The organism is Exiguobacterium sp. ZWU0009, assembly GCF_000798935.2.
GTDB lineage: Bacteria > Bacillota > Bacilli > Exiguobacteriales > Exiguobacteriaceae > Exiguobacterium_A > Exiguobacterium_A acetylicum.
This window is the reverse complement of record NZ_CP018057.1, coordinates 443,356-501,026: the sequence shown is the minus strand read 5'-3', so window position 1 is coordinate 501,026 and position 57,671 is coordinate 443,356. Positions and strand designations below refer to the sequence as shown.

The 57,671-nt window shown below is 48.4% G+C and carries 55 protein-coding genes, 3 rRNA genes and 6 riboswitches (2 of these 64 only partly in view); of the genes, 20 read left to right on the top strand and 38 right to left on the bottom strand.

What is annotated here, in order from left to right; translation table 11 throughout:
- The 25 genes from purL to mtnK form a co-directional block, all read right to left on the bottom strand.
- Positions 1-555: the beginning of a phosphoribosylformylglycinamidine synthase subunit PurL gene (purL, locus tag L985_RS02640; RefSeq protein WP_069940284.1), read on the bottom strand. The gene continues 1,665 nt to the left of window position 1, outside the view; the window shows 555 of its 2,220 coding nt (coding positions 1-555); the start codon lies at positions 553-555; its stop codon lies off the left edge, out of view.
- Positions 536-1,219 carry a phosphoribosylformylglycinamidine synthase subunit PurQ gene (gene purQ / locus L985_RS02635; RefSeq protein WP_047394962.1) on the bottom strand — a complete coding sequence of 228 codons (684 nt, stop codon included), beginning with the start codon at positions 1,217-1,219 and terminating at the stop codon, positions 536-538. Before purQ ends, purL begins: the two co-directional genes overlap by 20 nt.
- Positions 1,216-1,464, bottom strand: a complete 249-nt coding sequence (purS, locus tag L985_RS02630; protein ID WP_023467069.1) for a phosphoribosylformylglycinamidine synthase subunit PurS — start codon at positions 1,462-1,464, stop codon at positions 1,216-1,218. The genes purQ and purS overlap by 4 nt, the downstream gene beginning before the upstream one ends.
- Positions 1,461-2,168: a phosphoribosylaminoimidazolesuccinocarboxamide synthase gene (gene purC, locus L985_RS02625; RefSeq protein ID WP_029340742.1), complete on the bottom strand. Its 708-nt coding sequence runs from the start codon at positions 2,166-2,168 to the stop codon at positions 1,461-1,463. The genes purS and purC overlap by 4 nt, the downstream gene beginning before the upstream one ends.
- A 59-nt stretch (positions 2,169-2,227) precedes the next feature.
- Positions 2,228-3,523 carry an adenylosuccinate lyase gene (gene purB / locus L985_RS02620; protein ID WP_029340741.1) on the bottom strand — a complete coding sequence of 432 codons (1,296 nt, stop codon included), beginning with the start codon at positions 3,521-3,523 and terminating at the stop codon, positions 2,228-2,230.
- Positions 3,520-4,623 (bottom strand): 5-(carboxyamino)imidazole ribonucleotide synthase, encoded by a 1,104-nt coding sequence (gene purK / locus L985_RS02615; protein ID WP_047394958.1) that lies wholly within the window; start codon positions 4,621-4,623, stop codon positions 3,520-3,522. Before purK ends, purB begins: the two co-directional genes overlap by 4 nt.
- Complete coding sequence (gene purE, locus L985_RS02610; RefSeq protein WP_029340739.1) at positions 4,620-5,111, bottom strand: 5-(carboxyamino)imidazole ribonucleotide mutase; 492 nt, start codon at positions 5,109-5,111, stop codon at positions 4,620-4,622. The genes purK and purE overlap by 4 nt, the downstream gene beginning before the upstream one ends.
- Before the next feature lie 89 nt (positions 5,112-5,200).
- Positions 5,201-5,302: riboswitch (purine riboswitch) on the bottom strand.
- A gap of 208 nt (positions 5,303-5,510) precedes the next feature.
- Positions 5,511-5,708, bottom strand: coding sequence for an NETI motif-containing protein (locus L985_RS02605; RefSeq protein WP_029340738.1), 198 nt, complete (start codon positions 5,706-5,708; stop codon positions 5,511-5,513).
- Positions 5,709-5,807: 99 nt separating this feature from the next.
- A 5S ribosomal RNA gene (gene rrf, locus L985_RS02600) occupies positions 5,808-5,923 on the bottom strand.
- Between the two features lie 46 nt (positions 5,924-5,969).
- A 23S ribosomal RNA gene (locus tag L985_RS02595) occupies positions 5,970-8,883 on the bottom strand.
- Positions 8,884-9,050: 167 nt separating this feature from the next.
- A 16S ribosomal RNA gene (locus L985_RS02590) occupies positions 9,051-10,612 on the bottom strand.
- Together the 16S, 23S and 5S rRNA genes form the textbook arrangement of a ribosomal RNA operon.
- 318 nt (positions 10,613-10,930) lie before the next feature.
- Positions 10,931-11,842, bottom strand: a complete 912-nt coding sequence (locus tag L985_RS02585; RefSeq protein WP_029340737.1) for a proline dehydrogenase family protein — start codon at positions 11,840-11,842, stop codon at positions 10,931-10,933.
- Between the two features lie 83 nt (positions 11,843-11,925).
- The gene (locus L985_RS02580) at positions 11,926-13,230 is read right to left on the bottom strand and encodes an NCS2 family permease (RefSeq protein WP_029340736.1); all 1,305 of its coding nucleotides are present in this window, start codon (positions 13,228-13,230) and stop codon (positions 11,926-11,928) included.
- Between the two features lie 135 nt (positions 13,231-13,365).
- Positions 13,366-13,467: riboswitch (purine riboswitch) on the bottom strand.
- Positions 13,468-13,698: 231 nt separating this feature from the next.
- Complete coding sequence (locus L985_RS02575; protein WP_047391454.1) at positions 13,699-14,703, bottom strand: DUF2382 domain-containing protein; 1,005 nt, start codon at positions 14,701-14,703, stop codon at positions 13,699-13,701.
- 502 nt (positions 14,704-15,205) lie between these two features.
- Complete coding sequence (locus L985_RS02570; protein ID WP_047391457.1) at positions 15,206-15,757, bottom strand: hypothetical protein; 552 nt, start codon at positions 15,755-15,757, stop codon at positions 15,206-15,208.
- 278 nt (positions 15,758-16,035) lie between these two features.
- Positions 16,036-17,136: a DUF4236 domain-containing protein gene (locus L985_RS02565; protein ID WP_029340733.1), complete on the bottom strand. Its 1,101-nt coding sequence runs from the start codon at positions 17,134-17,136 to the stop codon at positions 16,036-16,038.
- Between the two features lie 392 nt (positions 17,137-17,528).
- Complete coding sequence (gene guaA / locus L985_RS02560) at positions 17,529-19,049, bottom strand: glutamine-hydrolyzing GMP synthase (protein ID WP_052169415.1); 1,521 nt, start codon at positions 19,047-19,049, stop codon at positions 17,529-17,531.
- Between the two features lie 129 nt (positions 19,050-19,178).
- Positions 19,179-19,280: riboswitch (purine riboswitch) on the bottom strand.
- A 40-nt stretch (positions 19,281-19,320) separates the two neighbouring features.
- Positions 19,321-21,393 carry a transglutaminase TgpA family protein gene (locus L985_RS02555; protein ID WP_047391467.1) on the bottom strand — a complete coding sequence of 691 codons (2,073 nt, stop codon included), beginning with the start codon at positions 21,391-21,393 and terminating at the stop codon, positions 19,321-19,323.
- On the bottom strand, positions 21,390-22,472 hold the full coding sequence (locus tag L985_RS02550) for a DUF58 domain-containing protein (protein WP_047391470.1): 1,083 nt from the start codon (positions 22,470-22,472) through the stop codon (positions 21,390-21,392). The genes L985_RS02555 and L985_RS02550 overlap by 4 nt, the downstream gene beginning before the upstream one ends.
- On the bottom strand, positions 22,469-23,425 hold the full coding sequence (locus L985_RS02545) for an AAA family ATPase (RefSeq protein WP_023467045.1): 957 nt from the start codon (positions 23,423-23,425) through the stop codon (positions 22,469-22,471). The genes L985_RS02550 and L985_RS02545 overlap by 4 nt, the downstream gene beginning before the upstream one ends.
- 365 nt (positions 23,426-23,790) lie before the next feature.
- Positions 23,791-24,795 (bottom strand): ABC transporter permease, encoded by a 1,005-nt coding sequence (locus L985_RS02540; protein WP_047391476.1) that lies wholly within the window; start codon positions 24,793-24,795, stop codon positions 23,791-23,793.
- Positions 24,792-26,273, bottom strand: a complete 1,482-nt coding sequence (locus L985_RS02535) for a sugar ABC transporter ATP-binding protein (protein WP_235609855.1) — start codon at positions 26,271-26,273, stop codon at positions 24,792-24,794. Before L985_RS02535 ends, L985_RS02540 begins: the two co-directional genes overlap by 4 nt.
- A 23-nt stretch (positions 26,274-26,296) precedes the next feature.
- Entirely contained in the window at positions 26,297-27,379 is a 1,083-nt protein-coding gene (locus L985_RS02530; protein WP_029340727.1) for a sugar ABC transporter substrate-binding protein, read from the bottom strand.
- An 11-nt stretch (positions 27,380-27,390) separates the two neighbouring features.
- Positions 27,391-28,440 (bottom strand): S-methyl-5-thioribose-1-phosphate isomerase, encoded by a 1,050-nt coding sequence (gene mtnA, locus L985_RS02525; RefSeq protein ID WP_029340726.1) that lies wholly within the window; start codon positions 28,438-28,440, stop codon positions 27,391-27,393.
- Complete coding sequence (mtnK, locus tag L985_RS02520; RefSeq protein WP_029340725.1) at positions 28,437-29,603, bottom strand: S-methyl-5-thioribose kinase; 1,167 nt, start codon at positions 29,601-29,603, stop codon at positions 28,437-28,439. Before mtnK ends, mtnA begins: the two co-directional genes overlap by 4 nt.
- A gap of 79 nt (positions 29,604-29,682) precedes the next feature.
- A riboswitch (SAM riboswitch) is annotated at positions 29,683-29,786 on the bottom strand.
- Between the two features lie 205 nt (positions 29,787-29,991).
- A riboswitch (SAM riboswitch) is annotated at positions 29,992-30,093 on the top strand.
- 70 nt (positions 30,094-30,163) lie between these two features.
- Between mtnK and L985_RS02515 the strand changes: the two genes are divergently transcribed.
- The 6 genes from L985_RS02515 (at position 30,164) to L985_RS02490 (ending at position 34,609) form a co-directional block, all read left to right on the top strand.
- Positions 30,164-31,354: a 2,3-diketo-5-methylthiopentyl-1-phosphate enolase gene (locus L985_RS02515; protein ID WP_047391482.1), complete on the top strand. Its 1,191-nt coding sequence runs from the start codon at positions 30,164-30,166 to the stop codon at positions 31,352-31,354.
- Positions 31,351-32,010 (top strand): 2-hydroxy-3-keto-5-methylthiopentenyl-1-phosphate phosphatase, encoded by a 660-nt coding sequence (locus L985_RS02510; protein WP_029340723.1) that lies wholly within the window; start codon positions 31,351-31,353, stop codon positions 32,008-32,010. Before L985_RS02515 ends, L985_RS02510 begins: the two co-directional genes overlap by 4 nt.
- The gene (locus L985_RS02505) at positions 32,007-32,627 is read left to right on the top strand and encodes a methylthioribulose 1-phosphate dehydratase (RefSeq protein ID WP_047391486.1); all 621 of its coding nucleotides are present in this window, start codon (positions 32,007-32,009) and stop codon (positions 32,625-32,627) included. Before L985_RS02510 ends, L985_RS02505 begins: the two co-directional genes overlap by 4 nt.
- Positions 32,628-32,643: 16 nt before the next feature.
- Complete coding sequence (locus L985_RS02500; RefSeq protein WP_023467032.1) at positions 32,644-33,180, top strand: 1,2-dihydroxy-3-keto-5-methylthiopentene dioxygenase; 537 nt, start codon at positions 32,644-32,646, stop codon at positions 33,178-33,180.
- A gap of 124 nt (positions 33,181-33,304) precedes the next feature.
- On the top strand, positions 33,305-33,793 hold the full coding sequence (locus L985_RS02495; protein ID WP_029340721.1) for an arsinothricin resistance N-acetyltransferase ArsN1 family A: 489 nt from the start codon (positions 33,305-33,307) through the stop codon (positions 33,791-33,793).
- Between the two features lie 60 nt (positions 33,794-33,853).
- Complete coding sequence (locus L985_RS02490) at positions 33,854-34,609, top strand: MBL fold metallo-hydrolase (RefSeq protein WP_047391489.1); 756 nt, start codon at positions 33,854-33,856, stop codon at positions 34,607-34,609.
- A gap of 49 nt (positions 34,610-34,658) precedes the next feature.
- On the opposite strand, the gene L985_RS02485 is transcribed toward L985_RS02490, so the two are convergent.
- A complete protein-coding gene (locus L985_RS02485) occupies positions 34,659-35,297 on the bottom strand; it encodes a pentapeptide repeat-containing protein (RefSeq protein WP_029340719.1) in 639 nt (212 codons plus the stop codon).
- Between the two features lie 175 nt (positions 35,298-35,472).
- Between L985_RS02485 and L985_RS02480 the strand changes: the two genes are divergently transcribed.
- The 8 genes from L985_RS02480 to L985_RS02445 all read left to right on the top strand — a co-directional run bounded on the left by L985_RS02480 (position 35,473) and on the right by L985_RS02445 (position 42,024).
- Positions 35,473-36,795, top strand: coding sequence for a Y-family DNA polymerase (locus L985_RS02480; protein ID WP_047391492.1), 1,323 nt, complete (start codon positions 35,473-35,475; stop codon positions 36,793-36,795).
- Positions 36,779-37,108, top strand: a complete 330-nt coding sequence (locus tag L985_RS02475; protein ID WP_023467027.1) for a YolD-like family protein — start codon at positions 36,779-36,781, stop codon at positions 37,106-37,108. Before L985_RS02480 ends, L985_RS02475 begins: the two co-directional genes overlap by 17 nt.
- A 51-nt stretch (positions 37,109-37,159) precedes the next feature.
- Positions 37,160-37,972, top strand: a complete 813-nt coding sequence (locus L985_RS02470) for a ZIP family metal transporter (protein WP_023467025.1) — start codon at positions 37,160-37,162, stop codon at positions 37,970-37,972.
- Between the two features lie 357 nt (positions 37,973-38,329).
- Positions 38,330-39,166, top strand: a complete 837-nt coding sequence (locus L985_RS02465; protein WP_047391506.1) for an undecaprenyl-diphosphate phosphatase — start codon at positions 38,330-38,332, stop codon at positions 39,164-39,166.
- A gap of 107 nt (positions 39,167-39,273) precedes the next feature.
- On the top strand, positions 39,274-39,867 hold the full coding sequence (locus L985_RS02460) for a LemA family protein (protein ID WP_029340715.1): 594 nt from the start codon (positions 39,274-39,276) through the stop codon (positions 39,865-39,867).
- Positions 39,864-40,601 carry a TPM domain-containing protein gene (locus L985_RS02455; RefSeq protein ID WP_047391511.1) on the top strand — a complete coding sequence of 246 codons (738 nt, stop codon included), beginning with the start codon at positions 39,864-39,866 and terminating at the stop codon, positions 40,599-40,601. The genes L985_RS02460 and L985_RS02455 overlap by 4 nt, the downstream gene beginning before the upstream one ends.
- A gap of 17 nt (positions 40,602-40,618) precedes the next feature.
- Complete coding sequence (locus L985_RS02450; RefSeq protein ID WP_051656210.1) at positions 40,619-40,882, top strand: DUF1294 domain-containing protein; 264 nt, start codon at positions 40,619-40,621, stop codon at positions 40,880-40,882.
- Positions 40,883-41,061: 179 nt separating this feature from the next.
- A complete protein-coding gene (locus L985_RS02445) occupies positions 41,062-42,024 on the top strand; it encodes an EAL domain-containing protein (protein ID WP_047391515.1) in 963 nt (320 codons plus the stop codon).
- A 50-nt stretch (positions 42,025-42,074) separates the two neighbouring features.
- Here the strand turns inward: L985_RS02445 and L985_RS02440 are convergent, their stop codons facing one another.
- Positions 42,075-43,100 carry an iron-containing alcohol dehydrogenase family protein gene (locus tag L985_RS02440; RefSeq protein WP_047391518.1) on the bottom strand — a complete coding sequence of 342 codons (1,026 nt, stop codon included), beginning with the start codon at positions 43,098-43,100 and terminating at the stop codon, positions 42,075-42,077.
- A gap of 132 nt (positions 43,101-43,232) precedes the next feature.
- Here L985_RS02440 and L985_RS02435 point away from each other — a divergent pair, with 132 nt between their 5' ends.
- Complete coding sequence (locus L985_RS02435; RefSeq protein WP_047391522.1) at positions 43,233-44,048, top strand: aldo/keto reductase; 816 nt, start codon at positions 43,233-43,235, stop codon at positions 44,046-44,048.
- A 111-nt stretch (positions 44,049-44,159) separates the two neighbouring features.
- Here L985_RS02435 and L985_RS02430 read toward each other — a convergent pair whose 3' ends face one another.
- The 3 genes from L985_RS02430 to L985_RS02420 all read right to left on the bottom strand — a co-directional run bounded on the left by L985_RS02430 (position 44,160) and on the right by L985_RS02420 (position 45,674).
- Complete coding sequence (locus L985_RS02430; protein WP_029340709.1) at positions 44,160-44,903, bottom strand: general stress protein; 744 nt, start codon at positions 44,901-44,903, stop codon at positions 44,160-44,162.
- Between the two features lie 127 nt (positions 44,904-45,030).
- Entirely contained in the window at positions 45,031-45,348 is a 318-nt protein-coding gene (locus L985_RS02425) for a DMT family transporter (protein WP_023467016.1), read from the bottom strand.
- Positions 45,345-45,674 (bottom strand): DMT family transporter, encoded by a 330-nt coding sequence (locus tag L985_RS02420; protein WP_029340708.1) that lies wholly within the window; start codon positions 45,672-45,674, stop codon positions 45,345-45,347. Before L985_RS02420 ends, L985_RS02425 begins: the two co-directional genes overlap by 4 nt.
- A 269-nt stretch (positions 45,675-45,943) precedes the next feature.
- Here L985_RS02420 and L985_RS02415 point away from each other — a divergent pair, with 269 nt between their 5' ends.
- A complete protein-coding gene (locus L985_RS02415) occupies positions 45,944-46,498 on the top strand; it encodes a GNAT family N-acetyltransferase (RefSeq protein ID WP_029340707.1) in 555 nt (184 codons plus the stop codon).
- Positions 46,499-46,639: 141 nt separating this feature from the next.
- Positions 46,640-49,195, top strand: coding sequence for a C40 family peptidase (locus L985_RS02410; protein WP_235609854.1), 2,556 nt, complete (start codon positions 46,640-46,642; stop codon positions 49,193-49,195).
- A 57-nt stretch (positions 49,196-49,252) separates the two neighbouring features.
- Here the strand turns inward: L985_RS02410 and L985_RS02405 are convergent, their stop codons facing one another.
- The gene (locus tag L985_RS02405; RefSeq protein ID WP_029340705.1) at positions 49,253-49,546 is read right to left on the bottom strand and encodes a putative quinol monooxygenase; all 294 of its coding nucleotides are present in this window, start codon (positions 49,544-49,546) and stop codon (positions 49,253-49,255) included.
- A 77-nt stretch (positions 49,547-49,623) separates the two neighbouring features.
- Here L985_RS02405 and L985_RS02400 point away from each other — a divergent pair, with 77 nt between their 5' ends.
- Both L985_RS02400 and msrA read left to right on the top strand, forming a co-directional pair.
- Positions 49,624-50,802: a M20 metallopeptidase family protein gene (locus L985_RS02400; RefSeq protein ID WP_047391527.1), complete on the top strand. Its 1,179-nt coding sequence runs from the start codon at positions 49,624-49,626 to the stop codon at positions 50,800-50,802.
- A gap of 62 nt (positions 50,803-50,864) precedes the next feature.
- A riboswitch (SAM riboswitch) is annotated at positions 50,865-50,968 on the top strand.
- 95 nt (positions 50,969-51,063) lie between these two features.
- Entirely contained in the window at positions 51,064-51,594 is a 531-nt protein-coding gene (msrA, locus tag L985_RS02395; protein WP_029340703.1) for a peptide-methionine (S)-S-oxide reductase MsrA, read from the top strand.
- Positions 51,595-51,670: 76 nt separating this feature from the next.
- On the opposite strand, the gene L985_RS02390 is transcribed toward msrA, so the two are convergent.
- From L985_RS02390 to L985_RS02375, 4 genes are all read right to left on the bottom strand, one after another.
- Positions 51,671-52,153, bottom strand: a complete 483-nt coding sequence (locus L985_RS02390; protein ID WP_029340700.1) for a DMT family transporter — start codon at positions 52,151-52,153, stop codon at positions 51,671-51,673.
- A gap of 12 nt (positions 52,154-52,165) precedes the next feature.
- Positions 52,166-52,834 (bottom strand): Crp/Fnr family transcriptional regulator, encoded by a 669-nt coding sequence (locus L985_RS02385; RefSeq protein ID WP_051656209.1) that lies wholly within the window; start codon positions 52,832-52,834, stop codon positions 52,166-52,168.
- Positions 52,835-52,848: 14 nt separating this feature from the next.
- Positions 52,849-53,277, bottom strand: a complete 429-nt coding sequence (locus tag L985_RS02380) for a DMT family transporter (RefSeq protein WP_029340698.1) — start codon at positions 53,275-53,277, stop codon at positions 52,849-52,851.
- Positions 53,278-53,412: 135 nt separating this feature from the next.
- Positions 53,413-54,351 (bottom strand): NAD(P)H-dependent flavin oxidoreductase, encoded by a 939-nt coding sequence (locus tag L985_RS02375; protein WP_047391531.1) that lies wholly within the window; start codon positions 54,349-54,351, stop codon positions 53,413-53,415.
- Positions 54,352-54,442: 91 nt separating this feature from the next.
- Here L985_RS02375 and L985_RS02370 point away from each other — a divergent pair, with 91 nt between their 5' ends.
- Positions 54,443-54,982, top strand: coding sequence for a gamma carbonic anhydrase family protein (locus L985_RS02370; RefSeq protein ID WP_029343369.1), 540 nt, complete (start codon positions 54,443-54,445; stop codon positions 54,980-54,982).
- 52 nt (positions 54,983-55,034) lie between these two features.
- Here the strand turns inward: L985_RS02370 and paaX are convergent, their stop codons facing one another.
- The 3 genes from paaX to L985_RS02355 all read right to left on the bottom strand — a co-directional run.
- Entirely contained in the window at positions 55,035-55,919 is an 885-nt protein-coding gene (gene paaX, locus L985_RS02365) for a phenylacetic acid degradation operon negative regulatory protein PaaX (RefSeq protein ID WP_047391534.1), read from the bottom strand.
- Between the two features lie 73 nt (positions 55,920-55,992).
- Positions 55,993-56,760: an enoyl-CoA hydratase-related protein gene (locus L985_RS02360; protein ID WP_047391538.1), complete on the bottom strand. Its 768-nt coding sequence runs from the start codon at positions 56,758-56,760 to the stop codon at positions 55,993-55,995.
- A protein-coding gene (locus L985_RS02355) for an acetyl-CoA C-acyltransferase (RefSeq protein ID WP_047391543.1) crosses the window boundary here: on the bottom strand, positions 56,757-57,671 show its 3' portion. The gene runs 294 nt beyond the window's last position; only the last 915 of its 1,209 coding nucleotides appear in the window; its start codon lies off the right edge, out of view; the stop codon is at positions 56,757-56,759. Before L985_RS02355 ends, L985_RS02360 begins: the two co-directional genes overlap by 4 nt.

Here is a 57,671-nt window from a genome sequence, read left to right as displayed (position 1 = left end):
TGGATTGCCTTCATATGAGCGATCAAATCCGATTTCGCCACCGATCGTCGGGATCCCGACACAGTTGCCGTAACCGGCGATTCCGGCGACGACTTGTTCGAACAGTTGATTGACACGTGGTGTACCGAGATGCCCGAAGCGGAGCGAGTTCATGAGCGCGACCGGTCGTGCGCCCATCGAGAAGATGTCACGAATGATTCCGCCGACGCCTGTCGCAGCCCCTTGATACGGTTCAACAGCGGATGGATGGTTGTGGCTTTCGATTTTAAAGACGACTGCTTGCTCATCTCCGATATCAACGACACCTGCCCCTTCCCCTGGTCCTTGTAAGACACGTGGTCCAGTCGTCGGGAATTGACGGAGGACGGGTTTAGAGGTCTTGTATGAACAATGTTCGGACCACATGACCGAGAACAATCCTGTTTCCGTATAGTTCGGTTGGCGTCCGAGTAAATCGACAACCATCTGGTATTCCGTATCACTTAAGCCCATCGTGGCATAGACGCGTTGCTCTTGAATCAATTCTGGTGTTGGTTCAGACTGTTGTTTTAGCATGGTGTGCCCCCTGTTTGACGAGTGAAGTAAAGAGTTTTAGTCCATCTGTTCCGCCAGTCAATAACTCGACCGCTCGTTCCGGGTGTGGCATCATCCCGAGAACGTTGCCGGCTTTGTTCGTGATTCCGGCGATATCACCGCGTGAGCCGTTCGGGTTATCGACATACGTGAAGGCGATTTGTCCGTTCGTTTGGAGTATTGCGTAAGTCGCATCATCGCAGTAGTAGTTCCCTTCGCCGTGCGCGATCGGAATCGAAATCGTCTCGCCTGGCAGATAATCCGATGTAAACCGTGTCTTCGTGTTTTCAACCTTCAGTTCGACCGTCCGGCACATGAACTTCAAACCGTTGTTGCGGTGCAAGACACCTGGTAAGAGTCCCGCTTCGACAAGAATCTGGAATCCGTTACATACCCCAAGGACCGTTTTCCCTTCTGCCGCAAAACGTTTGACTTCTTCCATGATCGGTGAGAAACGTGCGATCGCGCCGCAACGAAGGTAGTCTCCGTAGGAGAATCCGCCCGGCAGTAGGACGCCGTCGTAGCCTTCAAGTGATGTTTCGGTATGGAAGACGTATTCAGCTTCTTCTCCGAGGGCATCCTTGACCGCATGGTACATATCTAAATCACAGTTCGATCCGGGAAAGACGATGACCGCAAACTTCATGCTGGCGTCACCTCTTCGATCGTAATCTGGTAATCTTCCATCACCGTGTTGACGAGTAGTTTTTGACACATCTCATGAATCATCGCTTCTGTCGTTTCCGTCTCAACGAGCAGTTCAATCTGTTTTCCGATTCGGACACTCTCGACACCTGTAAAACCAAGCTGTTGCAATCCACCTTTTACAGCAACTCCTTGTGGATCTAAAATGCTTTCCCGTAATGCGATCGATACGATGACTTTTTTCATTGTGTGTTTCCCCCTAGGCGATTGAATAGTGTTTGGTAAGTCTCTGTCAGTGAACCGATATTGCGGCGGAAGACATCTTTATCGAGATGTTCTCCTGTCGCCTGATCCCACAGGCGGCATGTATCAGGTGAAATCTCATCTGCCAGTAAAATCGTTCCGTCTGCCGTCTTTCCGTACTCCAATTTAAAATCAATCAACGTGATTCCGTTTTGACGGAAGTAAGGTTGTAATACTTCGTTTACGCGAAGCGCTTCAGCAGATAACTGTTTCAACTCTTCAGAAGTCGCAATCTTCAGTAAATTGATGTGTGACGAGGTGACGAGTGGATCGCCTAACGTATCATCTTTATAGTAGAACTCAACGATTGGTGTTTCGAGCACCGTACCTTCTTCGATACCGAGCCGTTTACTCAAGCTCCCCGCGACGACGTTTCGGACGACGACTTCGAGTGGGATGATGGTGACACGACGTACGAGCTGTTCGCGCTCCGAGACACGCTCAATAAAATGTGTCGGAATGCCCGCTTGTTCGAGGATTTCAAAGAAATGACTCGTCAATCGGTTGTTCAATTCGCCTTTTCCAGCAAAGGTTTCTTTTTTCTCGCCGTTGAATGCCGTGGCCTCGTCTTTATAGACGATCCGGAGCACATCCTGCTCCTGCGTCGTGTACAATCGTTTTGCTTTTCCTTCATAAAGTGGTTGCATCGCTTTCGTCCCCCATGATCCTAAGATGTAGACGGGGCAAGTGCCCCGTCTCAGGTTGATTAGTTCAAGCCACACCGTTCAAAGATTTCATCGACGCGACTCGTATGGTACGTCGGATCGAAACACGCATCGAGCTCTTCTTCTGTGAAAAGCTGTTGAATCTCTTCTTCTTGCCACAACAAGTCACGGAACATGATTTGTTCTTCCCACGCCTGCATCGCACGCGGTTGAACGAAATCATAGGCGGCTTCACGCGACCAGCCTTTTTCGATTAAAGCGAGTAAGACATGTCCAGAGAAAATGACACCAAACGTCCGGTCCATGTTCCGCTTCATGTTGTCCGGGAAGACCGTCAAGTTCTTCACGATGTTTCCGAAACGGTTCAACATGTAGTTAAGCAATCCTGTTGCGTCCGGAAGAATGATACGTTCTGCCGAAGAATGCGAGATATCCCGTTCGTGCCAGAGTGAGACGTTCTCGTACGCTGTCACCATGTGTCCACGGATGACTCGGGCAAGACCTGTCATGTTCTCTGAACCGATCGGATTCCGCTTATGCGGCATCGCCGATGATCCTTTTTGACCTTTAGCGAAGAATTCTTCGACTTCACGTGTTTCCGTCTTTTGCAGACCCCGGATTTCCGTTGCCATCTTTTCGATTGATGTTGCAATCAGAGCAAGTGTCGACATGTAGTGTGCATGACGATCACGTTGTAACGTTTGCGTTGAGACCGGAGCCGGTTTTGTTCCTAACTTTTCGCAGACATACTTTTCAATGAATGGATCGATGTTTGCGAATGTTCCGACGGCACCTGACATCTTGCCGTATTCGACCGTCTCACGTGCTGCTTCAAAACGGACTTTGTTTCGTTTCATCTCTTCATACCAAAGCGCTAGTTTCAGACCGAACGTCGTCGGTTCTGCATGTACGCCATGCGTTCGTCCCATCATGACCGTATATTTATGTTCGTTCGCTTTGACTTTTAAGATGTCGATGAACCGATCGAGATCCGCAGCAAGAATGTCGTTTGCTTGCTTCAACAGATACGAGAGTGCTGTATCGACGACGTCCGTTGACGTGAGTCCGTAATGCACCCACTTGCGTTCTTCTCCGAGTGTTTCAGAGACGGCACGCGTGAAGGCGATGACATCATGACGTGTCTCTTGCTCGATCTCAAGGATGCGGTTGACATCAAATGAGGCATTGTCCCAAAGCAACTGGACGTCCTCTTTCGGGATGACCCCTAGTTCACTCCATGCTTCACACGCAAGAATCTCGACTTTTAACCAAGCCTCGAATTTGTTTTGTTCGGTCCAGATCGCTTTCATCTCAGGACGTGTATACCGTTCGATCATTGAACTGTCTCCTTCCATATCGACAGGCGTTCGACTTCTGCCAAAGCATCGTCGACGGTGTCCGCAAGAATGTTTAAATGGCCCATCTTGCGCCCTGTCTTGGCTTCTGCTTTTCCATATAAGTGAACTTTCGTCCGAGCGTCTAATCTCGGTAGTTCCTCGTATAATGCTGTGACATGCTGACCCAGGATGTTCGCCATGACGACCGGTGTCGTCAGACGGGTATCACCGAGTGGGAGACCACTGATGGCACGGATATGTTGCTCGAATTGGGATGTTTCACAAGCATCGATTGAATAGTGACCCGAATTGTGTGGTCGGGGTGCTAGTTCATTGACGATCAGTCGAGAACCGACGACGAACAACTCGATGGCCAGTGTACCGATCAGACCGACGGCATCCGCGATGGATTCGGCGAGCGCAATCGCTTCTTGTTCGAGCGATTCAGAAATCCGTGCCGGTACGATCGATAGATGCAAAATGTTTTCTCGATGTATGTTCTCACTGACCGGGAAGACGCGTGTCTCTGTTGCGCTTCGAGTGACGATGACGGAAATTTCTTGATCAAACGGTAACCACTGCTCCGCGACATACTCTGTCGGTTCAAATCCTTCGATTGCCGCTTGGAACTGTTCTTCCGTCCGAATGACGGTCTGTCCCTTTCCGTCATATCCGAATCGTGCTGTCTTCAAGACGAATGGTAACCCGAGTCGCTGTTTTGCTTCCTCTAAGTCAGAAGGATGCGTCACCGGATAATACGGAGCGACGGAGCGCCCAATGCGTTCAATCATCTCTTTTTCCCGTACCCGATGTTGCGTTTGAAAAAGAAGATCGGTGCCGTGAATCAGTTTCGTTCCGATTGCTTCAGCGACTTCCGTCGAGATGTTCTCGAATTCGTAGGTGACGACATCCGATTCAGCTGCGAGTTGTTTTGCTGCCTCGACATCCGAAAAATCAGCTTGGATGTGTTGATCCGCCACTTGCGCACACGGTGCGTTGTCCGTTGGATCGAGTGTCAAAATCTCAAAGCCCATCTCACGCGCTGACAGAGCCATCATTCGACCGAGTTGACCGCCGCCTAGTATCCCAATTCGTTTCATAGCAGGTTCCCTCCAGATGCAATGACGTCTCCTTCTAGTTCGACACGCATATGATCGAGCTTGCGGGCAAGTCGTTCATTTTGAATCGAAAGAATTTGAGCAGCTAGCAATCCGGCGTTTTTTGCGCCTGCTTCTCCGATCGCGACCGTTGCGACCGGTACACCACCTGGCATTTGAACGATCGAGAGCAAGGAATCAATTCCTTGGAGCGCTCTACTTTTCACAGGAACACCGATGACGGGTAATGTCGTTTTAGCGGCAACCATGCCCGGTAGATGAGCAGCACCGCCTGCACCGGCAATGATGACCTTCAGTCCTCGTTCACGTGCTGATTCAGCATAACGAAACATCAGATCCGGTGTCCGGTGTGCGGAAACGACTTTCTTTTCGTACGGAATCTCAAGTTGCTCCAACACATCGCATGTATGCTTCATCGTTTCCCAATCCGATTGACTTCCCATGATGACGCCGACTTCTACATTTCCCATCGCTGTTTCCTCCTTTGTACATAAAAAAAGCCCAAACCACGGCTAAAAGGGTGGCTTAGGGTATAAAAAGGTACGCCAAAGAAATATCGACGAACATCCATATACCCCATAGTCCAACGATTTAGGGTCGTTGGGTAGAAACTTGCAAGCCATATCCCTGCTATTATACGAGGTGTTTATATTCAATCATCCTGTCACGACTTCATCTTAACAAGTCCATCCCAAGGCGTCAACTAAAGGCGAACAATTTAATTGTCTGAAAATTTATCGTTCGGTTTTAAAAGGTGTTTTTTTAATTTCATCTAGTGTCCATTCGGAGTTTATTTTCTCTGGAGACATCAAATGAAATAAAGTATAAAAAAAGCATCGTCCGATTCATTCGGACGATGCTTGAAGTAGTTATTCGCTCTCTTTCACTTTGCAATCGAAGACGATTTGCTGACGAATTGGATACGGTTCGCCATTAGCGTCTAATCCAAAGATCGGCTCTTCTCGTCGGACCGTCGGGCGGTATCCCATGGCATCGATACGATCCAAACAAGCACCAATCGTCTCGTTCTCTTCGACGGCTACGCGTAGTTTCGTTTTTTTCGCCATATCCCTGTTCAGTCCCTTCATTAAAATAGATGCATGCCTTTCTACAAAAAGACACAAAAAAGCGGCGGCCCTTGAGCGTATGCTCCAGAACCACCGTTTGCCTGGCAACGTCCTATCCTCACAGGGGGAAGCCCCCAACTACTTTCGGCGTTCAAGTGCTTAACTTCCGTGTTCGGCATGGGAACGGGTGTGACCACTTGGCTATCGTCACCAGACGACGGGCTCGCGCCCTCAAAACTGAAGTCATCAACAAGCATCTGCTAGAACAAGGCCTCGACCGATTAGTATCACTCAGCTCCACATGTCGCCATGCTTCCACCCGTGACCTATCTACCTCATCGTCTCTGAGGGGTCTTTCTTGATTACTCAAAGGGAAATCTCATCTTGGAGGGGGCTTCATGCTTAGATGCTTTCAGCATTTATCCCGTCCGCACGTAGCTACCCAGCGATGCTCCTGGCGGAACAACTGGTACACCAGCGGTGCGTCCATCCCGGTCCTCTCGTACTAAGGACAGCTCTCCTCAAATTTCCTGCGCCCACGACGGATAGGGACCGAACTGTCTCACGACGTTCTGAACCCAGCTCGCGTACCGCTTTAATGGGCGAACAGCCCAACCCTTGGGACCTACTCCAGCCCCAGGATGCGATGAGCCGACATCGAGGTGCCAAACCTCCCCGTCGATGTGGACTCTTGGGGGAGATCAGCCTGTTATCCCCAGGGTAGCTTTTATCCGTTGAGCGATGGCCCTTCCATGCGGAACCACCGGATCACTAAGCCCGACTTTCGTCCCTGCTCGACTTGTAGGTCTCGCAGTCAAGCTCCCTTCTGCCTTTGCGCTCTACGAATGATTTCCAACCATTCTGAGGGAACCTTTGGGCGCCTCCGTTACTGTTTAGGAGGCGACCGCCCCAGTCAAACTACCCGCCTGACACGGTCCTCCAGCCGGATCACGGCTGCGAGTTAGAGACTCTATGCATGAAGGGCGGTATCCCAAGGGTGACTCCTCCGAAGCTGGCGCTCCGGGCTCGACGTCTCCCGCCTATCCTGTACATCATGCACAAAGCCTCAATATCAGGCTGTAGTAAAGCTCCATGGGGTCTTTCCGTCCTGTCGCGGGTAACCTGCATCTTCACAGGTACTATGATTTCACCGGGTCTCTCGTTGAGACAGTGCCCAAATCGTTACGCCTTTCGTGCGGGTCGGAACTTACCCGACAAGGAATTTCGCTACCTTAGGACCGTTATAGTTACGGCCGCCGTTTACTGGGGCTTCGGTTCAAAGCTTCGCTTGCGCTAACCCATCCCCTTAACCTTCCAGCACCGGGCAGGCGTCAGCCCCTATACGTCATCTTGCGATTTAGCAGAGACCTGTGTTTTTGCTAAACAGTCGTTTGGGCCTATTCACTGCGGCTCTACTCATGTAGAGCGTCCCTTCTCCCGAAGTTACGGGACCATTTTGCCGAGTTCCTTAACGAGAGTTATCCCGCGCGTCTTAGAATTCTCATCTCGCCTACCTGTGTCGGTTTACGGTACTGGCGCCTTCCCCCTCACTAGAGGCTTTTCTTGGCAGTGTGAAATCGTGACCTACGTCCCTACGGGACTCCGCATCGTTCCTTGACTTTGGTGCCTGACGGATTTGCCAATCAGACGGTCTTGAAACTTGCACATGCACTTCCATCCGCATGCGTCACTATCCTCCTGCGTCCCCCCATTGTTCAAACGGTGGATCGGCGGTACAGGAATATCAACCTGTTATCCATCGCCTACGCCTTTCGGCCTCGGCTTAGGTCCAGACTAACCCTGAGCGGACGAGCCTTCCTCAGGAAACCTTGGGCTTTCGACGGAGGGGATTCTCACCCCTCTTTTCGCTACTCACACCGGCATTCTCACTTCCAAACGCTCCACTGCTCCTTCCGGTACAGCTTCACAGCGGTTTGGAACGCTCCCCTACCATTCCTTACGGAATCCGCAGCTTCGGTGGTATGTTTAGCCCCGTTACATTTTCGGCGCGGCGCCACTCGACTAGTGAGCTATTACGCACTCTTTGAATGGTGGCTGCTTCTAAGCCAACATCCTAGCTGTCTAGGCAGCGCCACATCCTTTTCCACTTAACATACACTTTGGGACCTTAGCTGGCGGTCTGGGCTGTTTCCCTCTTGACTACGGATCTTATCACTCGCAGTCTGACTCCCGAGTATAAGTTGCTGGCATTCGGAGTTTAACTGAATTCGGTAACCCTGTGGGGGCCCCTAGTCCAATCAGTGCTCTACCTCCAGAACTCTCAACCTCGAGGCTAGCCCTAAAGCTATTTCGGGGAGAACCAGCTATCTCCAGGTTCGATTGGCATTTCACCGCTACCCACACCTCATCCCCGCACTTTTCAACGTGCGTGGGTTCGGACCTCCAGTCAGTGTTACCTGACCTTCATCCTGGACATGGGTAGATCACCTGGTTTCGGGTCTACGACAACGCACTGAACGCCCTGTTCAGACTCGCTTTCGCTACGGCTCCGCCTCATCGGCTTAACCTCGCGCGTTATCGTAACTCGCCGGTTCATTCTACAAAAGGCACGCCATCACCCGTTAACGGGCTCTGACTACTTGTAGGCATACGGTTTCAGGATCTATTTCACTCCCCTTCCGGGGTGCTTTTCACCTTTCCCTCACGGTACTGGTTCACTATCGGTCACTAGGGAGTATTTAGCCTTGGGAGATGGTCCTCCCGGATTCCGACGGGGTTTCACGTGTCCCGCCGTACTCAGGATCCACTCTGGAGGGAAAACAGTTTCAGCTACAGGGCTGTCACCTTCTTCGGCCGACCTTTCCAGGTCCTTCACCTACTGTCTTCCTTTTTGACTCCGTATAGAGTGTCCTACAACCCCGAAGAGCATGCTCTTCGGTTTGGGCTGTTCCCGTTTCGCTCGCCGCTACTCAGGGAATCGCATTTGCTTTCTCTTCCTCCGGGTACTTAGATGTTTCAGTTCCCCGGGTCTGCCTCACGCTACACTATGTATTCATGTAACATGTCCCATCCCATTACAGATGGTGGGTTCCCCCATTCGGAAATCTTCGGATCAAAGCATACTTACTGCTCCCCGAAGCATATCGCTGTTCGTCGCGTCCTTCATCGGCTCCTAGTGCCAAGGCATCCACCGTACGCCCTTCATACCTTGATCTAGCGTTGGTATTCTAAGAACACACGTCTTAAATGACATGGTTAATTAAAAGTTTGATGTCTTGTTGATGTCTTCAGTTTTCAAGGTGCGAGTGTCTCTATCGAGACTGAGAGACGAGCTCTCAAAACTGAACGATGGGCATGTCCCGTAAGGGACGTTTTCCTTAGAAAGGAGGTGATCCAGCCGCACCTTCCGATACGGCTACCTTGTTACGACTTCACCCCAATCATCTACCCCACCTTCGACGGCTGGCTCCTTGCGGTTACCTCACCGGCTTCGGGTGTTGCAAACTCTCGTGGTGTGACGGGCGGTGTGTACAAGACCCGGGAACGTATTCACCGCAGTATGCTGACCTGCGATTACTAGCGATTCCGACTTCATGCAGGCGAGTTGCAGCCTGCAATCCGAACTGGGAACGGCTTTATGGGATTGGCTCCACCTCGCGGTCTCGCTGCCCTTTGTACCGTCCATTGTAGCACGTGTGTAGCCCAACTCATAAGGGGCATGATGATTTGACGTCATCCCCACCTTCCTCCGGTTTGTCACCGGCAGTCTCCCTAGAGTGCCCAACTAAATGCTGGCAACTAAGGATAGGGGTTGCGCTCGTTGCGGGACTTAACCCAACATCTCACGACACGAGCTGACGACAACCATGCACCACCTGTCACCATTGTCCCCGAAGGGAAAACTTGATCTCTCAAGCGGTCAATGGGATGTCAAGAGTTGGTAAGGTTCTTCGCGTTGCTTCGAATTAAACCACATGCTCCACCGCTTGTGCGGGTCCCCGTCAATTCCTTTGAGTTTCAGCCTTGCGGCCGTACTCCCCAGGCGGAGTGCTTAATGCGTTAGCTTCAGCACTGAGGGGCGGAAACCCCCCAACACCTAGCACTCATCGTTTACGGCGTGGACTACCAGGGTATCTAATCCTGTTTGCTCCCCACGCTTTCGCGCCTCAGCGTCAGTTACAGACCAAAGAGTCGCCTTCGCCACTGGTGTTCCTCCACATCTCTACGCATTTCACCGCTACACGTGGAATTCCACTCTTCTCTTCTGTACTCAAGCCTTCCAGTTTCCAATGGCCCTCCCCGGTTGAGCCGGGGGCTTTCACATCAGACTTAAAAGGCCGCCTGCGCGCGCTTTACGCCCAATAATTCCGGACAACGCTTGCCACCTACGTATTACCGCGGCTGCTGGCACGTAGTTAGCCGTGGCTTTCTCGTAAGGTACCGTCAAGGTACGAGCATTACCTCTCGTACGTGTTCTTCCCTTACAACAGAGTTTTACGATCCGAAAACCTTCATCACTCACGCGGCGTTGCTCCATCAGACTTTCGTCCATTGTGGAAGATTCCCTACTGCTGCCTCCCGTAGGAGTCTGGGCCGTGTCTCAGTCCCAGTGTGGCCGATCACCCTCTCAGGTCGGCTATGCATCGTCGCCTTGGTGGGCCGTTACCTCACCAACTAGCTAATGCACCGCAAGGCCATCTCAAGGTGACGCCGAAGCGCCTTTCATCAGCGGACCATGCGGTCCGTTGAACTATCCGGTATTAGCTCCGATTTCTCGGAGTTATCCCAATCCTTGAGGCAGGTTCCTTACGTGTTACTCACCCGTCCGCCGCTCATTCCGCTGTCTTCCCTCCGAAGAGTTCCGTCAGTTTCCTGCGCTCGACTTGCATGTATTAGGCACGCCGCCAGCGTTCGTCCTGAGCCAGGATCAAACTCTCCATAAAGTGTTTGACTTGCTCGTTGTGTGACCGAAGTCACGATTGACGAAGCTTGCGCTTCATTCATGTTTGTATTCCGTAGAATACGATTTTTGCCTCATCGTTCAGTTTTCAAAGTTCGTCCGCCGCCTTAGCGACTTTAATAGATTAACAGGTTGTTTTGTTTATGTCAACCATGCTTTTTAAAAAACTTTTCAGCCCCAACGAACCGTTTATAAAAGGCGTCTCGCTGGAACATTTATTAATATAACAACAAAATTCGACAAACACAAGCATTATTTCAAAAAAACTTTGCAAAGAGTTTAAATCCTCTTTGCAAAGTCTTTACCTTCTTAACATGGCACCTACTGTAAACGCGATATTTGCCGGGCGTTCTGCTAACCGTCTCATCAAATACGTATACCAGTCGACACCATGCGGCACGTAGATGACAACACGATAACCTTGTCGAACTAACTCTTGTTGTCGTTTCGGTCGCATGCCTTGAAGCATTTGAAATTCAAACTGTGATCGATCAATCTGTTTCATTTGAGTAAAGTCAATGATTTGTCGAATGATCTGTTCATCGTGTGTCGCGATTTGCGTGTAGTTCCCATTTAGCAAATTCACTTTTACTAATTGAAGGTATGTCTCATCTACTGTCTTCTTTGGTTGAATATAAGTTTCATCGTCTCCGTCATATGCCCCTTTGACGACACGCACTGTTGCCTGAAGATACTCTAAATCAAATCGACTTCGATAGACGTTTGCCTGTAGCGCAATCCCGACGTTCGGATAATGTTCATGTACACGCTCGAATACTCGGACGATCGACTCGATCATCACCGCCTCTTCCATATTGACTGTCACACGCATGTTTTGTTGATCTGCAACTTCCGCGATGCGACTCAACTGTTGATAGGCGATATCCGGATCAATTCTTAATCCGATCGATGTCAGCTTTAAAGATACTTGCGCGTCTAGATCATATGCTTTGATCTGTCCGATGACTTTGATGCATTCATCCGCGATATCTACCGCGTCCTGTTCTGTCTCGACGAACTCGCCTAAACAATCTATTGTGGCGGCTCGTCCATCTTGATTGAATTGTTTGACCGTGTCGAGTGTCTCTTCAGCGCCCTGCCCTCCGACGAATAACGTCCCACCAAGTGGTAATCCGACTTTTCTAGCTAGTTGAATCAACAGTCTGTTCTCAGCCAAGTATTCAAATACAGGTCCAGTAATCTGCTGTAACATCTGAATCACCCTCTCTCTTCTTCCTTACCCTCTCCTAACAAAAAAACGTCTTTCTTCTATATAGAAGAAAGACGCAGTTTGGATTAGTGCAACCAGATGAAGTAACCGAGGAAGCCGAGTGACAACACGTACATGATTGGGTGCACTTCTTTTGCTCGTCCTTTCGCAATCATCGTGACCGGATAGAAGAGGAAGCCGAATGCAATCCCTGTTGCGATTGAATACGTCAACGGCATCATGATGACGGTCAAGAAAGCTGGAACAGCGTACTCAAATTTTTTCCAATCAATCTGAAGCAGTGAAGCTGCCATCAACACACCGACGATGATCAATGCGGGTGCTGTGACCGGTGCTGTAATGATTGCGAGCAATGGTGAGAAGAATAAAGCGAGACCAAAGAATAACGCTGTGACGATTGCCGTCATTCCTGAACGACCGCCCGCTGCGACCCCTGCACTTGACTCGATGTAGGAAACCGTCGTCGACGTTCCGAGAATCGAACCCGCTACGGTTGCTGTTGAGTCAGCGATTAATGCGCGACCTGCACGTGGTACTTTATTTTCTTTGATCAGACCGGCTTGGTTTGCTACTGCAACCAGTGTACCTGCTGTATCGAAGAAATCAACGAAGAAGAAAGTTAGGATGACGATCATCATTTGAACCGTGAAGATTTCATCAAAGTGAAGGAATGCCTGTCCAAACGTCGGTGCGATGCTCGGTGGTGCTGAAATGACTTCACCAAGACTTGTTGGAACTGGAATCAAACCGAAAATCATTCCGGCAACTGCCGTTAGGATCATTCCGAAGAAGATTGCCCCTTTAACACCACGCGTCATTAGGACCGCAGATACGACAAGACCAAATACCGCGAGAAGCGTTGTTCCTTTACTTAAATCACCGAGCGAGACGAGCGTCGCTTCATTCGCGACGACTAAGCCACCTGTTTTTAATCCGATGAATGCGATGAATAATCCGATTCCCGCTGCAACTGCCATTTTCAATGGTTCTGGAATCGCATTGATGATCATCTCGCGAATACCTGAAGCCGTTAATACCATGAACACAAGACCTGAGACGAGAACACCTGAAAGTGCGGTTTGCCATGGAATGCCCATTCCGATGACGACGCTGTAGGCGAAGAAAGCATTTAGTCCCATTCCTGGTGCAAGCGCGATTGGATAGTTCGCGAGTAATCCCATCGTGACGGAACCGATGATTGCGACAAGTGCTGTAGCACCGAAGACCGCTCCTGCATCCATGCCTGCTTCGGCTAATGTATTCGGGTTAACGAATAAGATGTACGCCATGGCGAAGAATGTCGTCATGCCGGCGATGAACTCTGTACGCATGTTCGTACCAAGCCCATTGAAATCAAAGAAACGCGCAATCGCATTTTCTTTTGCTTTCGGTTGGTGTGGCTGTTTCAATTGTGTGCTCATGATTGCCTTCCTTCCAAATAAGCCGTCTCCTTGAAAACAAAAAACGGCCCTTACCTAAGCGGTAAAAGCCGTTTCAATAAGCGCACGATGCTGCGTGTGCGCCGTAGTAGGAACCTTTACGGTGTTCCTGTAGAGACTTCCGGGCCCTATCCCCAGAATTATACGGCATTATTTATGTTTTTTTAGTGGTATGAAAAATAAGAACAGACACATCGTAGCATGCTCAAATTCACGGGTCAACCATAAAAACGAAATTTAACCACTTATTTTATCCGAACGTTCGGTTTTGTAAGCGTTATTTTTGAGTTATCTTTAATTTGCAGTAAAAAGACGTAATGAATGAGGCATCCATTATTCTTTTTAATTTCCTTAAAAAAGGAGATAGCTGATCGCTATCTCCCCTCTTAGTTTGATCTATTACAGTCGTTTACGATCGTCACGTTCTACGTCCGTTCTCGTATCCGTACCTTCATCAATATCTGCTTCCTCGCGTCGTACCGTTTCAGATACAGTTTCTGTATCTCGCACTTTACGTTTTCCAACAACAATTTCTTCAGAGACTACATCTTCTTTTGATACTACTACCTTTTCTTCTGAAAGCGGTACGTGGATGGAGTCGTTCTCATCTACAAAAGCATCTGTTCCCGACGCATTATGATCCACTTTACGCCGTTCCACATAAACTTCTTCCCGCTCTACCGGCACCTCGATCGATTGTTGATCTTCGACTACGTGTTTACTGACGTTTACTTCCCCTGTTTGCACTCTTTCTTTATCTACATTTAACCGCTCTTCATGCAGGCGAAGGCGTTCTTCTTCTGTATCACTGTTCATTTCAGTAACGCCAGTCCGATCTATATCAGACCGATCGACGCCTGAAGTATCGTCATATTCTCGGCTTCGATCTGCACCTAGAGTGTTATCGTAGCCTGGGTCTCGATTTATACCGGAAAGAGAACCATTATCAGAAAGATGGTCGTTGTGATTCCGATTTGCTTCGACTCCCGTGCGATCATATTGATTATCGTTTACTCCAGAAGTTTGGTTGTAGCTTTGATTATACTTTTCGTAAGAATCGCCATAGTCGCTGTCTACATATAAAACCAACTTGCCGCTTTCTACCTGACGACGGTATTCTTCTGATTCATCATGCGATAAGCCCATTCCCCGGAATGCTTCCGTAGAAGAGTCGTCGGAAAAGGCAGCCATGAATTTCCCCATAAATCCTTGGTGCTCTTGTTCACCGGCAGTATCTACATTGACGTTTGTCTGATTCTCTACCATAGAGAAGGAATGTTTATCTTGAGCCACGACATACATATCTCTTTCGTCATATCCCTGCGCTTTTAATTCGTTTACTTTACTCAGTACTTCCGCTTGGGTATTAAATACTTGGATAAATGTACCTTCTTTTCTCGTCATGATCTCTTCCTCCTTTTTAATAAATGCCACAAAAAATAATAATTAGCTCTTGAAAATCAATCTTATATGCCAACAGTTTGGATTTCCCCTACTTTTTTTCTGATTAAACCTGATTTTTTTGTACATCTTTTTTAGTTACGGGTGTCTTTTTAAAATGTATTGGTCCTGTTTACTAGAGCATGCTCATTATTAAAATTCGTCCTGTTTAAAACGTTTAAGTCATGCTACGCAACAAGAAAAGACCCTTACCTAAGAAGTAAAAGCCGTTTCAATAAACGTACGATGTTGTATGTGCGCCATAATAGCAATCATTACGGTGTTCCTGTAAAGTCTCTCAAACCTTGTACCCGGAATTATACGATAATATTTTTATTGATATGAAAAACAAAGACAGCCACATCATAGCATGGTCAAATTTATGATTGAACCATAAAAACGAAACTTAACTACTTACTTTATCTGAAGGTTCGGAATTAAAAACTTTTTTGATGACTATTCGTTACTATTTCAAATCAAGTCTAATGTTAAATACCGTACTTTTAAAGTAATCGGATAATAATCCCTCTCCTTTAAAACGATTCTCTAATACGTTTTGTATCTGTTGTAATTCGTTTTCACGTGTTCCGTAAGTATTTGAGAATGACCTGAGATAAGAATAAGCATAAATCGGTTCATCTGGACATAATTCATGAGCACGTCGTAACATGGATGTCCCTTTTTCTTCCCACTCGTTGTACTCTCCAAAATAATAAGGAGTCATCGAAATCATATAACCAAAACACCATAGAAAATCCTCATAGTTCATAAAATGACGTAAACCATCATGTGTAACTTCCTTTAGTAAAGATTCTAATTCCTTAATATCTATGTCGTTCTCTGTAATTTCTAATGGTCCATGTTCAAAGGTGACGTACCAACAAAAAAAGCCCAGTCGAATGACTGTTTTGAGATCATCAGGATGTTGTCTCCAAGATTTTAAAAGATATACTTTGGCTTCATTCCATTTCTCTTGTTTTTCTAGTCGATCGACTTCAGTCCATGTCCAATCTATCATGAGAGTGCGCCTCCTGTTTCTTTTAATGATGTATTCAAAAGTTGAAGAAACAGCTCCATACTATTGGTCACAAAAAAACTCACTCTCATTCATAAATCATCCGAATAAAAGAGAGTTTCATTTTAAAATCGAATTTTGAGATTAATTAACACAGCATTAGATAGTAAAACATAAGTAAAGTAAGTAGAAAAAAGACTAAAAGTAGTGAATCCCTTTTATTAAACTAGATAGTTACTCCTTTAATTAAGTGAGCAAAATCCGTCACAATTAGAAAGGAATTAAATGAATTTTAATTTATCTACAGGTAAAAATCCTTTCGTCTTCTTAAAATCCATGTTATGAACAAAGTTCATCATTGAATCTGAGCAGTCGAGTGCTTCAAAATTAAGAGCATTGAGTGTTCCTCTAATAAATTTTACAGAAAGAATTGTAATTATTGATTCCTTACCTGTAGTTGTATCAAGTCGTTCATCCACGGCATGCACAACTATAGTTTCGAAAGGTAAAACAGCGAACATATCTCTAGCAATACGAATTGCACAACTGCAAACATAGTCTTGATAAATATCATAATACTTTGATTTAGTCATGTCTTTCATAGAAAGCTTACCAGTTTTAGTTAAAGATTTAACTTGTATTGGTACTACATTTTTCGAATGGACGTTAAATTCCACCTCTAGTACCTCTGGGTCATCAATGAAGAATTCAAAACCACTACCAAATTCTAAAAGATCTTCCAAAGGTGAAAGTTCTTCAATAACATTAAGATAGGTTTCAACATCTTTATCTAATACTCTCTTAGCAATGTCTATAGTTCTTTGTAGCTCTTGAAATTCTTTGTGGTCTTCTTCTTTAGCAGCTTTTAACTCTTCACGTAGTTTTTGTTCAGCTTTATTACTAGATTTCATAATTTTTTGCAATAGACTAGGTTTAAAAGAATCTAGCTTATGCTGTGCTTCTATTTCATATCTACCCATTTGATTATTGTGATGCGGATGTTTAGAACGACTTATATCTAACCAGTCGAAAGTATCATCACATTCTTTATGAATTGAATGTATTAATTCGATTTTATTTTCATACATTTCTACCTCATATTTTGCTCTCTGTATTTCCTCTTGTTTTGCAATTTCTTTCTGTTGACGAATTAATTGCTGTCTATTATTCATCGCAGCACTTTTATACCTTCTTCCAGAGCTTGATGTACTGGTATAAGAAATACCTGTTCCAGGAATACTTGCAGTTGTTCTACGCTGTCCTCTTGAATTTACAGAATACCTTAACCCTTTAATGCCTCCACTGATTCCAATACTCTTATTCGAAACATTAACTCTTACACCAGGTGCAATCTTGAAACTCTTTCTAAATCCTAATCCCAATTCGACCCTCTCCTCACTATATTAAATATACATGTATTAATTATTAATGTAAATTTTATCCATTATCTATTTATTAAGTACTTTCCCTTTTCTACTTTTCCACGTTTAACTCATGCTGCATAAAATCTTCAAGCCTTACTAAACGCCAGATACATATCTCGATATACTTTGCTCTCCGTCCTTAAACTTTTTTATTCAGTTTAAAGTTGTCTAACAGTTTCATAAATTTGACCACAAAAAAAGCCCCTCCCATTCACAAATCATGTGAATGGGAGGGAGCTTCATTTTGAAATCGAATTGTTGAAGGTGAAACAGACTTCATTTCACCTATCCCCTTTAACACATTGGTAGGACAGGTTTCATGAGACGAATTTTCTCAGCAAGTCTAGTTCTTACTCCCACTCAATCGTTGAAGGTGGTTTCGACGTCACATCGTACAGGACGCGGTTAACGTTCTGGACTTCGTTGACGATTCGAACCGAGATCTTCTCAAGCACGTCCCATGGGATACGTGCCCAGTCTGAAGTCATCCCGTCAATTGACGTAACAGCGCGGATTCCGACAGCATAGTCGTATGTCCGCTCATCGCCCATGACACCAACCGAACGGATTGGAGGAAGGACTGTGAAGTACTGCCAGATTTCGCGCTCGAGTCCTGCTTTTTTAATCTCATCCCGAAGAATGAAATCAGATTCACGGACGATTTCGAGTTTTTCATCTGTGATTTCACCAAGGACACGAATTCCGAGACCTGGTCCTGGGAACGGCTGACGCCATACGATTTCATCTGACAGACCGAGTTCTTTCCCAAGTTCACGGACTTCATCCTTGAACAAGGTGTTGATCGGTTCGATCAATTCAAACTGCATGTCTTCCGGCAATCCACCGACGTTGTGGTGTGATTTGATCGTTTGTGCCGTATCCGTACCACTCTCGATGATATCCGTGTAGAGCGTGCCTTGGGCAAGGAAGTCCATATCCGTCAGTTTTGAAGCTTCTTCATCAAAGACGTAGACGAATTCGTTGCCGATGATTTTACGTTTCTGCTCTGGATCTGAGATACCACGGAGTTTATCGAGGAAACGGTCCTGGGCATCAATCTTGATGACGTTCATGTGGAAGTGATCCGCGAATGTCTTCATGACGCTTTCCGCTTCACCTTTGCGCAGTAAACCATGATCAACGAACATACATGTCAATTGATCACCGATTGCTTTGTGAATCAAGGCTGCGACGACAGACGAGTCGACACCACCAGAAAGTGCACAGAGGACTTTTTTATCGCCGACTTGTTCCTGAATCTTCGCTACTTCGATTTCGATGAAGTTCTCCATCGACCAGTCGCCCGTACATTTACAGACTTCAAAGAGGAAGTTCTTGAGCAATTCTTTCCCGAAGACCGTATGGTTGACTTCCGGGTGATACTGCACACCGTACATTTTCAATTCTTCATTCTTGATCGAAGCGATCGGACATGACACGTTCGTTCCATCGACGACGAAACCGTTTGGTACAGATGTGACGAGGTCACTGTGGCTCATCCAGACCGTTTGTTCAAGCGGTAGGTTCGCATACATCGGTGACGGGTCTTGTAACGTCAATGTGGCTTTTCCATATTCACGATGTCCCGCACGTTCTACCGTTCCGCCGAAATGTTGTGACATGAGCTGCATGCCGTAACAGATCCCGAAGATTGGAATACCGAGGTCGAAGATTCCTGGGTCACACCGGTACGCATCCTCCGCGTAGACGCTACGTGGACCACCCGAGAAGATGATACCAGCAGGTGCGATTTCTTTTACTTCAGCTGCAGTGATTTTATGCGAATGCAATTCACTGTAGACACCAAGGTCCCGAATACGACGTGTGATCAATTGATTGTACTGTCCTCCAAAATCGAGGACGAGAATCATTTCCTGGTCCAAATGTGCTTCCAAATCTGTTCCCGCCTTTCTGATTTCATGCGTACCCTATGAAAAAAGCCCACTCTTCGCCCATGGATAAAATGGAAAAAGAGCAGGCCGCTTCACAAAAAAATGTATACGAAGGGTCTGCTCCTTCATAGTCAGGTCGTTTAAGGTGACCCGGTAGAGACTCTCGCGCCATATTCGCGAGTATATACAAAGGAGATTGCATGTGTGTGATTTACGTTGTTCCCATTGTAACTGTATCGTTTCGTAAATATCAACCCTCTACATGACGAATGATATTTTCGAAATATTCACGTTTTTTCTCAGCTGACAGTGATTCTCCACCATAGACCATCCGTTCGTAAGCATCCGTCAACGGTCGCATTGCGTACGTTTCGTAATATCCATCGACTTCGTGAGCGAGTTCCGCAAGCGTCCGTCCATCTTTGTAATGGAACCCTTTTTTATCAAGACGTCGTAAGAGATACCGGTACATCCGGCGGAATCCTTCCGGTCGCTCAATTTGTCTCCGGAAGAAGAGAATCGCGAGTGTTCGAATGATTGGTTTTCGGAACAAGTAAAGGAACAAGAGAGCGAGTGCCGTCAGGAAAATCGGCCAGAATGGAATCGATTTCTGCTCCGTCTGTCCGGCGCTAGTCGTCTGTTCTTCATCGAGAAGATTTTCTTGAGGACGATTTGGCGTCGTTGTCTCCGTGTTATCTTCTGTCTCACGTTGCGGATTTGCTTGTTCCGTCTCGTTATCTGTTTCCCGATCGATCGTGTATTGTCCTGCTCCATCGAAGCTGACTGTTGGCTCAAGCGGTACCCAGCCTGGTCCTTCGATATACACTTCGACCCACGAGTGCGCATTTTTATTCCGTACTGTATAACTCGTCACGGCAGCTCCGATGACGTCGGATTCGCCTCCCGTGAACCCTTTCACCCAGCGTGCTGGTAACCCGGCTGCTCGTAGCAAAACAGCAGCCGACGTCGAGAAGTTGTCACAGTATCCGAGTTTGGTCTCGAACAAGAATTGATCGACGTAATCTTGATTTTCTCCTGGTACGGCTACTTCCTCCGTATTGTATTCAAAGTTCTCTTCTTCGAAATAATTTTCAATCGCCCGTGCCTTGTCCCACGGTGTCTCCTCACCTTCAACGATTTGTTCCGCTAAATCACGGACACGTTGTGGTAAGCCATCCGGCAGTTGGAGATACCGCTCTGTTTCATTCTCCGATAAATTGACAGGTTCATCTGTCTGAAGTTGTTCTTCGGTAAAGAGCGGATATGAATAGGCAATTTGGTAATTACGTTGACGATCCGCCTCGTCCAGATACGATATTTTTTGATTTTCTGGATCAACTAATACATTTTGTCGTTGTTGATCGACCGAGACCCGGACGTTATCTCCGTTATATGGCACGAACGGTAATTCACGTGCCATCTCAAACGTCGCTGTTTCCTCACGTGTCTTGACTTCTCTCCCAAAGTGCGAGAAGAAACCACGTCCATCGATTTCCGGGTTCGATTCCGACAGCACCCAGCCTTTGCCGGTATAAATATCTTTTGTCTCGACTCGCCAGTATCGATTTCCTTCACTTTCGACTTGGAAAACTTCCCGGTCGTCCATTTGGAATGGTCCTCCGAGTTGCTCGTCATTGTTACCGTAACCGACCTTTTGAATCGCATTTGTCGGCTCCCCTTCCCCTTCAAGACCAGACGTCAAATCGTACCAACTGTCTTGCCATGTCGCATTGATGACAGGACTTTGGACAGCAGCGACGATGACGGCTCCCATGATGAATAAGGCGCTTAGCGGACGAACATAAGAAGCGCGCGGTCGTTCATTAACTTCCGTCGCATAGAGCAATAACAAGGATAAGATGATCGGATATAGAATGAATGTCTCTCCCGAGTAATCTGTCCATGTATCACAATACGCGATGAACCCGATGACTCCGAAAGCAAGTCCGAAGACGAACCCACGATTCGGGAATGTCCGGCGCGCGAGATACGCGATCAAAAAACTAATCAATCCGATCGAGAGCGCGAAAGCGGGTCGTCCTGGTAATTCACCATTGATGACGCTCTGAATATCTGAACTGATTTCCGTAAAGATGCCCCATGGTGCTGCTCCCGGCGTCAAAATCAGATAGAACGACAGGAGTAATCCACCGAGACTTCCGAGTAAAAAGTAACGTCGCGATAGATGCGACAACAGCAACGGCAGAAACAGCATCGGTAAGAATGACCAAAGATGTTCGAACGTCGTCAGTTCAAGAAGTGGTGGCATGAAACAAGTCAGAACGGCTGCCGCGATGGCGTTCCAGATTAAGCGTCGCATCATCGCACTCCCCTCCGTTCTGGTGTATAGACATGAACGGTTGCTTCTTGATTAATCTTAGAAATCCATAATTCATTGTTCGATTCAAGATCCGGCGTAATGAAGAGAACGTTTCCGCTCAGTCGAAGTGCTTTTGACGAGTACTCCCATGATTCGATGAACGTCCGCGTCCGACTTGGTTGCGCCGTCATCAGATAATGCGTGAGCTTCGCCCCTTCAAGCGGTAACGATAACGATTGAACAGCATGTCCAACGAGGTGAATCCGATAGCTCAGGCGTCGCTTGTTCAGCTGATCCGTCGCTTCTGCCAGCATTGAGATGACGCGCTCGAAGGCTTCACCCGCTTCCGTTCCTTCATCGAAGACGATTGTCGTCTCCCGTTCCTGCTCTCGCTCAAACGTCTTCGTCATCAAGCCTTGACGTTTCGCCGTCGCTTTCCAGTCGATCTGATTCATCCGGTCACCACTGACGTATTCTCGAACCCCGACGACAGTAAAGGACGACTGACGAAGATCAAGTGATACAGGGGATATTCCCCCATCTCCGCGGTCCTCCTCGTGCGGAAGTTGCACGGCAAGGCGCGCGGGTTCAATCGCAAGATACGTCTCGACCGGAAACATCCGCTTGCGCTTGAACAGCCCGAACGGATCCGTGATTTCGACGATACAGCCTGGAATCTGGTAGACTCCCCGGCGAATCGATGGGATCGTATAATCGATGTGCTCTGTCTTCCGGTAATGGGCACGGAGTGGACGGGTGATATCGAGTTTTTCTTCGCTAAGCTCATTCGGAATCGCCTCTGTCACTTCGACGGCTCCGACAAGAAATGGGAAACGTCGACGAACCCGTAAAGAGACAGGGATATCGGTTCCGGCAACGAGCATCTTGTTCGATACTTCGCGTGTCGCAAGTGCCTGCGTAACGGGCCAAACGAGGAAGAGCGTCCAGTAGACGGTCAGACCAGCCATGACGTAAAACAGCAAGGAAGCGACATTTCCGCCATCGACGCGCGCATATGTCCATAAAGCAGCCGTCGTCAAAAGGAGTACAGCGTAACGCCAACCAATTTGCCACTTCGTCATAGGGACTCCACGTCTTGTTGGATTGGTACAGCAACCTCTTTTTTGATTTGTTCTAAAATCCGTTCCGACGATTGACCGTGATAGCGGGCGTCTGCTGTCAAAATCAAGCGGTGTGACAGGACAGGAATCAAGAGATGTTTGACATCATCCGGTAAAACGAAACTGCGTCCTTCCATGTACGCCCACGCTTGCGCGACCTTCATCAAGGCGATCGAAGAACGAGGACTCGCGCCGAGGTAGAGTGACCCATTCGTCCGTGTCGCTTGGACGAGATGGACGATATACTTTTTGACGGGCTGTGAGACATGGACATTCTTGACTTCTTCTTTCATCTGGAGCAATTGCTCGCGACCAATCACCGCTTCGAGTGTCTCGATCGGTTCATCCCGTTCAAAACGCGTGAGCAACTTCATTTCTTGGTGGAAATCAGGATAACCCATTTTGACTTTGACGAGGAAACGGTCAAGTTGTGCTTCTGGTAACGGATACGTTCCTTCATGTTCAATCGGGTTTTGTGTCGCCATGACGAAAAAGGGATTCGGAAGCGTATGGATCTCACCATCGACGGTGACGTTCGCTTCCGCCATTCCCTCGAGTAAGGCAGATTGAGTTTTTGGTGACGTTCGGTTGATCTCATCGGCTAAGACGATGTTCCCCATTAGAGGACCCGGTCTATATTCGAATTGGCTTGTTTTCTGATTATACATCGATACACCCGTCAAATCTGACGGAAGTAGGTCTGGCGTGAACTGAACACGTTTGAAGGTCAACCCGATCGATCGGCTGAACGCACGGACGAGCATCGTCTTCCCGACTCCCGGTACGTCTTCTAATAGGACGTGACCGCCCGCTAGTAGTGCTGCCAATGATTGTGTGATGACATCTTCCTTACCGATGATGACTTTCTCTACGTTGTCGATAATCGCTTGAATCTCCTTAGTGTATGTTCGCATTGTCAGGCCCCTTGCTCTCGTAGTAGTTGAATTTTCTGACTTTTTATATCATCTCATATTCCGCTACGCTTTTAAAGAAATACGAGCAGTTTCTAGCACATGAAAAAGGGGGAACGCCGTAGCGTTTCCCCCTTATTTGTTTCAGGAACGAACACATGCCGTGATCCGTTCTTGAACCGTGCGGTTGCACGTAAAACACGAATACATCCGTGTCAATGGACAACGTTCGTCAAGTCCGGTGATCCTCTTCTTTCAGAAGCGACATGCGATCGTTCCCTCTACATTGGTAATCATTCATGTGCATCACCATCCTTTCATATATTGAATATTACCGAATATGTTATAAACGAAACGTCGAATTTTAATTATTTTTTACGATATCGCGCATAGGTCGTCGCGAGTGCAGCCGCAAGGACGAGCCCTTTGATGATATTCAACGAATAGTATGGAACAGACAACATGACGAGACCATTTTCAAGAATCCCGACGAGACAAGCCCCAACGAGTGTGCCGAGTGCATTGGGTTTCCCTTGTCCTGCGAACGACGAGCCGATGAATGCCGCTGCGACTGCCGGCATCAAGTAACCCGAACCAGCATTGATTTGCGATGAGCCGACTTGTGACGCAAGTAAAATTCCACCGATTGCCGCAAGTAATCCAGCAATCAGATACGCGAGTGCCCGGTAGCGGTTGACACGAATTCCTGTGAGCCGTGCGGCTTCCGGATTCCCACCGATGATATAGAGAAAACGACCGTGTCGCGTATGACTTAAGAAGACGTGTGTCACAGCGACGACGACGAGCATGATGACGATGATCCAAGGCGCCTGACTGATTTTCGCGAATGCCTCCGGAATCGTGCCAACTGTTGGTGTACCGTCCAGGCGCGGCATTCCGGCACTGATTGAACCACCACCGGTATACGTCATCGCGACACCTTCGACGATGAACATCGTCGCTAACGTCGCAAACAAATCCGGAATCTTAAACCAGACGATAAGTAAGATGTTCACCAGAGCAACACTAAGAGATAAGAGAAGTGCTAAACCAATCGAGACACCGAGCGGCAGACTGTACCAGACGAAAAATGAAACGACGAAAGAACTCGCAAGCGTCGCGGTCGACCCGACCGATAAATCAAATCCATTGACCGTCAAAGAAACGGTCAAGCCGATCGCGATGATCGTCACGATTGAGATACTGCGTAAAATATTGATCAAATTCGTTCCTTGTAGGAATGTCGGAGCCGTCGTCGCAAAAAACAGGACGAGGGCAAGGATCGCGAGGACGATCCCCCAGTCGTTCAAGAATCCGAGGACGGGACGTAAACCCTTCCCTCGGTTCGTTTGTTTTGATACTACCTCATTCATCGTTGCCCTCCTCCTGTCGCATACCACAACAAGGTTTCTTCTGATGTATCCGCCGTCTTCGTTTCATGGACGATCCGTCCATCGAACATGACGTAGATTCGGTCCGTGACGGTCAAAAGTTCATCCCATTCACTCGTCGCGTAAAGGATCCCTTTTTGTTGTTGCGCGAGTCCGTCAATCAGACGATAGATGTCTTGTTTGGCTCCGACGTCGACACCTTTTGTCGGTTCGTCCAAGACGAGTACAGAAACATCGGTCAGTAACCATTTTCCGATGGCGACTTTTTGTTGATTCCCACCGGATAGTTGACCTACTTCCTGTTTCACGTCTGCCACTTTGATACCGAGCTCCTTGACCCATTTCGATGCCTGATTTGCTTCTTTGCGACGATCCATCAGCCCCCAGCGGTTGACGAAATCATGAGCTGCCGCTGCTGTCAGGTTTTCTGCGACAGAATCGGCAACAAGAATTCCTTCTTTTCGCCGTTCTTCAGGAACGAGACCGATGCCCGCTTGAATCGCAGCTTGTGGATCGCGAAGGCGATGGGCTTTTCCACCTATACGAACCTCCCCTTCCTGAAACGGGCGATCACCGAACAATGCTTTGCATAATTCCGTTTTACCGGCACCGACAAGCCCCGCGATACCAACGACTTCACCTGCTTGAACCGTCAAGGAAATATCGTGGACGTCCGCATTCGTGGCACTCTCGACCGTCAGTACGTTCGTCGCGTTTACCCGTGACGTTTTCGCAACAGACGTAAGCTGACGCCCGAGCATTTGCTCAACGACAGCTTCCTTCGTGATGTCTGTCAAAAGATGTCGCGAGATGAGTTGACCGTCGCGCATGACCGAGATGGAGTCGCAAATCTCATATAGTTCCTGTAAACGATGCGAGATGAAGATGATCCCAAGCCCTCGTTCGGCTAAACGACGCACGACTGAAAAGAGATGGCTTGTTTCCGCCTGACTGAGCGGTGCCGTTGGTTCATCCAAAATCAAAAAACGGCGTTCTTGGACGAGGGCGCGGGCAATCAATACGAGTTGCTTTTCAGCAAGCCGCAACTCCTCGACGCGTGTCTTGACGGAAATATCCGCCTGTAATGTCGCTAACGCTTCCTTGGCACGCTGTATGTAACGGCGCTGGGATACGAAGCCAGTCATCGTTCCGTCCGTCAACAGATCGAGACAGATATTCTCAGCGACCGTCAAATACGGGACAAGCGCCACATCGACCTCTTGTTGGACGAGGTCGATCCCAATCTGTTTCGCATCACGCGGTGACGTGATGGACAACTCCTTCCCGTCGAGACGGATCGTTCCTTCGTCCGCCGTTTCCGCTCCGGATAAGACTTTCATCAATGTCGACTTACCGGCACCATTCGCACCGACAAGCGCGTGGATTTCACCGGATTTCACTTCAAACGAGACTTGTTTTAAGGCTTGCACTCCTGGAAACGCCAATGAAATCCCAGTCATCTTCAAGTGATGATTGGTAGACGTCATTGTTTTTTATGGACGTCACGCAACCGGTCCATCCACGGCTCATTGAATTTATCCGACGTACTCCAACCTTTGATGATCGTATCGAGATTGTACATCGTCGTATCCTGCTTCAACGCCTTCTGCTCCACGAGTTTTGCGTCGAGATCAAAGCTATCCGGCGTCTTCTCGCCGGCAATTTTCTTAGCCAGTAATCGCATGTCCGTTTGTCCAATCAAGAATGGATCTACCGCACTCGTCGAGACCCAGTTACTGCCCTTTTCACGCATCAAGTTGATGTCCTGATTCGAGACATCGATCGAGATCAACGGAATTTCTTGACGTTTATTATCCTTAAGCGATTTGTATGCCCCTTTTGCGACTTCGTCCCATGCTCCCCAAACCGCATCAATGCTTCCTTTCGGGTATTTCGCGAGAATCGCATTCATCTTCGTTGCGATATCCCCTTGGACGTCTTGGAAGTTTGTCGGTCCAACCGTCTCAAGCGTTTTGATTTTGCCATCTGCTTCGTACGTCTTATAGATTTCCTGACGACGATCGAGTGGGGCAAAACCTGGTCCGAACCACAGTTTGATGACACGGACCGGCTTTTTGTCCGTCACCTTCGTCACTTCATCGAGCGATAGCTTCGCGAGTTGATGATCGTTTTGGAACGTTTCCGTCACACCTTTTAGCGCCGTTCCTTTTTTCTTCGTGACCGTATCGAACGTCACGACCTTCAGTCCTTTATCGACCGCCGGTTTGATCATGTCATAGGCGTAGTCTTCCTTGCCGTGCGAGATGATGAGCCCATCATAATCTTGCTGAATCGCTTGCGCGACAAGCTCCTTGAACTTGACGTCGTTCCCTTCTGAAATGAACGTGCTGACTTTAAAGCCGAGTGCTTCCCCTTCACTTCGTGCGCCATCAAGGAATTGTTTCGTATGGTCGTCCGATGCCAGGTTGCGGATGACGGCGATCTTGACGTCCGATTGAACCCCTTTTGGTACATCCTTGACGACCTTCGTCGTCGTCGCTTCTCCATTCGCACAAGCCGCTAGTAACAGTGCCGGTGCTAGGACGGCGTAAGCTAATTTTTTCATGACATATCTCCTTATCCGAGGGGTTGAAGCCCTGTTAATTGTTCAATCGTTTCTTCATTTGGTTGCGTGATGACACCGAGTTCCGTGATGATGCCCGTGATTAATGTGTGTGGTGTGACATCAAACGCTGGGTTGAAGACAGCGACTCCCGCTGGTGCTGTCGCGACACCTTGGATTGCCGTCACTTCCTGCGGATCACGCTCTTCGATTTCAATCGCTTCACCGGAAACGAGCGAGAAGTCGAACGTCGAGAGTGGTGCCGCGACGTAAAACGGAATATCGAAGGCTTGCGCGAGCAATGCCAATTGGAATGTTCCGATTTTATTCGCTGTATCCCCATTTCGTGTAATCCGGTCAGCACCGACGATGATCGCGTCGATTTGTTTTTCTTTCAACGTATGAGCGACCATGTTGTCCGTGATCAATGTGACATCGATGCCGGCACGTTGCAGCTCCCATGTTGTCAGCCGTGCCCCCTGCAGTAACGGTCGCGTCTCACTCGCAAAAACGGATAATTCAATGCCACGTTCTTTTGCGATATAGAACGGCGCAAGTGCCGTTCCGTAAGCAGCAGTCGCAATCGATCCAGCATTACAAATCGTTAGGATCCGGTCGCCTGACTGGAACAACTCCAACGCATGAATCCCGATTTGACGTGACGTCTGCGCATCCTGGTCATATAAGGCGACTGTTCGTTTTTCCAACCGTTCACGGATCTCTTCTACCGACGTTCCGTCTTGAATGATTGGATTCAATTGATCGAGGACATTTCGTAAGTTGACGGCCGTCGGTCGTGTCGCGAGTAACGTCGCTGATGTCTCAAGCAAAGCTTGCTTATAGATCGACAGTTCTGCTTCAAACCGGTACGCTTCCTGAACGAGTACGAATCCACCGAATAGGCTGATCGCAGGTGCGCCCCGGACACGCAATTGTTTGATTGCCTCAACTGCTTGCGCAAGATCAGTAATGACTTCATAGTGTTCTTCCTGCGGTAGACGTGTCTGATCAAGAATCGTCAAGACACGGTCTTCGTAACGGATACTTTGAACAAATGCACTCATCGGCTTAACTCCTCCGTTACGTCAAAGTTTCGTAAATCATCAAATGTCCGGCATTCTGTCCGACGTTTGATTAACGCTGCTCCTAGACGGAGGGCGTGACGTTTTCGCTCTAAGCGTTCCGTCGTTGAATCGATTGATTCTAAATCAGCGACTGGTGCGAGACCGATCGTCCGCCGAATCAATTCGCAACCGGCAAAGCCAAGGGCATCCTGTAAAATCGTACTCAGTACATCATCAACAAGTCCCGATGCCTGGAATGGTTCGACGGCTTCCCGTTCCCATAAGGCACGGAACGTTGAAGCAAACGTCAGCCAGAACGTATCGATGTCCTTGATTCTTGCGTCACGTCGTGTAGGGTAATCTGGATATGCCGCGAAGAAAAGATGGGCGATGAATTGCCCGACATCGAATCCGAATGGACCATAGAAGGCGAATTCTGGATCGATGACTTTCGTTTCCGTCGCCGAAGCGAAGATGCTTCCTGTATGTAGATCGCCGTGTAGCAACGCATCCCCTTTCGTGATGAAGAGTGCTTCGAGTTTTGCGACTTCGCGTTTTAACTCATCGTCTGCCCAAAGACGTGCCACTTCTTCCTCCAGTCCGGCTTCAATCTCGTTCGTCTCCGCGTCATGAAACGGATCTGTGAAGATCAGTTTTTCTGTGATATCGCACAAATCTGGATTGTAGTACGTTCGAGCAACACGTTTCTTTTCAACCGGACCAAGCGCAAAGTCCGATGTATGGAATAAAGTCCGAGCGAGATAAGAACCGATATGTTCCGCAAGCAACGGATACTGTTCACCCGCGAGCAGTCCAGTCCGAACGATCGTCAGATGTGAAAGATCTTCCATGACCGTATACGCCTCTTCGTGACTAGCATGAAAAACACGTGGTACGAACGGCACGGCATGCCGGGCGAATTCACGGAGTGCGGATTGCTCAATCCACGCCCGCTCGAGCGATAATGGCCAGCTCTCACCGACGACTTTTGCGTACGGGAGTGCTTGTTTTAGAATCAATCGATGTTCACCTTCTCGAATTCGGAAGACGAGGTTAAGATTCCCATCGCCAATCTCTTCTGCTTCGACGGCTCCGTCGCCGATCAGTCCTAATGAGCGGACCCGTTCAATCGCGTCCTGTTCTGTGAATGCTTTGTATGTCATCTCAGTTTCCCCCTAATGTAATACACGAAAAAGCGCCTCTTTTCGTCATCGAAAAGAGGCGCAGGAAAGTCACTGCGTCCTCTTATCTCTCAGACGAAACGTCTGTTGGATGTAGCACCGTGCCTAGTGGTCGGTTGCTGCGGCGTCATCGGGCCAATTCCCTCTGCCAACTCGCGATAAGAGTCGTATGTAGTTGTCGTGTGTGATATTGATTTGAATCTTACGCAATCGACTTCCTCGCTGTCAAATCGAAATCAAGCAGAAATCGATATCGTTTTCATGCCATATATAGAAAGAGTATTTTCAAAAAAATAAATTTTCTAAAAATAATTTGACAAGTGACGATTCTCATGTAAAAATTGCAATTAGATTTCACAATTTCATCCAATTCTTATCAAGAGCAGACGGAGGGACAAGCCCTACGATGTCGCAGCAACCGACCTTTTGGCACGGTGCTAATTCTTGCAGCTACTAAGCTGACAGATAAGAGTCCACGTTCGAATTATTCATGGTCTCTTGTCACTGACGAGAGACCATTTTTTTGTTGAAGGAGGAAAGACATGGCTTATATCACTGCTACTTATCAATTGACTGCCCGTGATCGACTCGAGCAACGCGCTGAACAACTCGCGCTTGGTCTGACAGTCGGTTCTTGGACGGAACTGAATCATCTCGAACAACAACAACTCGCCTCGTTCAAAGGGGAAGTCGTACATACCGAAGAGCGCGATGGCAAAGGATATATCACGATTCGTTATCCGGAACATAACGTGTCGCGCGACTTTTCTGCGATTCTGACGACCGTCTTCGGGAAACTCTCACTCGACGGTGAAATCAAACTAACGGAATTGCTATTACCCGATACATTTACGTCGGACTTTCCAGGTGCGAAATTCGGGATCGAAGGGGTCCGCTCCTTGATCGGTGTCGAAGATCGCCCATTATTAATGAGCATCTTCAAAGGAGTCATCGGACGGGATTTATCGTTCCTTCGTGATCAACTCGAAGGACAACTCGCTGGTGGGATTGACCTCGTCAAAGACGATGAGATCCTATACGACAATCCGTTGACACCGACGATTGACCGGGCACGAATCGGACGTGAGGTCATCGATGCTCACTTCCACCGGACCGGTAAACGTGCGTTATATGCGATCACACTCAGTGGTCCCGTCTTTACGCTCAAGGATCAAGCCAAGCGATTGATTGATGCTGGAGCGACCGCATTCTTGCTGAATACCTTCACATACGGACTCGACGTCTTACGCGAACTGGCGAGTGATCCGGAAATCAACGTTCCGATCTTCAATCATCCAGCATATAGCGGTGCGTTGATCGCTAGCCCGAATCACGGAGTCGCAGCTCCTGTCTTACTCGGCACATTACCGCGTGCTGCTGGAGCAGACTTGACGCTATTCTCGTCTCCTTACGGCAATGTCGCTTTGCCAAAGGATGTCGCTCGTGGCATCGCGGTCGAAGCGACCCGTCTCGGTCAGACGAAATCGATCTTCCCGGTTCCTTCAGCTGGTATTCATCCTGGACTCGTCGCTCAACTCGTACGGGACTTCGGTATCGATTCCGTCATCAACGCCGGCGGCGGCGTACATGGTCATCCGCAAGGTGCTGCGGCTGGTGTCATTGCTTTCCGTCAGGCACTCGATGCGGCACTCGCAAATGAATCCCTATCGGCGGCAGCATCGCGTCATGAAGAATTACGGATCGCCCTCGACGCTTGGGGGATCAAGTCATGACCGTACGGATTCTTTGTGACTTCGACGGTACGGTGACGACACAGGATAACATCATCGCACTCATGCAACAATTTGCGCCAGCGAGTGACTTCGAACCGTTGAAACGCGGCGTACTCGACCGGACGCTATCGATTCAGAGTGGTGTCGGGCAAATGTTCGCACTTCTGCCGTCTGACGGAAAAACAGCCTATCTTGACTTTTTGTTGGAGCGTGCAGTCATTCGCGACGGATTTTCGGAGTTACTTCAGTACAGTCGTCGTCAAGGAATCGATTTTTCGATCGTCAGCGGTGGAATGGACTTTTTCGTCGAACCAATCTTAGCGCCATTCCTTGAACAAGAACAGATTTACTGTAACGTCGCCGATTTCAGTGGTCCATTCGTCCATATCGATTGGCCAAACGCCTGCGATGCCCATTGCACGAACGGGTGCGGCTGTTGTAAAACGTCCGTTGTCCGGACATTGCGCAAAGACGGTGACGTCATCATCGTCATCGGTGATTCGGTAACGGACTTCGAACTCGCGAAACAAGCGGATCGTGTCTATGCCCGTGATTATCTGATCACGTTGTGTGAAGAGAACGATATCGCCTATACACCGTTTGAGACGTTCCACGATATCGTTCATGATTTAACACGAGCGGAGGTGACAACATGACATTCATGCGACGGTATGAAGAGCTACGCGCCATCAAACAAGAGCTTGCGGCGCGCGATTGGTTTCCTGGTACGAGTGGCAATCTCGCCATTCGGACGTCCGGTGTCCCGGTTGAATTCCTTGTGACGGCAAGCGGAAAAGATAAACGGCAGACGACTCCTGACGACTTCGTTCATGTCGATACGACCGGTCAATTAATTGGTGAGCAATCTGGGCGTCCTTCCGCTGAGACATTGCTCCATGTCGAGGTGTTCAATCGAACGGACGCTGGTTGTTCCCTGCATGTCCATACGATTGCGAACAATGTGATTTCGGAACTCTATGGCGATCAAGGCAGTATCACCTTTTCCGGACAGGAAATCATCAAGGCACTCGGTAAGTGGGAAGAAGATGCAACGGTCACGGTGCCGATCATTCCAAATCATGCGGACATCCCGACACTTGCCGCTGCTTTTGCACCGCATGTCACAGCGGACAGTGGTGCCGTCCTGATCCGCAATCACGGGATCACGGTCTGGGCACCGACCGCCTTTGAAGCAAAGAAACACCTCGAAGCCTTCGAGTTTTTATTCAATTACACGTTGACGTTGCAATCATGCCGTCAATCCATTCATTAAAAGGAGGAATTATCTCATGGCAACAGTCTTATTCCAAGAAACAAACACACGGTATACGGATCAAACGGAAGTCGCTGACTTCCTTGCGTCACGCGGCGTTCTTTACGAACAGTGGGACGTTTCGAAACTTCCAGCGCCTCTCGTTGAGAACTTCACACTGACGGATGCAGACAAACAAACGATTCTCGATACGTTCGCTCCCGAAATCAAAGACGTATCAGAACGTCGTGGGTATCAGACAGCTGATATCATCTCACTTTCGGATACGACACCGAACCTTGATGAGTTGCTCGTCAACTTCCAGAAAGAACATCATCACACGGATGATGAAGTTCGTTTCATCGTCAGCGGTCACGGCGTTTTTGCGATCAAAGACGAAGAAGTCGGCTACTATAACATCGAACTCAACCCTGGTGATTTAATCTCCGTTCCTGTTAACACACGCCACTACTTTACGCTTCAAGACGATCGTAAAGTCGTCGCTGTTCGGATCTTCGTCACGACAGACGGCTGGGTTCCGATTTACGAGAATGAGACGTCAACGGTCTCTTAAGATCGATAAAAGCGCTGTTTTCCTTCATATGAAGGGAATCAGTGCTTTTCTTATCGCACAAACATATCACTACATTGATACGTAACCGATATAATGAAGGAAAAGCGATGAGGAAGTGAGCGTCATGCATATTCGTCCCGTAACGGAACACGACTTACCAGCGATTCTCGCCATCTATAACGAAGGCATTGAAGATCGGATCGCAACGCTTGAAACCGACCAAAAGGACTTATCCTTCATGACCCAATGGTATGCGGAACGCACCGATCGATATGCCGGATATGTCGCTGAAGATGACACAGGTGTCCTCGGCTTCATTTCCCTCGATCCGTATAATCCGCGTCCTGTCTACGCATCCGTCGGTGAGATTTCGGTTTATATCACCCGGACTCATCGTGGACAAGGGATTGGTACACGCTTGCTTGAAACGGCTGAGCAACATGCGCGCGATCATCAGATGCATAAACTCATTCTCTTCACCTTCCCGTTCAATAAAATCGGACAAAAACTCTATATCCGCTCCGGGTTCCGGATCGTCGGAACGTTTAAGGAGCAAGGACAGTTGAACGGCGAATATGTCGACGTCATGGCGATGGAGAAACGCTTGCGATAGGATTCATTGAATGCCAGACGGGGAATAGTCAATCCGAGTCATTGAGAGAGGATGAACCTAATGGATATTCAACAAATTCGTAATGCAACGCTCGTCGTCACGTATGCCAATCAAGTCTTACTGATCGATCCGTTCCTCGGCGAAAAAGGCAGCTTGCCTCCCTTCGGTCAAACACCGAATGCCGTCGCCAATCCACTCGTCGACTTACCGGTCGATGTCAATACACTGCTCGATCCTGACGCCATCTTCGTCACACATCTGCACGCTGATCATTTCGATGATGCAGCTAAACAACTATTACCAAAGCATTTGCCACTCTATGCGCAGCAAGAAGAAGACGCGCAGCAAATCCGAGAAGCCGGCTTCACGAACGTTTCTTCCTTCGATTCTGGTGTGACGATTGGTGATATCCAAATCCATCGAACAGGTGGACAGCATGGTGTCGGTGAAATCGGCGAACGGATGGGACGTGTGTCTGGGCTCGTCCTCACCCATCCGGACGAACCAACACTTTATATCGCAGGTGATACGATCTGGTGTGACGAGGTCACGCATGCAATCGAACAACATACACCCGATATCATCGTCGTCAACAGTGGAGCCGCCCAGTTCTTGACCGGAGAGCCGATCACGATGTCACAGCGTGATCTCCTTGCCGTACACGAAGCGGCGGCGGAAGCGACGATCATCGTCTCGCACCTCGAGTCCGTCAACCACTGTCTCTTGCGACGTGATATGATTGCTGACTTTTTAACTGCTTTCCATCTCTCTGCCCATTTCCTCATTCCAGAGGATGGCGAAACGATGTCATTTTAAGAACAAACAAAAAGTCTCTTTTCGAAATCCATCGAAAAGAGACTTTTTTTTATGGAATGACCAACCCTAATAATCGAGCAAAGGCGACTGCCTGTTCTTCCGTAATGACAGCACCCGGTAAAAATCGCGGATCAATCGTAATACCAGAGAGTTCCGTCTGCCGGAGATCGAGACCTTTTAACGGTGTTTCAATCCACTGGCTATCGGTAAGCCGGACCGCTTCGAGTTTCCACTGGGTCGGTTTCACTTCGAAGAACTGCGCTTCTTTCATCGTCGTTTCGCTCCAGTGTTGGTGACGGACCGTACTGCGAATGAACTGTGCGTAATCCGCAAGTCCTTCCTGAATCGTCAAATGGTCCAGCGTACAATCTTCGAACTGAACACCCGTCATCCGGCATCCGACGAAGGATACACGGTGAAAACGAGTTTCTTGGAAGTGACATCCCGTTAAGTCACACTGCTCAAAATGGATATCTTCGAACGAGCCACGGTCAAAGGTGAGATTCGCGAACGAGACATTTTGAAAACACACTTGATAGGCATCGATACGTTCTGTCAGTTCACTTGGCATCGACTCTTTCTCATAACGCGCTCCTTTCAGATACGGGTCATCGATTTCGACTTGATCGAAGGTCTCTAGCTGAAGCGTTTTCGGTAATTCTGGTAAACGGATATTGGTCTCTTTCAATGAAGGTTCCCCCTTTTTTCTCACCCTTAGTGTATCAAACTTCTTTTATATGAGGGAAAGTCGTTCGAATTCCCCTTTTTCCAACAGTTTTTATTTTGAGACACTTTGAGACCATGCTATAGTCAAGGAAACCAAAATAAGAACATACGTTCTTTTATGTAAAGGAGTGATTCAGATGTTTCCTTCCGTCGTTTTACCACAAGATAAACGGATTTTTTGCGTCGACAGTGTGTCCTTCTACGCCAGCTGTGAATGCCAGTATCGCAATCTCCCTCCCTTGACGACACGCCTAGCGGTCGTCTCCGATTTAAAGCGAAGCGGATCCGTCATTCTCGCTGCCACCCCTGCCTTAAAAGCACTAGGAATCAAGACAGCCGGTCGACTATATGAAATCGAGCAATTGCCATACGCTGTTCGTCGCACGATTCAACTTGTCGAACCACGCATGCTCGCTTATATGAAGACGTCAATTCGTGTCCTTGATGTCCTGCACCAATTCGCCCCACCTGAAGCGATCCGCGTCTATTCGATTGACGAAAGCTTCATTGACATGACCGGAACCGATCGCCTATTTGGTTCCGACCTGCAAGCTGCCCTCAAAATTAAAGAAGCGATCCTGAAACAGACCGGCATCCACGTCCGGATCGGGATTGGTCCAAATAACGTCATCGCGAAACTGACCCTTGATTTAATCGGGAAAAAAGAAGGCATCGCGCGATGTGGATATGCCGACGTCGCACGACGTCTTCATGATTTTCCGATTCGGAAGATGTGGGGGGTCGGACACCGTATGGAACAACATCTGCAGATGATGGGGATTGAAACAATCGGTGATCTTGCCATGCGCCCTGTCGAAGAGTTGCACGAACGATTCGGTGTCATCGGTGCCGAACTATGGCACCACGCTTGGGGTCTTGACGCGTCACCGACACTTCTTGCGCCTCGTCATCTGTTCGAGAAAGCCCCTCAACGGACGATCGGACACGGTGTGACCTTAATGCAGGACTATTATCAGTTCGAACGCATTCGGAATGTGCTCAATGAACTCGTGCAGGATGTTGCCGCACGTTGTCGCTTTTCGAATCAAGTCGGCTGGACCGTTCACATCGGCGTCCGCTATTCTCGAAACGTCGTCCGAAGTGGTTTCTCCCGTCAAGTGCGGTTGCCTTATCCGACATCCGATGAACGAATCATTCTGCGTCACGTCTTACAATTATTCGAACCGAATTGGCTCGACGGAGAACCTGTTCGTTTTTTATCCGTCGCAGTGGGGCATTTGACTGCCGATCAAGGCACCTTACAGTTGTCTTTGTTCGAGGATAATGCGCGGCTCTGGAAACGACGACGGTTATTAAAAGCAATGGATGTCGTCAACCTCCGCTACGGAAAAGGAACGATTCGCCTCGCTGTCTCGTTTCTTGATACGAGTGTCGCCAAACGTCGTCTTCGTTTCGTCGGCGGTCATCCGGGAGGTGATCTTCATGACAGCGTATCGTGATCGAGGAAATTTAAAATGGATTCCTTTTCTCATGCCGGAACATTTGCAACTGTTGCGGGAATATTATGTCCAGATGCATCAGCTCGACTTGCCTGAAATTGATGAACAGTTGCAAGAATCATGGCACTTTCTGCTTCAAGAAGCTTTAATAGAAGGAAACGAACTTGAAATCACGTATTATAAGGAAAGTAGCTACGTGACGGTCGTCGGTTTCGTGGAACGACTAGAACCCGAACGTTCCGTTCTCTTTCTGCGCGGACGTGAAGTCATTGAAATTCCCTTCACACGAATCGTCCGGATCGAAAACGGGTAAGCTCTCATACAGATGGATGCTTTAAATCGTGCCCGGAAAGAAGGAATAGTCATGTTGGATTGGTTTACTTCCCTCCCCGTCGTCGTGCAAGCATTGCTTGCCGGAATGATGACGTGGGGGTTAACCGCACTTGGTGCGGCACTCGTCTTCGTCTTTACGACGATTGAAAAACGCGTCATGAACATGATGCTCGGTTTTGCTGCTGGCGTCATGATTGCCGCATCATTTTGGTCGCTGCTTGCTCCTGCGATCGAGTTCACGGAGCAGGATGGTGGAATCGCTTGGATTCCTGCCGCCATCGGTTTTCTCGCCGGTGGATTTTTCGTCCGTCTCCTCGACTTCGTTACACCGCATTTGCACTTATCCGCACCACTCGAGACAGCGGAAGGTCCTTCGACAGGACTCAAGAAAACGACGTTGCTGTTTCTTGCGATCACGTTGCACAACATTCCCGAAGGTCTTGCGATTGGTGTCGCTTTCGGTGCCGCCGCCTTGAACATGGACGGGGCGACCGTCGCCGGTGCCTTGACCCTCGCACTCGGTATTGGCATTCAGAACATGCCGGAGGGAGCTGCCCTATCGATCCCATTACGCGGTGAAGGGATGTCGCGCCGGCGCGCCTTTCATTACGGTCAATTGTCAGCGATCGTCGAACCGATTGCCGCGATGGTTGGAGCGGCTGCCGTCTTCTTCGTTCAACCGCTTCTACCGTATGCGTTATCCTTCGCCGCTGGTGCGATGATTTTCGTCGTCGTCGAAGAATTGATTCCGGAATCACAAGCAGAGAACGGATCCGATTTAGCAACACTTGGTCTGATGGTCGGTTTTACTGTCATGATGATTCTTGACGTCGCTTTAGGATGAGCCTGTTGCAAAACGAGTAGTGGACGATATCGTCTCCTGCTCGTTTTTCTTTTTGTAGATCCAGGCATATTCCAGTGAAACCAATCGATTTGAAGTTTTTCTGACCTTGTGTCCTAACAGAAAGATTTCCTTTTCTTTCATACTGTTTTAGTATGAATGGAAATGATCGAATTTCCTGATCTATCCGATGAAATCTAAATCCATCTATTATCTTATCCAAACGAATTTAAATCGTACAACGCGTCTTACACATCCAATCGTCTCTCAGACCTGCGCCCGATATTCCAATTAGTTCTATCTCACAAGAATAAAACATGATATGTTTTTACATAGCACATCATATAGAAGGAGATTACCATGACAATCATTGAACTTTTAAAAGCGCTCTTGCTCGGTTTCGTCGAAGGGATGACGGAATTTGCACCAGTCTCTTCCACAGGTCATATGATCATCGTTGATGACATGTGGTTACAAACAACGGAATTTCTCGGTAAATATTCCGCAAACACCTTTAAGATCGTCATCCAGCTCGGATCGATTCTTGCGGTCATTGTCGTCTTTTGGAAACGCCTCTTTAGCCTGATCGGTTTATATAAAATCGAAGGAGAACACGACGCATCAGGGACACACAAGTTAAAGCTACGTCACGTCTTGATCGGTCTTCTACCAGCTGCGGTTCTCGGGTTGTTATTCGAAGACTTCATCGATGAGAACCTCTTCTCGATTGAAACGGTCATCATCGGTCTTGCTGTCGGTGCCCTCTTAATGATCGCAGCCGATAAACTCGGACCAAAGGAACCGAAAACAACATCGCTTGATCAGATTACATATCGCCAAGCAGCACTCGTCGGTCTGTTCCAATGTATTTCCCTTTGGCCTGGCTTCTCCCGCTCCGGTTCAACGATTTCCGGAGGGGTCTTCCTCGGGATGAATCACCGGACGGCAGCTGACTTTACATTCATCATGGCTGTACCGATCATGTTCGGTGCTAGTTTCCTCTCGTTCGTTAAGAACTGGGATAATATTAATCCAGGCGACTTCGGTTTCTATGCCGTCGGTTTCGTTGCGTCGTTCGTGTTTGCCCTCTTATCGATTCGCTTCTTCCTGAAGCTGATCAACAAGATCAAACTCGTTCCGTTCGCGATCTATCGTCTCGTCTTGGCAGCCGTATTAGCTGTCATCGTCTACATGTAAGTCCTAACCGTTAGCTATTTTAGCTGACGGTTTTTTATTTTTTTGAAACTAATTCACTCGGTTAAGGGTATATAGGGATGAGACATACTTAAAGGAGTGAACGCCATATGGCACGCAGAAGTCGGAGTCGATCAAAACTCCCATTAATCATCGGAGTCGTTGTCGTCGTCGTGATTGCCTTTTTAGCAATCGGACAATACAACAGCCTCGTCAATGTAGAAGAAGATGTATCGAATAAATGGTCACAAGTCGATAACCAGATCAAGCGTCGTGCGGATTTAATTCCGAACCTCGTCGAAACCGTCAAAGGTGTCGCAGGTCAAGAAGAAAAAGTCTACGGAAAAGTCGCTGAAGCTCAAGCTGGTCTTGCGCGCGCTGCGTCAACCGAGCAGCGGATTGAAGCCGACCAACAAGTCACGTCTTCGCTTCGCGGATTGATTGCCTTGCAGACGACTTATCCAGAACTAAAATCAAGCGAACGATTCCAATCCTTGATGGACACGCTGGAAGGAACAGAAAATCGTCTTGGGATCGCTCGCAAGGATTACAACGATGCCGTGACGCTTTATAACAAAAAACGTCGGAGCTTCCCAACGGCACTCTACGCATCCGCCTTCGGATTCGAGAAAAAACCATATTACGAGATTTCAGACAGCGACCGAGAAAATCCGACTGTCGACTTTAACAGTGATTCGAAATGATTCGGCGGTGGACGCGACTTCTATTGAGCGCGTTCCTCGTCTTCTTCCTCTTCGTTCCGACAGCTAGTGCCGTTTCAGAACGAACGGGAGCAACGTTCTTCATTCAGGATGATGCTCAGCTGCTCACCCCTTCGGAAGAAGCCGAACTCGCGCAACTCGGTCAAGAACTCGAACAATATACGACGGCACAAGTCGTCCTCAAGACGGTTCCCGATCTAAAGGGACAGGATTTAAGCTCTTACGCCAATGAAACGTTTCGGCGCCAAGGCATCGGTCAAGAAGGAAAAGACAATGGTGTTCTTGTCGTCGTCGCTCCGAATGAAAAGGATCGCCAATTCCGGATCGAGGTCGGTTATAAACTTGAAGGGATTCTGACAGACATCACAGCCGGACGTATCCTCGATCAATATGCGGTTCCTTACAAGGAAAACGGTGAGTATGGAAAAGCAGCGTCCGAAACGTATAAAGCGGTCGTCAGTGTCATTTCAAAGGATCAGTCACTTGAATCACAGGATCCTCCGAAAACACAAAATGACGACGGACTTCCACTTTGGACGAAGATTCTGATCGGTGCTGGATTACTGATCTTATTGTTCCTCGATATGAAGTTCACCGGTGGTATGTTCTTCTTTGCAATTTTGAACATCTTCTCCGCGATCATGCGTGGTGGCGGTGGAAATGGTGGCAGTCGCGGTGGTGGCGGAAGTTCCGGCGGTGGTGGCGCCGAACGTTAGAAAAGGAGTCATTTTTCATGAGGATCATCTTAGGGTATTACCTCCTCCTGACACTCATCGGATTTGTCTCGATGTGGCAGGATAAACGTCGGGCGCGGCAACATGCTTACCGAACACCCGAAGCGACACTATTGACGATTGCTTTCCTCGGTGGTGCGCTCGGTTCTTGGATTGGTATGTACACAGTTCGGCACAAGACACGGAAAGCGAAGTTCCAATGGCTCGTTCCAATAGCCGCTATCTTGCATCTCGCTTTCTGGTTTGTTTACACTTCACAATAAAAGAATGTAACCGATAGAGAAGAGAACGTACGGAAATGTGTCCGTCGTCCCTTCTCTTTTTTGTATGAGGTCAATGATTATGAAGAATAGGTTTAATTTCTTTTTCTCTTAGGGTAAAGAATTTAACCAATTTAATAAATACATCTTTTTTCGATGTATTGAGAGGTGGACATCCCTTTATGTGGCATCCTTGCGCCGAATGTACGACATCAATCCGTTTTGTTGAAGCGGGAGCACTCCATATTCAATCACCAACGCCAGAAATCTATTCCTATCAATCGTTCGAACAGCTCGAACAGTTATTGACATCACTCTTACGTGTAGCGGATTATCCGGTCTCGTGTCGCGCCACACAATCACGTTACGTGACAGCACCCATCCTAGCTTCAGCACTTCTAGAACAACTGAAGCATCGGTCAGCGATCGATTTCATCCAGCATGGGGTCATGACGAGCCATCTACAACCGATTTATGATATCCAGCGCAACGTGCTCGTCGCGAACGAAGCCTTATTGCGAGCAGCAGATGATAACACGCCTATCTCGCCTGGTGTCTTGTTTTCGACGGCCTCGAAGATGGGACTTCATTCCCGTCTTGATCAGCGGGCGCGTGAAGAAGCCATCCGTGCGACGCATCATATCGGTGGCACAACAAAAACGTTCATCAACTTTCTCCCTTCGACGATCTATAATCCGGAGTACTGCCTGCGCCATACGTTTGAGATTGTCGAACGTTATCAAGTCGATCCGAGTCGGCTCGTCTTCGAAGTCGTCGAAACGGAAAAAATTGAAGACGTCAACCATTTGAAACACGTCTTCGAACAGTATAAGAAGCAAGGCATTCAAGTAGCACTGGACGATGTCGGCGCTGGTTTCTCGACACTCGATATGTTGTCCTTGCTTCAACCGGATTATATTAAAATTGATCGTTCCTTCATCGATCACTGCGATACGAACTCAGAAAACGAAGCCTTTTTACGAAAAGCCCGTCATCTGACACGAGAAATGGGAATTCAAATCTTAGCGGAAGGCATCGAACGGCAAGAAGAACTCGATCTTTGCCGCGAACTCGACTTTGATCTTGGTCAAGGATACTTACTCGGTCGCCCTGCTCCTTATGCTCGCTTTGCAAAAGCACAATAAAATACGCACATGGACCGTCTGATGATTCGGTCCATGTGCGTATTTTTATGTTAAGTCGTCGAAACAGAAACCGTCTCGTTACGTGTGATAGCATCCACTAGTTGTTCTGCTGACACGATCGGACGCAACAGACGGCATAGTTCCTCTTGCGCTGTCCGTAAAGCAAGTGTTTCGACGACATCGAGCGACAATGCGAAATCTGCGAGTGCCGTCGGCTGCTCTTGTGCAAGAAGATAGTCACGCAACTCTACATAATCATCATCATGTCCGAGTAGCTTTTCCTGAACAAGTAGTCCGTAACCGACCTTACTCCCATGTAAAAACGCATGCGTTTCTGGATGAGGAGACAACGCGTTATGCACTGCGTGTCCGATTGCACCACGCGTCGCCGCGTCACCAAAACCGCCAATGCTCCCGGCTAACGGAATGACAGTTTCGACGAGATGTTGGATTTCAACAGGATACTCACGAAAACGCGTTTCCGTTATAGTCGTCGACAAGATAAGATCCTTACAACGCTCAGCTGTCCGGAGTGCCATCTCGATGACGGGATCCTCAGCCGATGATCCGCTTAAGGCACGTGCTTCATACCACTTCGCTAGCGTATCGACGAGCCCCGCTACGAAATAATCATACGGACTTGCTGCGATGATCCGATGATCGAGTAAAAGCGCTTCAATCACGACGGGGAACGTATCAAATCGGATGTACTGTCCCTCTTCGTTATACATGACACTCAGCGGAGTCCACGGAGCACAGTTCGAGACAATCGTCGGAATGACGACAATCGGTCGATGTAATTGAAACGCGACCTGTTTTGCCGTATCGATGACACTCCCACCTCCGAGTGCAAGAATCACATCGTACGGAGCACATGCTTGTTTGAAAGCTTCCACCTGTTGATCTGTACAATGTCCTTCAAATAAAAGACGTGGTAATTCTGGTAAAGCAAAAGCGGCTGCTTCATAGGCTTGACGTCCATGAATCAGGACTGCTGAACGATCGCCTATCACTTCTTCGAGTTGATCCAGTGCGTGTTCCTCATGTATGTATTGTAAAACAGCTTGTCGAATCACAGAATCGCCTCCTAATATTTGTTATCGCTCAGTATACGCAAAAGAACTCACTTCGGCAATCATTCGATTTTTACAAGAGGAGCGCGTACACTAGAAAAGAGAAGAATTTACTACAAAGGAGTCGATGAATCGATGCAACAGATTACGTTAAATAACGGCATCAGCATGCCCCAACTCGGATATGGTGTCTTTAAAGTACCAGAAAAAGAAGTATATGAAGCGGTCAGCGAAGCACTCCGCGCCGGGTATCGTTCAATCGATACGGCGATGATTTACGAGAACGAAGAAGGCGTCGGTCGCGCCCTTCGTGACTCGGGCATCTCCCGGGAAGAGATCTTTCTGACGACGAAAGTCTGGAATTCTGATCACGGCTACGAAGAAACACTTGCCGCTTTCGAGACGAGTCTACAAAAGCTTGGTGTTGATTACGTCGATTTGTATCTGATTCATTGGCCGATGCCAAAAGAAGATCGTTATGTCGAGACATGGCGGGCGCTCGAACATCTCTATGCAGAAGGAAAGACGCGTGCCATCGGTGTCTCGAACTTCCATATTCCTCACTTGGAACGGATTTTAGCCGAAGGATCGATTGTTCCTGCTGTCAATCAGATCGAACTCCATCCGTTCCTCAGCCAAGAAGCAATCCGAGATTTTTGCCGTAAGCACGGTATCGTCGTCGAAGCCTGGAGTCCGTTGATGAAAGGACGCGACGCGTTGACGCATCCGGTCATCGTCGATATCGCCGATCGTCATCAGAAAACGCCGGCTCAAGTCGTCCTCCGTTGGCACCTGCAACACGACATCGTTGCGATTCCGAAATCCGTTACGCCAAGCCGCATTCGCGAAAATCTCGATGTCTTTGACTTCAGCCTGTCAGACGTTGATATCCAAGCGATTGATCAATTGAACGCTAACGTGCGTACAGGATCAAATCCGGATCATAAATAAGACGAGACGATTCTCGTTTAATCTCTATACAAAAAGAAGGTACTTTTCGGATTTGATCCGAAAAGTACCTTCTTTGATGGTGCCCCTAAAACGTGATTCCAGTCTATTATTTTAGCGGTCTAAATTATTTCCATGGTCTTGCTTGGCGATGTCATCTGATTGATGTTTCGATTGACGATGTTCTTCACCGTCTTGCGTTGCATCATGTTCTTTTTCCTCGCGTTCTGTTTCCGGACGTCGGAAATCGTCATCCCGACGCATCGCGATATCCGGTTCCCGGTTCCCGTCGAGCTTTTTCGAATGATCGATTGCCTGCTCATCTTGTGGCATCTTATCGGTACCGGCACGATGCAGATCAATCTCTGCATGTTCTTCTTTCGAATCTTTATCAATATCAAGCGGATTACCTGAGCCGAGCTGTGCGTTGGAATTCACATCTGATGACGTATGCGTCTCTTCACCACTACCATAACGGACCTTTACATCAGGATGTGTATTGTCTGTATTTAAATGTGGATCGAACTGAATATCTTGGACTTCAAGCAGAAGAACGAATCCCCCACCTTCGACTTCCGTTTTTCGTTGTTCGATCTCATTATCTGATAGATCAAGTGATCCGAACAGATCATCGACTTCTTGATCACGACCTTTGTTCCCACGAATCCGATCAATCCAAGACGGTTTCGTCGTCGCGATCTCTGCATCCATCTGACTACGGACGAGTGCGATGTTCGACTTTTCCTTGACGATGACGTAAAAGTCTTCCTCCCGATGTCCTTGAATGTGTAATTCGTCCATTTTTGAGATCAATTCTTCCTCTGAATAGAACGTTCCGATATATTGTTTCGTTTTCATGGATGTTCTCCCCTTATTAACACGATTTGTCATGCGTGACTTCTATAAGGAGTATTTCCTCTTTTGCGTTAAAATATGCCAAAAAAAATGCGTTCTATTAAAACGTCATCTGTTTGACATGAAACGATCATTCGCCGACAAGTTTCAAACCGATTGTCGCACTTAAGACGAGTCCTATGCAGACCAGACGTTTCCAGTCTTTTGATTCGTTATAGAGCACCATGCTGAGAATCGCACCGCCCGCTGCTCCGATTCCCGTCCATACCGCATACGCCGTTCCCATCGGTAAACCATTCATTGCAAGCGTTAAGAATAGGAAACTGAGTCCGAATCCTGTTCCCATCAACAGTAGATTCTTCGCATTCTTATTTTGATTGAACGTATTGATTAAGACGACACCAAACATCTCAAAGATTCCGGCAATGATTAAATAAATCCAACTCATGCTGATTTCTCCTCTCCACTGACTAACTTCAGACCGATGACGCCGACGAGTAAGACAGCAATCAATGCTAATTTCATCACGGAAGCGGCTTGATCGAATAACACGATATCCGTCACGACCGTTCCTGCTGTTCCGAGACCGACGAAGACAGCATAGACCGTTCCGACTGGTAAATGGTTACTCGCTTTAATTAGCACGGTAAAGCTAACGATGATACAGACGATCGTTGCAGCCCACTCAAGTGGTGTTGCCGCATGTTTTAATCCAATGACCCAGCCGACTTCAAAACACGCTGCGACGATGATGCCAATCCAATACTTTGCCATAGTAATTGCCTCCTGATAGGTAAATTCAAATGAAAAAGCCCGGGAGTAAGCGAGACGATTCGCTTTACTCCCGGGCTTTTATCCCTCCGTTGCATGGACAAACGTCCATGTTCCTCCCTCGGTCCAGCCGTACGGAACCCTAGAGGATACTCCCTATTCCATTCGATACAACCACCCTAGCACGCCCTTTTTCCTATGTCAAACAGGAATCCGTTCCCCATCTGTCAAATAGAATCAAAGTGACTTCATCTGAAAGAGGAGGATGCTGCATGCGTTATAAAATCAATGATCAACTTCGGATTCGTCGTTTTACACCAGAAGATGTAGAAGCCGTTCACGCCTATGCATCACAACCCATCGTCAGTCAATTCCAGTCATGGGGTCCGAATTCCGAGACGGATACGAAACAATTCCTGCACGATGCACTCGAAAGTGAACTCGAGACACCAAGACGTCGGTATGTTTTTGCTGTGACGTTTCCAAGCGACGTCGTCATCGGTGCCGGTGAACTCGTCATCACAGACGTTGAAAATAAAATCGCCGAAATCGGATACGTCCTCTCACCCGATGAATGGGGGAATGGATATGCGACGTCGATTGCCTCTTTCCTTCTCCAATTCGGTTTCGAAAAACTAGAATTGCACCGAATCACAGCGACGTGTGATCCGCGGAACGTCGCTTCTGAGCGAGTCCTCCAAAAAGTCGGCATGACGAAGGAAGGACAGCTTCGCGAGACGGTCTATCTCGAAGACCACTGGCGCGATTCCTTGATTTACGGCATGCTTGACTGGGAATGGCAAGTGGATCACGAAGAAGATAACTAACATATGACTTCAAACGGTGTGCTGAGGCATACCGTTTTTTTATGGGCAATCTCCTATTTTTTTGATTTTTATCAATTTTTAAACAAGCGCATGCTACACTATCCATAATGACAAATTTTAAGAATTGGAGTGAACCTCTTGATGAAAAAATGGACTGCTCATGTTGCTGGACTTGCCGCAACGTTGATGTTGAGCTCGGTTTTACCCGCACCCGCTTTCGCTGAATCGCCACCTGCTCAACCGACGGTAGAAACACAAACAGTCACCGAGACGACCGGGATAGCTTATTTGAACGAGGATGCTGCGTTGCTACAAACGGCTGATTCCACAACGATCATTCAACAACTACCAGCAGGAACGACATTGAAGACACTCGGCACGGACGGTGACTTCACTCGTGTCAGTTGGCAAGAAGGTACTGCGTATGTCGCAACAAACGCGTTAACGCAAACAGCACCTGTCTTTCAAAAACAAGCTACGCTGATGTCGAAAAGTCCACTCTCATTAGTTGCTTCACCATTTGATCCCACCGTCGTGACGCCACTTCCTGCCTATCAGCGAATCGATACATACGGCACTTTCGACACGTTCACGCGTCTGAAATGGAACGAACAATACGTCTACGTACCGACGGCACAACTCGAGCAACTTCCGAAATTAGTTGGAAAGCGTTATGCCAAACGAACGACTTCTCTTTTCGTTGAACCGAAGACGACGAGCGCGAAGTCAGCTGTCACTCAAAATCAAGCATTCGAAACGTTCGGTACGACGGGGACTTTCACACGCGTGGCCACTAAAACGGGTTACGCCTTCGTATTGACAACTGATTTAGCTGATGCGCAGGTCGAAAATTACCCGGAAACGGGTCTGCGTTATGCCAAACGAGCGACTTCCCTTTTCGTTGAACCGAAGACGACAAGCACGAAGACAGTCGTCGTTCAAAATCAAGCGTTTGAAACGTTCGGTACGACGGGTACTTTTACACGCGTGGCGACTAAAACGGGTTATGCCTTCATATTGACGGCTGATTTAGCAGATGCGCAGATCGTGAACCATCCGGAAACAGGGCTACGTTACGTCCAACAGCAGACGACGGTCTATGCTACTGCGACTACGAAAGGAAAAGTCGTACAATCGCTTCCTGTGAATACTTCGCTTCAAACGTACGGCATCGAGGGTTCATTTACACGAATCAAACGAAACGACGAGTATGCCTATGTGCTGACGGCACATCTTGGTACATTGAAATACTATCCGAAGACTGCACGCCTCTATGTTCAGCGTGCTACACCGATCTATTCGGATGCCAAATCTTCAAGTCCTGTCTTAAAGCAACATCAAACGAATACGCTGCTGACGGTGTATGGCACAAGCGGTGCCTATAGCCGGATCATCTTCCGTGGAGTTCATGCTTACGTCAAGACAGCTGATCTCGGTACTGGAAAAGTCTATGCATCAACCGGGACACGATACGCGAAACGCAACTTGTCCGTCTACACATCTGCGTCGACGAAGAGCAAAATCATGTATTCCGTCAAACGAGCTGATAAGCTAACGATTTACGGAACAAGAGGCAGTTACACACGCTTGAAAAAAGGATCGGTCTACGGTTACGTCAAGACGACGGATCTCGTCACGAAAAAGCCGGATCTGTATGACGTCACTGGTCAACGCTACGTGACGGAAGACGATGTCGTCATTCGTTCGCAGGCAAAACTATCGGGTAAAAAAATCGGTACATTAAAAAAAGGGACCTCGATTTCGATTTACGGAAAAAGCGGTTATTATACACGCGTCAAATATAAAAACACCTTTGGTTTCGTCGATTCGAGTCGTATCGGACTGAACAAGCCGACGGCAAAAGCAAAAAAAGGCACGACATTTTATGTCCATCTGGACCAGACGCCACTCTTCTCTGCCGACGTTGCTTACAGTCGCCCAGCTGCCTATTTGAAGAAAGGGACGAAATTAATTGGTCTAAAATCAATTGATGATGACTTTTGGCAAGTTCGCCTGGCAAATGGTCAAACCGGTTACGTCCTCAACCCTTATATCAGCACGAGCAAACCCGATATGGGACTGACACAAAAAGCGATCGACCGGGCGAAAATCTATACGGTCAAACAGACGACGTCGTTCTTTGCGAGTCCGACAAGTCCAAAAGGCAGCGGACTCGTTGAACAAGGCAAACGGGTTTATCCGCGTCATCGAGTCGGAAACTTCTATGTCATCCAGTCAGGCTGGACACCTGTTTATCTTCCTGTATCCGCTGTGACGATCACGTCCGATAAACGGGTCGTTAAAAAGAATAATACGCGTGGTGAAAAGCTGATCCAAGCAGCAGTCCAACATATCGGCACACCATACACATGGGGTTCGCAAGATGCCGTGAACGGTGGTTTTGACTGTTCCGGTTTGATTCACTACGCGACGAACAAGGCTGGAAAATACGGTGGTCGGACGAACGTTCGTGGCTACTGGTACGGTGCTTTCTTTACGAATCGCCGGACGAGTATTACAAGCGGTAAACGCTCGGATATCGTCTTCTTCCAGAACACTTATACAGATGGTCCATCGCATATCGGAATCATGCTCGATAGCGAACACTTCATCCATGCAGGCGGTTCACAACTTCAAATCAACTCGATTTACGAACCGCGTTGGCAAGAGCATTTCCTCGGATTTAAATCGATGTAAGACAAAAAAGACGAATCCGTCGAAATCGACGGGTTCGTCTCTTCTTATCGCAATACGTTAAAATGTCATCTCGACGTATTTCGTTACTTGTCGATCCATCAAGTATAACTCGATCTGTTCACGGTAGGCTTTATAGTGATCGGATGCGATATGCGCTTCAAGTGCCTCTTCATCACGATACACTTCATACAGCATGAATTGATGCTCATCCTCGATCGATTGATGTAAGGAATAACGTAAGCACCCTTCTTCTTTTTGTGAGGCATGATAGACCGTTTGTAGAATCGGGAAGACTTGATCCGCAAGTCCTGCTTTGATTGTAAGTACAGCGTTGACGACGATTTCTCCCATGTTTCATTATCCCCTTTCGTGATTACCTGTATCTGTACCCATTTTCACGAAAAGACACACGTCAAAGGAGCCTGAAGATGCAAACTCAACTTTTTGAAGCACTTGAACAATTCGAACCCACGATGATCGCGTTACGTCGTGATTTTCATCGACATCCGGAACTCTCTTTCCAGGAAGTCCGCACACAAGAACGGATTGCAAACTTTTATGCGGAGCAGGGCATCCCTCACGAAACAGCCGTCGGAGGTCGTGGTGTCGTCGCGACGATCGAAGGCAAACAACCTGGTCCGACGATTGCTGTTCGTGCAGATTTTGATGCCTTACCGCTTCAAGAAGAGACGACACTCGCTTTCCGGTCGATTCACCCTGGTGTCATGCATGCATGTGGACACGATGGGCATACGGCGATGGTGATGGCCCTTGCTGCTACACTCTATCCATTACGGGATCAATTGCAAGGAACGATTCGAATCATCCACCAGCATGGTGAAGAGGTCTTTCCCGGTGGCGCGATCCAAATGATTGAAGCCGGTGTCCTCGAAGGCGTCGATGCGATCTTCGCGACACATCTCGAAAATGATTTACCGGTCGGTACGATCGGTTTTCGAGAAGGACATACATTATGCGCGATCGATGAATTCGAAATCATCGTTCACGGTCAAGGCGGGCATGCCCAGGCACCGCACAAAACAAAAGATGCGCTTGTCGCCGGTGCACAACTGGTCTGTAACCTCCAACACCTTGTCAGTCGACGGGTCGATCCGTTCGAACCCGCTGTCCTTGCGATCGGGTCCTTCCATGCGGGAACGGCTCCGAACATCGTCACAGGTGAAGCACGCATCGTCGGGGAGATTCGGACGTTCAACGAGACACTACGACATCAGCTCCGACAAGAAGTCGACCTTATCGCCAAAACAACGTGTGCCGGCATCGGTGCCACCTATTCGATTGACTTCACGACGGGTTACCCGGCGCTTTGGAATCATCCGGACGAGACAAAACTCGTTCAGGAAGCCGCTTCTTTCTTACCGGAAGCATCTGTCCGGTCACTCACACCGATGATGGCGGCGGATGACTTCGCACATTACTTAACGCACGTACCGGGTAGTTATTTCTTCACCGGCTCCGGATATACGGACGGTCGCGTCAATCATCCGCAACATCATCCGCAGTACAAGATCAACGAACAGGCGTTGTTGGTTGGTGCGAAAACACTCGGAGCGACCGTTTTACGTGCCTTGAAACCTAAGGATTGACTTTTTTTCTTTGTGAATGGTATCATCACAACAATGATAACGAATGACATCAACTTCATATACCCTTATCAAGAGTGGACCGAGAGATCTGGATCGATGACGTCCCAGCAACCTGCGCATAGCAAGGTGCTACGACCAGCAAAGCGAAAGCTTTGGTTGATAAAAAGCGGCGACTCCTTTTGCAACCAAGCGAAGGAGTCGTTTTCGTTTTTCTCGCTGTCAGACATACAATGGGAATTTCCCACGGAGAGGAAGATACGGATGGAAAAAGCAACATTTGCAGGTGGATGTTTTTGGTGTATGGTGACACCGTTTGAAGAATTACCAGGAATCGAGGGAATCGTATCAGGTTACATGGGTGGACACGTCGATCACCCGACATACGAGCAAGTTAAAACAGGAACGACAGGACATCTCGAAGTCGTTCAAATCACGTTTGATCCGAGTCTGTTCCCGTACGAGCGTCTGCTCGAACTCTACTGGCCACAAACGGATCCGACGGATGCAGACGGTCAGTTCCAAGATCGCGGCACGCAGTACGCACCAGCAATCTTCTATCATACGGATGCTCAGCATGAAGCAGCGATCGCTTCTCGTGACGCTCTTGCTGCAAGCAATCGTTTCAAACAACCGATCGTGACGCGGATCGATGCCGCTTCTGAGTTTTATCCAGCGGAAGAGTACCATCAAGACTTCCATAAGAAAAATCCAGAACACTATAAAAAAGATCGTGCTGCTTCTGGTCGCGATGCCTTCATCGAGCAAGAATGGAAAGATACGACGACGGTCTAATTCGAAAAAATGCATAAAAAAACAGGTCAGTAAACGTTTGTTTGCTGACCTGTTTCATTGTTATGGAAAAGATAAGTCATGAAACACGTTCTACCTGATCCTTCGCCTTCTCTTCTGGTGCCACAACTTGATACCGCTTCAAGACAAAGATCCCGCATACCATGACGGCGAGACCGATGAGCTGACCGAACGATAAATCAATTTGTGGTAAACCGAACCAACCGAACGTATCGACAGCGAGAGCAAAGCTTAACTGCGAAATCAGAACGACAGAAATCGCGACGGATGGACCAAGCAACTGAATTCCACGCATGACACAAAAGACGACACCAACACCGACGAGTCCGCCGAACCAATAGAGCGGCGATACGTTTTGGATTTGCCCAATCGTTCCACCACGAAACAGGACATAGGTGACACTTGCTCCGACGAAACCGACGAAGAAGACCAGCGTCGTTGTCGCCCATGCACCGAACGCGTCACTCATCCGAGCATTCAGTACCGTCTGTAAACTGATCAACATCCCTGCCAACACGGCACACACGATGCCCATTACCATGTTCGTTCCTCCTTACTCATAGCTGTTACCGTTCGCCTTCTCGCGAATCCGCTCCAGATCGACGATGATGATTTTCCCGCGTCGTCGAACGAGAATCTCTTCTTCACATAATTTCGTGATGATACGGTTGAGATGACGATAACTCGTTCCAAGCCAGTCAGCGACGTCATGTAAGTTCGACGTCCGCATCTCCTGATAAAATAAACTGTCACTGGCTTCAGAAGCAATCGACAACAAATATCCCGCAAATCGCTCCTCGACGGTATACAACACATGGTGCGACGCTGATTTCGAGTCGGCATACCATTTTGCTGTGATCGTCCGTAATAGGAATTGCAGAAAGACGTTCGTCGTATTGTGCTCGCGTAAAATCGCATATGGCACGCTCAACACCTCGACGTCGGTCACCGCTTCGACCGTATTCAACACTTCCCGTTCATTGATGAATTCGGCGTCACCAATCACCGTCAGAGGTGTCTTGAATCGCAGAATCCGTTGTTTCCCTTCTGACGAGGCAGCAGAAATCTTGACCTTGCCTGCGACGATGAAGTACATCCGGTCAATCGATGCCCCTGTCGTACAGAGGAGTTCTCCTTTTTGGAAGGTTTCTTGACGCAACCAAGCGCGCGTCTCTTCCGTCAAAATCGTATCCAGTCCATACTGTTGAATGACGGTTTCCATGTTCATTCCCCCCTTTAGACAAGTGAGAAAATCGCAACTCCCGCAAGCATGAGACCCACACCAACCCACTGACCACGATTTCCTTGTTTTTTTAAGACACCGAACCATCCTTTTAAATCAATCAGAAAGGCACATAGAATCTGTGCGACGAGTAATAGACACATCGCCCATGTCATCCCGAGTTTTTGGATTGCTGTGAGTTCCGTTACGACGACTAGCACGCCAATCAAACCACCGCTCGCATAAATCCACGGTAACTGACGGAAGCCACCGATTTTCCGGTCTCGTACGAAACTGTAAATGACTAAACAACCCATCAAACCCACAAAGTGGACGATCAATACGGACAACCACGGTCCGACGCCTGTCGCAAGGCGCGCATTGAATATGCCTTGCAGGGCGATGAACAGACCGCTCATCAAAGCAAACACGACTCCTTGCACGTCATCTCCTCCTTTAATCTCTACACTAGAGTAGACATTACTCGTGCCCCACTTGAAAAGGACAAATGTCCCATTTTCAAAAAAACATGAAAAAACCCGCTTTCCACAAGTAGAATCACGGGTCCATCAGTATGCTCATGTCGTAAAACGAGTCGTCGTTTGTTTCAGCTGTTCCTCCGCTTCTGTCATCATGCGCGTAAACAACTCCGCAACCGTCGGCACATCATGAATCAATCCGGCAACCAGTCCAGCGTTGACATACCCTTTCTCCTCATCGCCCTCAAGAGCACCTCTGATATGATACGACTCATTCGTCTGATCGAGAAAAGCAGCAGGTGTCTCTGCTGTGAGTCGCTCAACGTAAGGACCATCAAGGACACGTCGGACGAATCCGACGGAACGTCCGATGATGCGTGTATCGGTATCGGTCGCCTCCATTAAGTGCGCCTTGTATGTCGAATGAACCTTCGCCTCTTCCGTCGCGATCAACCGTGTTCCGAGTTGGGCGCCAGCCGCACCAAGTAACAGAACAGCTGCCAGTCCACGACCGTCACCGATTCCACCCGCTGCAAGGACGGGAATGTTGACCCGGTCGACGAGCTGCGGAATCAAGGTCAGCGTCGTTAACTCGAGCGGTGAATTGATGCCTGCCGCTTCAACTCCCTCCGCTACGAGTACATCTGCACCTGCCTGTTCTGCCTTCAATGCCTGTTTGACCGAGGCGACGACGGCGATCGTTTTGATGCCGGCAGCTTGAAGTCGCTCTATGTACGGTGCCGGGTTTCCGGCCGACAAGGAGACGATCGGGATCTTTTCTGCGATCGCGAGATCAATCAGTGCTTCCGTATAGGGAGACACCCGAATCGCGATATTCAAGGCAAATGGTTGATCCGTCAGCATTCGTGTCTCGTGGATCCGCGACGCCACTTCATCGACCGACAATGTCCCGCACCCGAGCGTTCCGAGTCCTCCGGCATTCGACACCGCTGCCGTGAGTGCCGCATGACTAATGTTACCCATTCCTCCTTGGATCAAAGGATACCGAATTTTAAAGAGCTCACAAATCGGAAACATGTCTTTCCTCCGTTCTCACCTTCACTCACATGCTATACTGACATGGAATGAATAGTAGTTCATCTTATTATAGAAACGAGGTCATTCTGTTATGAAAATTCCGTATCAATCGATTCATCCGAACGTCGCCTCCGATGTATTCATCGCTCCTGGTGCTTATCTGATTGGAGACGTGACGATCGGTTCCGAGTCTACCGTCTGGTTCAACGCTGTCTTACGCGGTGACGAAGGACCGATTACGATTGGGAAACGATGCAGTATCCAGGACAACGCGACGATTCATCTATATGAAGGGGCACCCGTCGTCATTGAAGATGAAGTGACGGTCGGACATAACGCGATTTTACACGGTTGCAAAATCGGACGTCGTTCGATCGTCGGAATGGGTGCAACCGTTCTTGATCACGCAGACATCGGTGAAGAATGCATCATCGGGGCGAATACGTTGATTCCATCGGGAAAAGTTTTCCCACCCCGTTCGCTGATCATCGGCTCACCCGGTAAAGTCGTGCGTGAACTAACAGAAGCAGATCTCGCGATGATTCAGGAGTCGATTGATTCTTACGTCGATAAAGGATATGCCTTCCGAAACATCCTCGCAGAATCAGCTGAACAGAATACATCTGAATGACACGAATGCGGGGCGGATCAACTGATCCGTCCCGCTCTTTCATGTATTGTTCTTATCGCTCCGCAAACAGCGGGTGTTCCGCTGCGTCGTACGAAGCACTGCGTTGTGACACATCGTGCGTCTCTTCAAAGATTGATTCGAAGAACCGACTCGCTGGCTGTGCGAGCAATCGGTAATACTGTTCGAACAAGAGCGCCGCATGGTGTCCGCTCCAAGCATCTGGTAACAGTTCCTGCGGTAATCCCGGATCCGTGAAAAGGAACTTCCGGTACTCATGCACGAGCATCGTCCGTTCGACGAAACACTGTTCATCCGTCATTTCTCCGAGTTGGAGCTGACTCTGATGGACGATGTATTGCCGGCTATAATCCGTGATGAACGTCTCGTAACGTTCCTGCAATTCCTCTAGCGGAAACGCACGCTCGACGAGGGATTGGTCCTGTTTTGGACCATGGTATTCACCGACAAAGAAATCGACATACTCTTCGATTTCGTATGCTTCAATCAATCGTTCCGCCTCTTTTTCAAGCGGGTTCGGTGAAATCCAGACCCCGTTCGATAAGTTGCCAAACCCACTCCACGTCAGTTCTTTACGAAGCTCGTCGCGAATTTGTCGCTTATCCTCGGGAATCGTGTACATCAGCGTCCGCCACTTCCCGTCCCAGTCGTGCGGTGTTGATTTATAGATCCGGCGCGCGGCTTCCTCCATTCGCTCCACTCCACGTGGCGTCAACGAATAGAAACTTTTACTTCCTTGCTTCTCAGAGACGAGCCAGCCTTGTTTAACCATTCGGGATACCGCGACCCGAACGGCTTGTTCGTTATGTCCGAACTCTTTGACGAGTCGAATTAAACTCCCGACCCAGATGTGATTGCCGTAATGCCGGATATAATCGCCGTAAATCGTAAAAATCATTGATTGGGTGTTCGCACTCATGGTATTCACTCTCTCTTCAGTCGTTCATAGTGTGTATCGTTAGTATACGGGTTATTTCAAACGTCGACCATCCTCATCTTCCTTCAAAGCGTGGTGCCCGTTTTTCAGCGAAGGCTTGTAGCGCTTCCTGACGATCTGCGGTCGGGATGACGACTTCATAGGCTTCCGTTTCGAGCTGTAGTCCTCGTTCGAGCGAGACATCCCGCCCTTGATCAATCGCTCGCTTCGCTTGACGCAAGGCGATGGGACCGTTTTGTAACATTTGATGGGCAAACTCAAGACACGTCGTCATCAACGCTTCCCGGGCGACGACAGCGGTCGCGAGTCCGTAACGTTCTGCCGTCATCGCATCGATTTTTTTCGCTGTGAAGATCAATTCCTTCGCCCGTGTCTCCCCAATCAGTCGCGGCAAGCGTTGTGTTCCGCCAGCCCCAGGAATGATTCCGAAGCTAGTCTCCGTCAACCCGACGAGGGCATCCTCGACGAGAAAGCGGAAATCACAGGCAAGGATCCATTCAAAGCCACCACCGAGCGCGTGCCCATTGACGGCAGCGATTGTCGGTTGGGGTAATTGTGCGATCGACGTGAAGACGTTGCGAATCGCAAGGACATTACGTCGGACTTCTTCTTCATTCAACTGCACGCGTTCTTTTAAATCGGCGCCTGCACTGAAAGCTTTACCGGTTCCGGTGAACAGGACGACCCGCGCTTCCGAGTCGACCGACAACGCATCGACTTGTTCCTGCAAGGCGACAAGCGTCGGGTAATCGAGACAGTTTAAGCGTTCCGGGCGATCAATCCGGACGATCGCGATATAGCCTTCTCGTTCTAAGTGAATCATATGAGTCCCTCCCGATCGACGACGAGGGCAATCCCTTGTCCGACTCCGACACACATCGTCGCAAGACCATACGTCCGGTTCGTCCGGCGCATCTCATGCAATAACGTCGTCAAAATTCGCGCACCACTTGCACCGAGTGGATGACCGAAGGCGATCGCTCCGCCATTGACGTTGACTTTTTCTGTCGGTAGACCAAGTACTTCGATACAAGCAAGACTTTGAGCCGCAAAGGCTTCGTTTAACTCGATCTGATCGAGCTGTTCGACCGTCAACCCTGCCCGCCGGAGGACTTTTTTTGTCGCGTCGATCGGTCCAATGCCCATGATGGCAGGTTCGACCCCTGCTGTCGCACTCGCTCGATAATACCCGAGAGGTGTCAAACCGAGTGCCTTCGCTTTTTCTTCACTCATCAATAACAGCGCCGACGCACCGTCGTTGACGCCAGATGCATTTCCCGCTGTCACGGTACCGTTCGGGAATAACGGACGAAGCGTCGACAGTTTCTCACGCGTCGTCTCAGGACGGGGATGTTCATCGCGGTCGAAGACGCTGACGTTACCTTTCCGGTCCGTCTGCGTGACCGCAACTAGTTCCTCAGTAAAGCGATTTGCCTCGATCGCTTGTTTTGCGCGTTGCTGGCTCTCAAACGCAAAGTCATCCTGTGCTTCGCGCGAGATGCCGTACTGACGGGCGACGTTCTCAGCTGTTTCCGGCATCGAATCCGTTCCGTATTGATCTGCTAAACGATCATTGACGAAACGCCAACCAATCGTCGTATCGTACATCGTCTGATTGCCACGTGGGTTGGCTTGATCCGGCTTCGCGAGAACGAATGGTGCACGCGTCATGCTTTCCGTTCCACCAGCGATATAGATATCGCCTTCACCTAAGGCAATTCCCCGCGCTGCCGC

Bases quoted from the DNA above. Each gene is read 5' to 3' on its own strand.
- purQ (WP_047394962.1), bottom strand. From the start codon at position 1,219: ATGAAGTTTGCGGTCATCGTCTTTCCCGGATCGAACTGTGATTTAGAT.
- purS (WP_023467069.1), bottom strand. From the start codon at position 1,464: ATGAAAAAAGTCATCGTATCGATCGCATTACGGGAAAGCATTTTAGAT.
- purC (WP_029340742.1), bottom strand. From the start codon at position 2,168: ATGCAACCACTTTATGAAGGAAAAGCAAAACGATTGTACACGACGCAG.
- purB (WP_029340741.1), bottom strand. From the start codon at position 3,523: ATGATCGAACGGTATACACGTCCTGAGATGAAAGCGATCTGGACCGAA.
- purK (WP_047394958.1), bottom strand. From the start codon at position 4,623: ATGAAACGAATTGGGATACTAGGCGGCGGTCAACTCGGTCGAATGATG.
- purE (WP_029340739.1), bottom strand. From the start codon at position 5,111: ATGGGAAATGTAGAAGTCGGCGTCATCATGGGAAGTCAATCGGATTGG.
- L985_RS02605 (WP_029340738.1), bottom strand. From the start codon at position 5,708: ATGGCGAAAAAAACGAAACTACGCGTAGCCGTCGAAGAGAACGAGACG.
- L985_RS02585 (WP_029340737.1), bottom strand. From the start codon at position 11,842: ATGTTACAGCAGATTACTGGACCTGTATTTGAATACTTGGCTGAGAAC.
- L985_RS02575 (WP_047391454.1), bottom strand. From the start codon at position 14,703: ATGACGAGAAAAGAAGGTACATTTATCCAAGTATTTAATACCCAAGCG.
- L985_RS02570 (WP_047391457.1), bottom strand. From the start codon at position 15,757: ATGATAGATTGGACATGGACTGAAGTCGATCGACTAGAAAAACAAGAG.
- guaA (WP_052169415.1), bottom strand. From the start codon at position 19,049: ATGATTCTCGTCCTCGATTTTGGAGGACAGTACAATCAATTGATCACA.
- L985_RS02555 (WP_047391467.1), bottom strand. From the start codon at position 21,393: ATGATGCGACGCTTAATCTGGAACGCCATCGCGGCAGCCGTTCTGACT.
- L985_RS02550 (WP_047391470.1), bottom strand. From the start codon at position 22,472: ATGACGAAGTGGCAAATTGGTTGGCGTTACGCTGTACTCCTTTTGACG.
- L985_RS02545 (WP_023467045.1), bottom strand. From the start codon at position 23,425: ATGCGAACATACACTAAGGAGATTCAAGCGATTATCGACAACGTAGAG.
- L985_RS02540 (WP_047391476.1), bottom strand. From the start codon at position 24,795: ATGAATGAGGTAGTATCAAAACAAACGAACCGAGGGAAGGGTTTACGT.
- L985_RS02535 (WP_235609855.1), bottom strand. From the start codon at position 26,273: ATGACTGGGATTTCATTGGCGTTTCCAGGAGTGCAAGCCTTAAAACAA.
- L985_RS02530 (WP_029340727.1), bottom strand. From the start codon at position 27,379: ATGAAAAAATTAGCTTACGCCGTCCTAGCACCGGCACTGTTACTAGCG.
- mtnA (WP_029340726.1), bottom strand. From the start codon at position 28,440: ATGAGTGCATTTGTTCAAAGTATCCGTTACGAAGACCGTGTCTTGACG.
- mtnK (WP_029340725.1), bottom strand. From the start codon at position 29,603: ATGACATACAAAGCATTCACAGAACAGGACGCGATTGAACGGGTCCGC.
- L985_RS02515 (WP_047391482.1), top strand. From the start codon at position 30,164: ATGGCTTATATCACTGCTACTTATCAATTGACTGCCCGTGATCGACTC.
- L985_RS02510 (WP_029340723.1), top strand. From the start codon at position 31,351: ATGACCGTACGGATTCTTTGTGACTTCGACGGTACGGTGACGACACAG.
- L985_RS02505 (WP_047391486.1), top strand. From the start codon at position 32,007: ATGACATTCATGCGACGGTATGAAGAGCTACGCGCCATCAAACAAGAG.
- L985_RS02500 (WP_023467032.1), top strand. From the start codon at position 32,644: ATGGCAACAGTCTTATTCCAAGAAACAAACACACGGTATACGGATCAA.
- L985_RS02495 (WP_029340721.1), top strand. From the start codon at position 33,305: ATGCATATTCGTCCCGTAACGGAACACGACTTACCAGCGATTCTCGCC.
- L985_RS02490 (WP_047391489.1), top strand. From the start codon at position 33,854: ATGGATATTCAACAAATTCGTAATGCAACGCTCGTCGTCACGTATGCC.
- L985_RS02480 (WP_047391492.1), top strand. From the start codon at position 35,473: ATGTTTCCTTCCGTCGTTTTACCACAAGATAAACGGATTTTTTGCGTC.
- L985_RS02475 (WP_023467027.1), top strand. From the start codon at position 36,779: ATGACAGCGTATCGTGATCGAGGAAATTTAAAATGGATTCCTTTTCTC.
- L985_RS02470 (WP_023467025.1), top strand. From the start codon at position 37,160: ATGTTGGATTGGTTTACTTCCCTCCCCGTCGTCGTGCAAGCATTGCTT.
- L985_RS02465 (WP_047391506.1), top strand. From the start codon at position 38,330: ATGACAATCATTGAACTTTTAAAAGCGCTCTTGCTCGGTTTCGTCGAA.
- L985_RS02460 (WP_029340715.1), top strand. From the start codon at position 39,274: ATGGCACGCAGAAGTCGGAGTCGATCAAAACTCCCATTAATCATCGGA.
- L985_RS02455 (WP_047391511.1), top strand. From the start codon at position 39,864: ATGATTCGGCGGTGGACGCGACTTCTATTGAGCGCGTTCCTCGTCTTC.
- L985_RS02450 (WP_051656210.1), top strand. From the start codon at position 40,619: ATGAGGATCATCTTAGGGTATTACCTCCTCCTGACACTCATCGGATTT.
- L985_RS02445 (WP_047391515.1), top strand. From the start codon at position 41,062: ATGTGGCATCCTTGCGCCGAATGTACGACATCAATCCGTTTTGTTGAA.
- L985_RS02435 (WP_047391522.1), top strand. From the start codon at position 43,233: ATGCAACAGATTACGTTAAATAACGGCATCAGCATGCCCCAACTCGGA.
- L985_RS02430 (WP_029340709.1), bottom strand. From the start codon at position 44,903: ATGAAAACGAAACAATATATCGGAACGTTCTATTCAGAGGAAGAATTG.
- L985_RS02425 (WP_023467016.1), bottom strand. From the start codon at position 45,348: ATGAGTTGGATTTATTTAATCATTGCCGGAATCTTTGAGATGTTTGGT.
- L985_RS02420 (WP_029340708.1), bottom strand. From the start codon at position 45,674: ATGGCAAAGTATTGGATTGGCATCATCGTCGCAGCGTGTTTTGAAGTC.
- L985_RS02415 (WP_029340707.1), top strand. From the start codon at position 45,944: ATGCGTTATAAAATCAATGATCAACTTCGGATTCGTCGTTTTACACCA.
- L985_RS02410 (WP_235609854.1), top strand. From the start codon at position 46,640: ATGAAAAAATGGACTGCTCATGTTGCTGGACTTGCCGCAACGTTGATG.
- L985_RS02405 (WP_029340705.1), bottom strand. From the start codon at position 49,546: ATGGGAGAAATCGTCGTCAACGCTGTACTTACAATCAAAGCAGGACTT.
- L985_RS02400 (WP_047391527.1), top strand. From the start codon at position 49,624: ATGCAAACTCAACTTTTTGAAGCACTTGAACAATTCGAACCCACGATG.
- msrA (WP_029340703.1), top strand. From the start codon at position 51,064: ATGGAAAAAGCAACATTTGCAGGTGGATGTTTTTGGTGTATGGTGACA.
- L985_RS02390 (WP_029340700.1), bottom strand. From the start codon at position 52,153: ATGGTAATGGGCATCGTGTGTGCCGTGTTGGCAGGGATGTTGATCAGT.
- L985_RS02385 (WP_051656209.1), bottom strand. From the start codon at position 52,834: ATGGAAACCGTCATTCAACAGTATGGACTGGATACGATTTTGACGGAA.
- L985_RS02375 (WP_047391531.1), bottom strand. From the start codon at position 54,351: ATGTTTCCGATTTGTGAGCTCTTTAAAATTCGGTATCCTTTGATCCAA.
- L985_RS02370 (WP_029343369.1), top strand. From the start codon at position 54,443: ATGAAAATTCCGTATCAATCGATTCATCCGAACGTCGCCTCCGATGTA.
- paaX (WP_047391534.1), bottom strand. From the start codon at position 55,919: ATGAGTGCGAACACCCAATCAATGATTTTTACGATTTACGGCGATTAT.
- L985_RS02360 (WP_047391538.1), bottom strand. From the start codon at position 56,760: ATGATTCACTTAGAACGAGAAGGCTATATCGCGATCGTCCGGATTGAT.